Origin of the sequence: Aridibaculum aurantiacum, from assembly GCF_017355875.1 — a bacterium.
GTDB classification, from domain to species: Bacteria; Bacteroidota; Bacteroidia; order Chitinophagales; family Chitinophagaceae; genus Segetibacter; species Segetibacter aurantiacus.
This window is the reverse complement of sequence record NZ_JAFEWC010000003.1, coordinates 639,387-696,456: the sequence shown is the minus strand read 5'-3', so window position 1 is coordinate 696,456 and position 57,070 is coordinate 639,387. Positions and strand designations below refer to the sequence as shown.

At 42.8% G+C, this 57,070-nt stretch carries 60 protein-coding genes (2 of these 60 only partly in view); 36 read left to right on the top strand and 24 right to left on the bottom strand.

Features of this window, described 5'->3' with window-relative positions; all coding sequences use genetic code 11:
- Both treS and J4N22_RS16590 read left to right on the top strand, forming a co-directional pair.
- On the top strand, positions 1-868 hold the end of the coding sequence (gene treS / locus J4N22_RS16595) for a maltose alpha-D-glucosyltransferase (protein ID WP_207496514.1). 2,426 nt of this gene lie to the left of the window's left edge; the window shows 868 of its 3,294 coding nt (coding positions 2,427-3,294); its start codon lies beyond the left edge, outside the window; the stop codon is at positions 866-868.
- A gap of 116 nt (positions 869-984) precedes the next feature.
- Positions 985-1,353 carry an aspartate 1-decarboxylase gene (locus J4N22_RS16590; protein WP_207496504.1) on the top strand — a complete coding sequence of 123 codons (369 nt, stop codon included), beginning with the start codon at positions 985-987 and terminating at the stop codon, positions 1,351-1,353.
- An 86-nt stretch (positions 1,354-1,439) separates the two neighbouring features.
- On the opposite strand, the gene J4N22_RS16585 is transcribed toward J4N22_RS16590, so the two are convergent.
- The gene (locus tag J4N22_RS16585; RefSeq protein WP_207496496.1) at positions 1,440-2,027 is read right to left on the bottom strand and encodes a peptidylprolyl isomerase; all 588 of its coding nucleotides are present in this window, start codon (positions 2,025-2,027) and stop codon (positions 1,440-1,442) included.
- Positions 2,028-2,297: 270 nt separating this feature from the next.
- Here J4N22_RS16585 and J4N22_RS16580 point away from each other — a divergent pair, with 270 nt between their 5' ends.
- Positions 2,298-2,453 carry a hypothetical protein gene (locus tag J4N22_RS16580; RefSeq protein WP_207496494.1) on the top strand — a complete coding sequence of 52 codons (156 nt, stop codon included), beginning with the start codon at positions 2,298-2,300 and terminating at the stop codon, positions 2,451-2,453.
- A gap of 110 nt (positions 2,454-2,563) precedes the next feature.
- Entirely contained in the window at positions 2,564-3,019 is a 456-nt protein-coding gene (locus tag J4N22_RS16575; RefSeq protein WP_207496492.1) for a response regulator, read from the top strand.
- A gap of 440 nt (positions 3,020-3,459) precedes the next feature.
- Here J4N22_RS16575 and J4N22_RS16570 read toward each other — a convergent pair whose 3' ends face one another.
- From J4N22_RS16570 to J4N22_RS16540, 7 genes are all read right to left on the bottom strand, one after another.
- Positions 3,460-3,996, bottom strand: coding sequence for a hypothetical protein (locus J4N22_RS16570; protein ID WP_207496485.1), 537 nt, complete (start codon positions 3,994-3,996; stop codon positions 3,460-3,462).
- A gap of 77 nt (positions 3,997-4,073) precedes the next feature.
- The gene (locus J4N22_RS16565) at positions 4,074-5,123 is read right to left on the bottom strand and encodes a transglutaminase domain-containing protein (protein WP_207496483.1); all 1,050 of its coding nucleotides are present in this window, start codon (positions 5,121-5,123) and stop codon (positions 4,074-4,076) included.
- Positions 5,124-5,260: 137 nt separating this feature from the next.
- Positions 5,261-5,812, bottom strand: coding sequence for a hypothetical protein (locus J4N22_RS16560; protein WP_207496481.1), 552 nt, complete (start codon positions 5,810-5,812; stop codon positions 5,261-5,263).
- Positions 5,813-5,887: 75 nt separating this feature from the next.
- On the bottom strand, positions 5,888-6,862 hold the full coding sequence (locus tag J4N22_RS16555) for an NAD(P)H-quinone oxidoreductase (RefSeq protein WP_207496479.1): 975 nt from the start codon (positions 6,860-6,862) through the stop codon (positions 5,888-5,890).
- A gap of 64 nt (positions 6,863-6,926) precedes the next feature.
- A complete protein-coding gene (locus J4N22_RS16550; RefSeq protein ID WP_207496477.1) occupies positions 6,927-7,559 on the bottom strand; it encodes a response regulator in 633 nt (210 codons plus the stop codon).
- A complete protein-coding gene (locus tag J4N22_RS16545) occupies positions 7,552-9,405 on the bottom strand; it encodes a sensor histidine kinase (protein ID WP_207496475.1) in 1,854 nt (617 codons plus the stop codon). The genes J4N22_RS16550 and J4N22_RS16545 overlap by 8 nt, the downstream gene beginning before the upstream one ends.
- A gap of 42 nt (positions 9,406-9,447) precedes the next feature.
- Positions 9,448-9,921, bottom strand: a complete 474-nt coding sequence (locus J4N22_RS16540; protein WP_207496473.1) for an NUDIX hydrolase — start codon at positions 9,919-9,921, stop codon at positions 9,448-9,450.
- Between the two features lie 93 nt (positions 9,922-10,014).
- On the opposite strand from J4N22_RS16540, the gene J4N22_RS16535 reads away from it, so the two are divergent.
- The 16 genes from J4N22_RS16535 to J4N22_RS16460 all read left to right on the top strand — a co-directional run bounded on the left by J4N22_RS16535 (position 10,015) and on the right by J4N22_RS16460 (position 24,382).
- Positions 10,015-11,307 (top strand): flavin monoamine oxidase family protein, encoded by a 1,293-nt coding sequence (locus tag J4N22_RS16535; RefSeq protein WP_207496471.1) that lies wholly within the window; start codon positions 10,015-10,017, stop codon positions 11,305-11,307.
- Between the two features lie 44 nt (positions 11,308-11,351).
- Positions 11,352-11,936, top strand: a complete 585-nt coding sequence (locus J4N22_RS16530) for a hypothetical protein (protein WP_207496469.1) — start codon at positions 11,352-11,354, stop codon at positions 11,934-11,936.
- A gap of 283 nt (positions 11,937-12,219) precedes the next feature.
- On the top strand, positions 12,220-12,444 hold the full coding sequence (locus tag J4N22_RS16525; protein ID WP_207496467.1) for a hypothetical protein: 225 nt from the start codon (positions 12,220-12,222) through the stop codon (positions 12,442-12,444).
- 74 nt (positions 12,445-12,518) lie between these two features.
- Positions 12,519-12,992, top strand: coding sequence for a GAF domain-containing protein (locus tag J4N22_RS16520; protein WP_207496466.1), 474 nt, complete (start codon positions 12,519-12,521; stop codon positions 12,990-12,992).
- 338 nt (positions 12,993-13,330) lie between these two features.
- Complete coding sequence (locus tag J4N22_RS16515) at positions 13,331-13,954, top strand: (2Fe-2S)-binding protein (RefSeq protein WP_242692266.1); 624 nt, start codon at positions 13,331-13,333, stop codon at positions 13,952-13,954.
- Positions 13,951-14,934 carry an FAD binding domain-containing protein gene (locus J4N22_RS16510; protein WP_207496464.1) on the top strand — a complete coding sequence of 328 codons (984 nt, stop codon included), beginning with the start codon at positions 13,951-13,953 and terminating at the stop codon, positions 14,932-14,934. Before J4N22_RS16515 ends, J4N22_RS16510 begins: the two co-directional genes overlap by 4 nt.
- Positions 14,935-15,010: 76 nt before the next feature.
- A complete protein-coding gene (locus J4N22_RS16505; RefSeq protein WP_207496456.1) occupies positions 15,011-17,236 on the top strand; it encodes a xanthine dehydrogenase family protein molybdopterin-binding subunit in 2,226 nt (741 codons plus the stop codon).
- Positions 17,237-17,539: 303 nt separating this feature from the next.
- The gene (locus J4N22_RS16500) at positions 17,540-18,187 is read left to right on the top strand and encodes a LysE family transporter (RefSeq protein WP_207496454.1); all 648 of its coding nucleotides are present in this window, start codon (positions 17,540-17,542) and stop codon (positions 18,185-18,187) included.
- A 242-nt stretch (positions 18,188-18,429) separates the two neighbouring features.
- Positions 18,430-18,732: an urease subunit gamma gene (ureA, locus tag J4N22_RS16495; RefSeq protein ID WP_207496452.1), complete on the top strand. Its 303-nt coding sequence runs from the start codon at positions 18,430-18,432 to the stop codon at positions 18,730-18,732.
- Between the two features lie 18 nt (positions 18,733-18,750).
- Positions 18,751-19,122: an urease subunit beta gene (gene ureB / locus J4N22_RS16490; RefSeq protein ID WP_207496450.1), complete on the top strand. Its 372-nt coding sequence runs from the start codon at positions 18,751-18,753 to the stop codon at positions 19,120-19,122.
- Entirely contained in the window at positions 19,119-20,840 is a 1,722-nt protein-coding gene (gene ureC / locus J4N22_RS16485) for an urease subunit alpha (RefSeq protein WP_207496449.1), read from the top strand. Before ureB ends, ureC begins: the two co-directional genes overlap by 4 nt.
- 17 nt (positions 20,841-20,857) lie before the next feature.
- Positions 20,858-21,370: an urease accessory protein UreE gene (ureE, locus tag J4N22_RS16480; RefSeq protein ID WP_207496448.1), complete on the top strand. Its 513-nt coding sequence runs from the start codon at positions 20,858-20,860 to the stop codon at positions 21,368-21,370.
- Positions 21,363-22,043 carry an urease accessory protein UreF gene (locus J4N22_RS16475; protein WP_207496447.1) on the top strand — a complete coding sequence of 227 codons (681 nt, stop codon included), beginning with the start codon at positions 21,363-21,365 and terminating at the stop codon, positions 22,041-22,043. Before ureE ends, J4N22_RS16475 begins: the two co-directional genes overlap by 8 nt.
- 194 nt (positions 22,044-22,237) lie before the next feature.
- On the top strand, positions 22,238-22,882 hold the full coding sequence (ureG, locus tag J4N22_RS16470) for an urease accessory protein UreG (protein WP_207496446.1): 645 nt from the start codon (positions 22,238-22,240) through the stop codon (positions 22,880-22,882).
- Positions 22,873-23,691: an urease accessory protein UreD gene (locus tag J4N22_RS16465; RefSeq protein WP_207496445.1), complete on the top strand. Its 819-nt coding sequence runs from the start codon at positions 22,873-22,875 to the stop codon at positions 23,689-23,691. Before ureG ends, J4N22_RS16465 begins: the two co-directional genes overlap by 10 nt.
- Entirely contained in the window at positions 23,681-24,382 is a 702-nt protein-coding gene (locus J4N22_RS16460; protein ID WP_207496444.1) for a hypothetical protein, read from the top strand. Before J4N22_RS16465 ends, J4N22_RS16460 begins: the two co-directional genes overlap by 11 nt.
- Before the next feature lie 63 nt (positions 24,383-24,445).
- Here J4N22_RS16460 and J4N22_RS16455 read toward each other — a convergent pair whose 3' ends face one another.
- Complete coding sequence (locus J4N22_RS16455) at positions 24,446-25,282, bottom strand: oxidoreductase (RefSeq protein WP_207496442.1); 837 nt, start codon at positions 25,280-25,282, stop codon at positions 24,446-24,448.
- 259 nt (positions 25,283-25,541) lie between these two features.
- Here J4N22_RS16455 and J4N22_RS16450 point away from each other — a divergent pair, with 259 nt between their 5' ends.
- Entirely contained in the window at positions 25,542-26,090 is a 549-nt protein-coding gene (locus J4N22_RS16450) for an START domain-containing protein (RefSeq protein WP_207496440.1), read from the top strand.
- A 3-nt stretch (positions 26,091-26,093) separates the two neighbouring features.
- On the opposite strand, the gene proC is transcribed toward J4N22_RS16450, so the two are convergent.
- The 3 genes from proC to purL form a co-directional block, all read right to left on the bottom strand.
- Entirely contained in the window at positions 26,094-26,894 is an 801-nt protein-coding gene (gene proC, locus J4N22_RS16445) for a pyrroline-5-carboxylate reductase (RefSeq protein ID WP_207496438.1), read from the bottom strand.
- Positions 26,895-26,992: 98 nt separating this feature from the next.
- Positions 26,993-28,057 carry an ADP-glyceromanno-heptose 6-epimerase gene (gene rfaD / locus J4N22_RS16440; protein WP_207496436.1) on the bottom strand — a complete coding sequence of 355 codons (1,065 nt, stop codon included), beginning with the start codon at positions 28,055-28,057 and terminating at the stop codon, positions 26,993-26,995.
- Between the two features lie 28 nt (positions 28,058-28,085).
- Positions 28,086-30,380 (bottom strand): phosphoribosylformylglycinamidine synthase subunit PurL, encoded by a 2,295-nt coding sequence (gene purL, locus J4N22_RS16435; RefSeq protein ID WP_207496433.1) that lies wholly within the window; start codon positions 30,378-30,380, stop codon positions 28,086-28,088.
- 78 nt (positions 30,381-30,458) lie between these two features.
- On the opposite strand from purL, the gene J4N22_RS16430 reads away from it, so the two are divergent.
- From J4N22_RS16430 to J4N22_RS16410, 5 genes are all read left to right on the top strand, one after another.
- Positions 30,459-30,638 (top strand): hypothetical protein, encoded by a 180-nt coding sequence (locus J4N22_RS16430; protein WP_207496431.1) that lies wholly within the window; start codon positions 30,459-30,461, stop codon positions 30,636-30,638.
- Between the two features lie 32 nt (positions 30,639-30,670).
- On the top strand, positions 30,671-31,732 hold the full coding sequence (rlmN, locus tag J4N22_RS16425; protein ID WP_207496429.1) for a dual-specificity RNA methyltransferase RlmN: 1,062 nt from the start codon (positions 30,671-30,673) through the stop codon (positions 31,730-31,732).
- Between the two features lie 174 nt (positions 31,733-31,906).
- On the top strand, positions 31,907-32,575 hold the full coding sequence (locus J4N22_RS16420) for a hypothetical protein (RefSeq protein WP_207496427.1): 669 nt from the start codon (positions 31,907-31,909) through the stop codon (positions 32,573-32,575).
- 126 nt (positions 32,576-32,701) lie between these two features.
- Positions 32,702-34,069, top strand: coding sequence for a pseudouridine synthase (locus tag J4N22_RS16415; RefSeq protein WP_242692265.1), 1,368 nt, complete (start codon positions 32,702-32,704; stop codon positions 34,067-34,069).
- 50 nt (positions 34,070-34,119) lie between these two features.
- Positions 34,120-34,833, top strand: coding sequence for an RluA family pseudouridine synthase (locus tag J4N22_RS16410; RefSeq protein WP_207496425.1), 714 nt, complete (start codon positions 34,120-34,122; stop codon positions 34,831-34,833).
- A gap of 197 nt (positions 34,834-35,030) precedes the next feature.
- Here the strand turns inward: J4N22_RS16410 and J4N22_RS16405 are convergent, their stop codons facing one another.
- From J4N22_RS16405 to dinB, 3 genes are all read right to left on the bottom strand, one after another.
- Positions 35,031-35,666: a peroxiredoxin gene (locus tag J4N22_RS16405; protein ID WP_207496423.1), complete on the bottom strand. Its 636-nt coding sequence runs from the start codon at positions 35,664-35,666 to the stop codon at positions 35,031-35,033.
- Between the two features lie 310 nt (positions 35,667-35,976).
- Positions 35,977-37,257 (bottom strand): metal-dependent hydrolase family protein, encoded by a 1,281-nt coding sequence (locus J4N22_RS16400; protein ID WP_207496421.1) that lies wholly within the window; start codon positions 37,255-37,257, stop codon positions 35,977-35,979.
- A 76-nt stretch (positions 37,258-37,333) separates the two neighbouring features.
- Positions 37,334-38,482, bottom strand: coding sequence for a DNA polymerase IV (dinB, locus tag J4N22_RS16395; RefSeq protein WP_207496419.1), 1,149 nt, complete (start codon positions 38,480-38,482; stop codon positions 37,334-37,336).
- A 47-nt stretch (positions 38,483-38,529) separates the two neighbouring features.
- On the opposite strand from dinB, the gene J4N22_RS16390 reads away from it, so the two are divergent.
- The gene (locus J4N22_RS16390; protein WP_342450938.1) at positions 38,530-39,135 is read left to right on the top strand and encodes a Crp/Fnr family transcriptional regulator; all 606 of its coding nucleotides are present in this window, start codon (positions 38,530-38,532) and stop codon (positions 39,133-39,135) included.
- Positions 39,136-39,322: 187 nt separating this feature from the next.
- Complete coding sequence (locus J4N22_RS16385) at positions 39,323-39,922, top strand: DinB family protein (RefSeq protein ID WP_207496411.1); 600 nt, start codon at positions 39,323-39,325, stop codon at positions 39,920-39,922.
- Positions 39,923-40,009: 87 nt separating this feature from the next.
- Here the strand turns inward: J4N22_RS16385 and rimM are convergent, their stop codons facing one another.
- A complete protein-coding gene (gene rimM / locus J4N22_RS16380; protein ID WP_207496410.1) occupies positions 40,010-40,525 on the bottom strand; it encodes a ribosome maturation factor RimM in 516 nt (171 codons plus the stop codon).
- Positions 40,526-40,776: 251 nt separating this feature from the next.
- On the bottom strand, positions 40,777-41,238 hold the full coding sequence (gene rpsP / locus J4N22_RS20165) for a 30S ribosomal protein S16 (RefSeq protein WP_280923995.1): 462 nt from the start codon (positions 41,236-41,238) through the stop codon (positions 40,777-40,779).
- Between the two features lie 269 nt (positions 41,239-41,507).
- Between rpsP and J4N22_RS16370 the strand changes: the two genes are divergently transcribed.
- Entirely contained in the window at positions 41,508-42,425 is a 918-nt protein-coding gene (locus J4N22_RS16370) for a lytic transglycosylase domain-containing protein (protein WP_207496405.1), read from the top strand.
- 125 nt (positions 42,426-42,550) lie between these two features.
- Here J4N22_RS16370 and mobA read toward each other — a convergent pair whose 3' ends face one another.
- The 4 genes from mobA to J4N22_RS16350 form a co-directional block, all read right to left on the bottom strand.
- Complete coding sequence (mobA, locus tag J4N22_RS16365; protein WP_207496404.1) at positions 42,551-43,144, bottom strand: molybdenum cofactor guanylyltransferase; 594 nt, start codon at positions 43,142-43,144, stop codon at positions 42,551-42,553.
- 324 nt (positions 43,145-43,468) lie between these two features.
- Positions 43,469-43,894 (bottom strand): hypothetical protein, encoded by a 426-nt coding sequence (locus J4N22_RS16360; protein ID WP_207496403.1) that lies wholly within the window; start codon positions 43,892-43,894, stop codon positions 43,469-43,471.
- Between the two features lie 62 nt (positions 43,895-43,956).
- Positions 43,957-45,279, bottom strand: a complete 1,323-nt coding sequence (gene ffh / locus J4N22_RS16355; RefSeq protein ID WP_207496402.1) for a signal recognition particle protein — start codon at positions 45,277-45,279, stop codon at positions 43,957-43,959.
- 115 nt (positions 45,280-45,394) lie between these two features.
- Entirely contained in the window at positions 45,395-46,261 is an 867-nt protein-coding gene (locus J4N22_RS16350; protein WP_242692264.1) for a sigma-70 family RNA polymerase sigma factor, read from the bottom strand.
- Between the two features lie 283 nt (positions 46,262-46,544).
- On the opposite strand from J4N22_RS16350, the gene J4N22_RS16345 reads away from it, so the two are divergent.
- Complete coding sequence (locus tag J4N22_RS16345) at positions 46,545-46,928, top strand: START-like domain-containing protein (protein WP_207496398.1); 384 nt, start codon at positions 46,545-46,547, stop codon at positions 46,926-46,928.
- Here J4N22_RS16345 and J4N22_RS16340 read toward each other — a convergent pair.
- Positions 46,910-47,491 carry a hypothetical protein gene (locus J4N22_RS16340; protein WP_207496396.1) on the bottom strand — a complete coding sequence of 194 codons (582 nt, stop codon included), beginning with the start codon at positions 47,489-47,491 and terminating at the stop codon, positions 46,910-46,912. The two genes, J4N22_RS16345 and J4N22_RS16340, sit on opposite strands and share 19 nt — an antisense overlap.
- A gap of 97 nt (positions 47,492-47,588) precedes the next feature.
- Here J4N22_RS16340 and J4N22_RS16335 point away from each other — a divergent pair, with 97 nt between their 5' ends.
- From J4N22_RS16335 to J4N22_RS16325, 3 genes are read left to right on the top strand one after another with little or no spacing between them, the layout of a single operon-like run.
- The gene (locus J4N22_RS16335; RefSeq protein ID WP_207496394.1) at positions 47,589-49,037 is read left to right on the top strand and encodes an LptF/LptG family permease; all 1,449 of its coding nucleotides are present in this window, start codon (positions 47,589-47,591) and stop codon (positions 49,035-49,037) included.
- Positions 49,038-49,086: 49 nt separating this feature from the next.
- Positions 49,087-49,494 (top strand): OsmC family protein, encoded by a 408-nt coding sequence (locus tag J4N22_RS16330; protein ID WP_207496392.1) that lies wholly within the window; start codon positions 49,087-49,089, stop codon positions 49,492-49,494.
- A 5-nt stretch (positions 49,495-49,499) separates the two neighbouring features.
- Entirely contained in the window at positions 49,500-50,483 is a 984-nt protein-coding gene (locus J4N22_RS16325; protein WP_207496390.1) for a cation diffusion facilitator family transporter, read from the top strand.
- 180 nt (positions 50,484-50,663) lie between these two features.
- Here J4N22_RS16325 and J4N22_RS16320 read toward each other — a convergent pair whose 3' ends face one another.
- The gene (locus tag J4N22_RS16320; RefSeq protein WP_207496388.1) at positions 50,664-51,320 is read right to left on the bottom strand and encodes a hypothetical protein; all 657 of its coding nucleotides are present in this window, start codon (positions 51,318-51,320) and stop codon (positions 50,664-50,666) included.
- Between the two features lie 142 nt (positions 51,321-51,462).
- Between J4N22_RS16320 and J4N22_RS16315 the strand changes: the two genes are divergently transcribed.
- The 3 genes from J4N22_RS16315 (at position 51,463) to J4N22_RS16305 (ending at position 55,100) form a co-directional block, all read left to right on the top strand.
- Positions 51,463-52,833, top strand: a complete 1,371-nt coding sequence (locus J4N22_RS16315; RefSeq protein WP_207496386.1) for a dipeptidase — start codon at positions 51,463-51,465, stop codon at positions 52,831-52,833.
- A 418-nt stretch (positions 52,834-53,251) separates the two neighbouring features.
- Positions 53,252-54,010, top strand: coding sequence for an SDR family NAD(P)-dependent oxidoreductase (locus tag J4N22_RS16310; RefSeq protein ID WP_207496384.1), 759 nt, complete (start codon positions 53,252-53,254; stop codon positions 54,008-54,010).
- A gap of 79 nt (positions 54,011-54,089) precedes the next feature.
- Positions 54,090-55,100: an LLM class flavin-dependent oxidoreductase gene (locus J4N22_RS16305; protein ID WP_207496382.1), complete on the top strand. Its 1,011-nt coding sequence runs from the start codon at positions 54,090-54,092 to the stop codon at positions 55,098-55,100.
- Between the two features lie 75 nt (positions 55,101-55,175).
- Here J4N22_RS16305 and J4N22_RS16300 read toward each other — a convergent pair whose 3' ends face one another.
- Positions 55,176-57,070: the 3' portion of a zinc-dependent metalloprotease gene (locus tag J4N22_RS16300; RefSeq protein WP_207496380.1), read on the bottom strand. The gene runs 598 nt beyond the window's last position; the window shows 1,895 of its 2,493 coding nt (coding positions 599-2,493); its start codon lies off the right edge, out of view; its stop codon occupies positions 55,176-55,178.

Below are 57,070 nucleotides of genomic sequence, written 5' to 3'. Positions count from 1 at the left end.
CAACTACACTGAACGCATACTGGCCCGTAACCGCGAGGAGCTGCTCCAGTATCCCAAACTCGGTTCTTTAGCTGAACCAGTATCGTACGAAGAACTGCCTGAAGAGCTGCAGGTGCTTTTAGGAAATACAGGCCCGGTGCAGATACAGCACATAGGTATGCGCACCGCAGAAATGCACAAAGCGCTGGCTCAAGGGCAGCATCTTAAAGAGTTTGCGCCTGAAGAATTCTCGTTGCACTACCAGCGGTCGCTCTTTTCTTCTATGCAGTCGCTGGTAAGGGAAGCCTACCAAACTAAAAGTAAGAACCTGGAGATGCTGCCAAATGCAGTAAAGGATCATGCAAGAAAACTGATTGAAAGAAAAGAGGAAGTGCTGGATAAGCTGAAGCGCATCTACAATAAAAAGCTGGACGTACAGAAGATCCGCATTCATGGAAACTATCACCTTGGGCAGGTATTATTTACCGGTAAAGACATAGCCATCAATGATTTTGGTGGCGATCCTACCCGCAGCTATAGCGAAAGAAGGTTGAAAAGATCCCCCCTGCGCGATGTGGCAATGATGATACGATCGCTCAACTACGTGGCCTACGATGGTTTCTTGCGTACCAACCAGGTACAGCAGGAAGATATTGAAGGCTTACTTCCTTTTGCTGAATTATGGAGCCATTACATGAGTAGCTTCTTCCTGAGAGCGTATATAGACACAGTAGCAGATACTGCTTTTATACCAAAAGATAGAAGTGAATTACAAATGATGCTGGAAACATACCTGTTGGAGAAGGCAATTTTTGATCTGAATGTTGAATTAAATACACGACCAGCATGGGCTATTGTGCCACTGGGAGTTATAGATCGGATTCTGTAGCTTCTTCTTCAGCTTCTGCAGCTGGTACATAATTTGAGTATCAATTAGTACTGCGTAAGTAACTGAAATGCAAATTATTTAGTTCTTGCTGCTATAATACACTCTAAATACACCATATGCTTGTTCAACTACTAAGAACCAAAGTACAACAACTGATAGTATCAGAAAGCTCGGAAGATTATCCAGGAAGTATAGCGCTGCCAGATGACATAATAGAAGCCGCAGGTTTGCGACTTTTTGAGCAGGTACATGTAAACAATCTCACAAACGGAAATCGCATTATCACTTATGTGGTTCGCAGTAAAAGGGAAGGCTTTGTAACCATGAATGGCGCAGCTTCCAAACTATTTAAAAAGGGAGACAAGATCCATGTGTTGGCGTATGCTTATTTCAATGATAAAGACGCTGACGAATTTGAGCCAAAGATCATCTATGCAGATTCTGAGAACAAACTGAAAGAGGCAAAGACATACGTATTCAATTAAAGAACTTTTTGGCCCCGGCCAACAGGGCCTTACTGAAAAGCTTTTACTACGGTAGAGGCTTTTTTAGTACAGCAAAACAGCAAGTATTAACGGGTGATGTTGTAGATAGGAACAGGCGGAAAAAAATACTGATCTTCTTCCGGCTGGCGATAGATCTTACGAAGTACATCCAGTCCTTCTATCACCTTACCAAAAGCAGCGTAACCTTGTCCATCAGGATTGTTCTTGCCGCCAAAGTCCAAACCCGGTTGGTTGCCAATGCAGAGGAAAAATTCAGTACCTGCTGATCCCGGCTCCTGCCGCGCCATAGAGATGACACCATCTGTATGTAAAATGCCGGTTTGCTGCGTAGTCTCATGTGGCACACGCGATAGTGAGTCTGATAGTTTACTGTTGTTTCGCCAAATGCCACCTTGAACAAGGAAAGTTTTTACAGCATCCGAAGCTTGGTTATCCTGGTTTAGCACCCGGTAGAAATAGGAGTTTTTATAAATACCGGCGTCAACATTTTTCAAGAATGCTCCTGCAGTTTGAGGTGCTTTATCAGTATATAATTCTACGGCTATTTCGCCATGTTTGGTCTGTATCAGTACTACCGGGTATTTACTTGCTGGTGTACCACATGCAGAGCAAACGCAGCTAAAAATTATTAAGATGATATAGAAGCGAAACATAAGTGGTGGTTAGTGTGAAGGTTCTTTAAGTGAGCGATCAAAATTGATTGCAAATGAAAGTTTTAGAAAACATTAAAAAATCTGGAATTCATTATGATTACATTCGTTTGGACTACAGTTGTAGCACTTGCATTTCTTTCAATTCTGCAGTTCTACATTCAAATTTAGATTGTACTAGCCATTTCGCCAGGTTCTATCCTGCAGCTGTAGCATATCCTGTTGAACCCCCTTTCTTAAAAATATTATTCAATCATTCTAAAAATTGATCACATGCAATTAAATCAAAATTTACAACAACAGATCACTGAAGAGCAAAATCGCTACCAGGCTTTATTATTAAATGGAAAAGAATTTTCAAGTTTAAAAGCCATCAAGAACAATATTAAAAAGCTTCAGAAAAAATTGTTTGAACTTCAGAAGCAATAAGCTGAATAACAGCTTGTTTGTTTGTATTTGGCACAGATTTGATACTGTAAATAGATGAGAGTTAGAAACCAGTACCTGTGAGAATGAATAAACTATAATAACGATTGACTATGAGCCCTAAAATCTTTTTAGCTGAAGACGACAATGATGATAGTTCCATGTTTGAAGAGGCATTATCTGAGATCTTCCCGTCGTTCCAGATGCACCGTGTGCATGATGGTCTTGAGTGCATTTACGCACTGAAAAATTTCTTGCTGCCTGATTATATTATTCTTGACCTGAATATGCCGTTAAAGAACGGGATTGATTGCCTGAAGGCGATCGCAACCATGCCCGACCTGGCAGAAGTTCCGGTAGTTATTTATTCTACCAATCACCAGATGAAAGATATTGACATGGCTTATAAACTTGGGGCGGCCTATTACCTGGTAAAACCTACGTCGCAGCAAAAGCTGGTAAAGGTGCTGAGGCGCTTGTTCCTATTGCTAAAACAACCAGGCTTTTCACGTGTTTTGAAACATTCTTTTGTGATCCGCGATATACAAAAAGAAACCTCAGATCATTAGAAGTCATTAAGACTTACGAAAAAGGCGAAGCTGGTAGCTTCGCCTTTTGTTTTAGCGTTATTGAAAGATTTTTAATTCAAGTTGTGTTCGAAGCGCATTTCATACCAAACGTCCCAACGTTTGTAGGTTATAAAAAACTTATCGACCATAAAGTACCGGGGCTTAACTTGGCGGCTCCCAGCAAAGTGTTCGGATTGGGTGGTTTTCCAGGATTCCATTAGTTATCGTTTTTAAATGTTATAACACCAATTTAGTGGAATTATTGTATTGAAAACTGATAACATTTCTCCTTTTAATTCACATTTAAGTTGATCGCAACATCAACATTCTTCTTAATATCTATCTGCTTTAGGTAACTACTGAAACACATGAGCAGCAACAGCTATGGACACTTAAGCATCCTTATGCGTCCTTAAATCAGCCATAAATTTTGTCTCTTATTACTTCACATTCAGCGCAATCCGCACCTGAAGTTGCAGTGGCTTCTGGGTAGGTTTCCTGTTTTTCCAGAATAGGTTATAGGACAGGCTACGCCCTTTTAAGTACTGGCTGATCTCCGGGGAGGTTTCTGGTACCACAAACATAGAGTCTGTTGCCTCCGTAGGAAAAGTAAAGTGGGCAATATCAACTTCAGAAGTATCAGAGTAGATGCGTATTCGTGCAGACTCAAAATTGGAGAGATTGGTTTTATCATCTGCATTGGTGGCTTTAAGCACCAGGTGTTTCACCTTAATAGAATGGACAGCATTCGCGCCAAAAGTATTGCCTGTATTAGCTTTTATGGCACTGTCTAAATTGATAGGAGAACGTAAAGCGCCAACAGGAATCTCTTCACCGGCAACTAAAGGAATTGGCGGAACGCGCAGTTTTATAGGCTGTATGTTCACTTCAAAAGAAGGCAACATTTTTTCCGGGATCCCATTACAGCCCGTGCAGATCACGACCAAAAAAGAAAAGTATATCAGCAAGAGTTTCATTCGCTACCATTTGCCTTGGCTGTACAATATGTATACCATGCAGCGAGGGAGATATATAACTGAGGTTGTAAGGCAGGTTACTCCTTCAATAGATTATGCGTTTGACTTTTAGTCGTCTCTTCCTTTTCTACTACTAAACGATAGCGCAGAATAACAGCATCGTTATAAATAAGATGCAGCCACTTTACCGGGTGCTCAGGAACTATATAGTCACACCTGATCTTATTGCCAATGCGTTTCACCTGCTGCTTTGGATGCTCCCACCAGTTTACCTGTGAAAGAATAACCGAATCTAGTTGAAGCACATCAACCACCCGCAGATCATTTGACGGATCTTCCACTTCAATTTCAAAATGAAGCGTATCACCAACAGCTGCATTCAACGAACCCCATGAAGGATAAAATGATTTTACGTGCCGCGTGTAAAGACCAGTAGATTTAAAAGGACTTGCATTATACTCTTTTAAGGTAGGCGGATCTGGCAGTAGTGTCCATTGCAGGTCTTCCGGGTAATGCGTCCTGATGAATTCTTCAGGCTTAGGCAGATAATAATAATCATCGTATTGCCTGATGAACCTATTGCCGCCGAAGGTGACATACCCCGAGGCCCATGTAACATCTAACAAATGCCAGCTACTGTCGATCATTACAGCATTCCACGAATGGTTGGAGCGAAAGTTCTTTGCAGGCCTGTCTATGCCGTTGCGTACATATCCCGTCACCACTTCGCTGCGAATACCAGCATAGCTACAAAGGGTAGAAAATAAACGAGCATAACCTTCGCAAAAAGCTTCTTTGTCCTGCAATACTTTTTCCGATACACGTTCATTTACATTTTTCAAAGCACCTGTATCTGCATCGGATGAATACGCGGCTCTTAATGGCATCCTGCGGCTGATGACTGTCGGCTGTACTTTATAATCTATGTTATCAGTTATCCAACGAAAGATCGCTTCTACTTTTTGTCTATCGGTTTTAGCATGGGCAGTAAGACGGGTAGCGAGTAACACCGGGGATGTTTCTAAAGCAGGCGAATTGTAGTTGACAGCAGGATAAGCATAGTCTTGTGCAGTAACAACTACACCAGTAAAAACCACAAACAATAAAAGTAAAAACCTCTGTAACATCTGCACTGCCTTCTCCTCCTAATTTACTGCACAAATTTGAGTAATACAGGCATAAAAAAAATGTGTTTAACATATTTACACCAGCACTAACTGCTGTAGAATATGTTAAACACATCAAGTATTTGGAAGTACCTCTTTTATTCGATCCTCATGGTGATGTTTACTGCTACGTTCAATGATTTGGTAGTAGGTTTTCTAAGCTTACCATAGACATTGTACGACAATTGGTTTCCATTCAGGTATGCACGCAGATCAGGACTGTTATCAGTGGTTGCTGTTTGAGTAGAACTAGCTACATCAGGAAAATTGATAGTTGCAATATTAGCTTCTGAACTGTTGCTGCTTGAAGAGATCGTTAACCTTGCATATTCAAAGTTTGAAAGATTGTTCAGGTTGTCGCTGTTCTGTACTGCTACTGTTATTGTTTTCACTCTTACAGATGATATATCATTAGCATTAAAAACACCTGCAGTATTTGCACGTACTATACTATCAAGATTAAACGAAGTACTGTAAGTGCCCAGAGAAACTTCATTTGGCGGAACCATGATAAGTGGCGGCACTGTAATAACAACCTGCGGAACCTGTACATCAACACCAGGGAAAACTGCGGTCACTACTTTCTTACACGAGCTCATTAGCGTTACCAACGTAAGTAGCACCGCAAACGGGATGATTAGTTTTTTCATAAGTATAGCATTATTGCCTTCGTTTATTCAACAATAATGCCATGAAGATATTGTCAATGAACTAAGTAGTAATCGTTACGCTTCGTTCACGAGAACGATCTTTCCTATATGCGTGCTACTTTCTAATAGTTGGTGAGCTGCTGCCGCTTCCTTTAGTGGAAAATGCTGGTAGATAACCGGCTTGAAAAGCTTTTGCTCGATGAAGGGCCACACGTTTGCTTTAACAGCTTCAGCGAGTTTAGCTTTGAATGCTATTTCGCGATTGCGTAAGGTGCTGCCGGTGATTGTAAGTCTTCTGCGCATGATGTCAATTATATTCAACGCAGCCTCTGCACCTTTCATGGCGTTTATAAAAACAATACGTCCATCGGTGTTCATTAACTGGAGGTTTTTCTGAAAATAACTTCCTCCTATCATATCCAGCACTACATCCATTCCTACCCCGGCAAGCACTTCTTCGAAATCTTCATTATTATAATTGATACATCTTTCTGCCCCCAGCGCCTCGCAGGCTTCACATTTTTCTGCTGTGCCTGCTGTAGCGAAAATTGTGGCGCCCATAGCCTTTGCTATTTGTATGGCTGTAACGCCTATACCACTGCTTCCCCCGTGAACCAATAGTTTTTCGCCGGGCTTTAGCTGCCCACGTTCTACAACGTTATGCCAAACCGTAAAAACCGTTTCAGGAAATGATGCAGCTTCAGCCATGGTACAACCTGCAGGAACAGGAAGACAAACATCCTGGTGCGCAATGGCATGTGTAGCATAACCGCCTCCAGGCAATAAAGCACATATTTCATCGCCTTCTTTCCACTTGGTAACACCTTTACCGCAAGCAGCCACTACACCTGCTACTTCAAGTCCCGGTATATCGGCAGGTGCACCCGGCGGTGCAGGATAATGACCTTTGCGCTGTGCAATATCGGGGCGGTTCACTCCGGCAGCTTTTACACTTATCAATACTTCTCCTTCACCTGGCTGCGGAGTAGGACGTTCCTGCAATTGCAGTACAGAAGGATCGCCGGGTTGGGTAACTATAATGGCTTGCATATTCTAGATTCATTTTATAAGTACCAGCATCGGGAGCACTAACATTCTTGATTTTTGGCTTTCTCTACACCAGGTCATTTTCTTTGGCAAAATGAATAAGGCCTGCTATACTGCTGATATTGAGCTTACGCATCAGGTTGCGCCTATGCGTTTTTACAGTTAATTCACTTAAAAAAAGTGTCGATGCCATTTCCTTGCTACTCATCCCCTTGCAGATCAATTTTATAATTCCAACTTCTCTTTTGGTAAGGTTATGCTTCTTCAAAAATCCATCAAGAAAAACAGACTCAACAGGCAATTTATCATCAGCATCAGCAAACCATTTATTTCCTTCCAACACTTCTTTCATCACCTCCTTCAGCTCTATAGAAGAAGAGTTCTTTACCAGGTAGCCATCAGCGCCTAACAGCCTTACCTGGTCAATAAGTTCGGCTTGGTTATAATTGGAAAGCACCAATACTTTCACCTTCGGAAACTTATGTTTTAGCCGCTTCAGGCTTTCCAATCCATCCATGCCCGGCATGTTCAGATCGAGTACTACCATGGTTGGAGGCGCTTCTTCTACTTTGGCTAGTAGTTCTATTCCATTGTTCACAGTTGCCAGTACTCTTATTCCAGGTTCATCTTTCAAAACTGATACTATCCCCTCCAGCAATAATTGGTGGTCATCAGCCAGTATTATTGTATGCTCAGTCATTCCTCAATGGTATTTCTATTGTTGTCATCAGGCCCGGGTTGTTATCATCAAAAGCTATCTCACCATTATAGAATTTAACTCTTGAAATTATTCCAGCCATTCCTTGTTTTTGCAATTGCTGCATTTGCTCAGCACTCATCCCTATGCCATCATCTTCGGTGGTTATGGTAAAACCATCTTCATGTTCTATCACCTGTACCAGTGCATTTGCAGCGCGTGAATGTTTTACAATATTATTCAATAGCTCGTACACCATGCTGTATATGCTGGCATAGTAGGTAGATAGAAAGATCGGGTTGTCGAAACCAACAACAACCAGTTCTATAGATATTTTACCTGATGCGTTTACTATACTTATCACCTTTTCCAATGCCGCCTTGAACCCAGCCTTTTGCAGCATGATAGGGCTTAATGCATGGCTAAGGTTTCTTACAGTATCAGATACGATACTTACCGCCTCTTCTGCTTTTAGCAACTTTGTTTTTTCTTCTTCTGACCCTGCATAACCTACTTCGCGCACTGCTGATAAATTCAGTCTTGCCGCGGATAGCAATGAACCCGCAATATCATGCAGTTGATTAGCAATCTGGTCGCGTTCAGCCTCCTGTACTTCAAGTAATATTCTCGTATTTTCCTGTTGCTGTTTATGCATTTGTACCATCAGCCTTTCTTTATCCAGCCTGTAAGTATTGAAACGATACGCCATGCCGGCGGTTATAATAACAATCTCTACCACTATAGCTGTTGTTATACCAAACCTGCTATAAAATGACTGTGTCAGGTTCCAGGTTCCCGTATAGTAAACTAACTGAAACAATACCATCACGATAATTGTTGCCAGCGCCACCAGGTAAAAAATAGCAAGTTTATTACCCCTCAACGATTTTCTTATAAGAAAATAGATAGCAAGGCTGATGTAAAGAATGGTGAAGATGGGACCGCAAAACTGGAAGTACATCCACCAGTCACTTTTATTGCTGGAATAAGGTCCAAGCAAAACAATAAGTGTAATAAGTAATGCAACAACGGTTGAATAGTCTAAAGCTCTTCTTGCGCCTTTGTTGCGTATACCACCAATGAACAATTCCATAAAACGAATAGATAGAACAATGGTAAGCATACTGAAAACAGGCCTTGCCTTGCTGGCAAACCATGGATCGCCCGGCCATAAATATTGAAATCCAAAACCTGTTTGTGCCATAACAAAAAGCCATGCAGAAAAAACGTAGAGCAGGTAATTGAGGTACAACACATCCCAACTTATGATCAGCAGGTATAGACCAAAGATCAACAGTAGCAGTATCATACCACTGCACAATGCCATGAATGCTGTGTCCGTCTTCTCCTGGTCAAGTACGTTTAAAATTGTTTTTACACCAAAGTATAGTTGCAACGATTCATGATGCTTGTCTACACGCACCAGGTAGGTACCACTTCTATTTATAGGAAAATAAAAACCTACTGCTGGCAATGGCCTCTGATCAAAAGGAAAGTAATCACCAGATTGATATTGAAGTTGTGGTTTCTCATTTTGTACCTGGTAAAAATCCAGCTGGTTGATATGCTGATCTCCTACCTGCAATACCAGCGAGTCTTCATTTATAGTCTCGGTAACAGAAAGTATAAGCCAATAAGCTGAACGGGTAAAACCAATATTCATATATTGATTTGTTACAGTTTCTGCATTACCTGATTGGTAGATATTGTAAGCGCTATCCGCTGTCATAGACAGTGTCGCATCTTCAATAATAGAAAAAGAAAAGCTGCTGCTTTCAGCGTTGCGCGTATTGCTACAACTGGCTAATAGAACGAGGATATAAAGAAGCGTAAGAAGCGGAAATCTCATGTATCGAACTAAGGTACTATCAACAGCAGCATCTTACAAAATCTATTGAACTTTTGCACCAAGCTTCTCCTGCAGTTGCTGTACTAGTTGAAATTGTACCGCATTCATTTTTACTGCTGCTTCACTTATGCTGAACCACCCTGCTTTATCTACTTCAGGAAACTGCTGCATCTTTCCTGACCGCGGCGGCCATTCCATCTCAAAAATATTACTGCTAATAAAAGGCTGCTCAATGTTTGCTTCTACTGCCCATGCTTTGATGAGCTTACTACCTTTTTGCTTCACCGCTTCAAGTTCTATGAAGTTGGTCGCTTCAATGTTATTACCTGTCTCTTCTTCAAATTCGCGTAGTGCCACTTGTAATGGATCTTCACTATCTGAATATTCACCTTTAGGAATACTCCATGCGCCTTCATCTTTATTTTTCCAAAATGGGCCGCCGGGATGTACCAGCAGTACTTGCAAATGGTTTTGATGGAACTGGTAAACAAGTAACCCGGCGCTGGTCTTTGGCATAAGAATGTGGTTGTGTAATTTGAAGTTGCTACTTTCCTTCCCGCAACGTTCATACAATTTGAAAGGAACAATTGCAAGTGTAAAAGAAGATACATGAAGATATTGATAATAGGCGCAGGTGCTAGTGGACTTATGGCTGGAAAACATTTAGCCGCTGCAGGATATGAAGTAACCATTTTGGAAGCAAGAGACCGCATTGGCGGAAGAATACACTCCTTCTCCCATAATGATCTGACACTGGAAGGAGGTGCAGAATTTATTCATGGAAATCTTCCCTTAACACTCGATCTGTTGAAAGAGGCTGGCATTGGCTACCATAAAATTGATGGAGCAATGTGGAAAAGCTTAGAAGGGGAATGGGAGAAGTCTTCGGAAGCTTTTGAGAACGAAGAGCTGGTAAAAAGAAAACTTGAAGCACTAACTGAGAATATATCTATTCAAGAATTTTTAGATAAAGAGTTCAGTGAACCTAAGCATGAAGGAATTCGCAATTCAGTTCTTTCGTATATAGAAGGTTATTATGCTGGTGATCCATCCAAAGCAAGTGCGCTAAAGTTTTATAAAGAATGGCAATCGGAAGATGAGGAGAATTACAGGATAGAAGGCGGCTATGGAAAGATCATTGAATTTCTGGCTGATCGAATACTTGAAAAGAACGGCAGGATCATAACAGGTACAATAGTGAAAAAAATACAATGGCAAAAAGATGCAGTTACTGCCATTGACCAGGATGGTAATGAATACGCTGCCGAAAAAGTAATCATCACCATACCCGCAGGTGTATGGCAAAATAATGAAGAAGCTGCAATAGCATTAGAGCCAACCATACCACGAATTCAGCATCAAATGAATAGGTTGGGCTTTGGCAGTGTTATCAAAATCTTGCTTGAATTTGAACATGCTTTCTGGTGCTCGGAACCTATACGAGAAAGAATACAAGCCGACACAACAAAATTGGGCTTCATCTTTTCATCGGAGAATATTCCTACGTTTTGGACACAGTATCCTAAATCATCCACTATACTTACCGGCTGGGTTGCAGGACCCAATGCACTGCATTTTTCTACTAAGCCACCTGAAGTAATAGGAGCCGAAGCCTTACGATCATTAAGCAATATTTTTTCGATTGATGTAGTGATACTTGAACAATGGCTGAAATGGTACCAGGTGTTTGACTGGCCTGCAGACCCGTTTACAAAAGGCGGATACTCCTACTCTATTACCACCACAGAAGAGGCGCAGGCACAATTGCTTCAACCAATAGAGCGGACCATCTACTTAGCTGGCGAGGCATTATACACGGGAACTGAAACGGGTACAGTGGAAGCTGCTTTGACCAGCGGATTATTTACAGCCCAAAAAGTGATGAGTGATAGTCATTCATGATAATTACTGGCATAGTGTTTTTAGCCATTCAGAAAAAAGAACAAATGGCTAACACTGACGATATACGAGAAGATGAAAATCCAGGAGAAGAAAAGCGCGCAAACATATCCCGTACCTCATACCTTCCGGATAGCCCGGAAGACGAGGCTAAAATGCAGCCCGAAGAAGTGATACTGGACCTTCCTGATGTAAAGGATATCCCGGGTCAGGAATTCATTCATCCGCCACATATGGAGTCTTTTGCTGATACCACCATAGCATCTGATGACGAAGAAGGTGTGGGTATTTTTGGTGATGAAGAAGGCGATGATGATTTGGATGTGGACATGAGAGCAGGCACCGAAAGCGATGTGAGCGAAGAAGAAGTTACCATGCTTGAACGTGCTGACTCTGACATGCCTACACAAGATGATATAAACCTGCGCAGGGCTGAACTAGATCAAACCGATGACGAAGGTGAAGAGATAAATGAAGGAAGCCTGGCAACAGATGTTTCAGGATCTGACTTAGACACTACTGTAGTAGATACCGACGATGCTATGGAAAGGATTGGTGAAGAAGACGAAGAAAACAACCACTACAGCCTGGGAAGCGATAGCAATGATAATGTTACAGAAGGAACTCCATAAAGAGCATGGGTAATGATTGATGAGCTGGTTTGATGAGTGACTACATAATTAGTACAACTTACTTTTTACAAACAGGCACATGCTATTTCATTTTCTTGTATAACTACTACATCATCCCATCTTCTACATATAAAGAAGATGGGATGATGAATTACCGCAATTAATTTGCTGAAATGCAACAGCAGCAAAGGTTTCAGTGTCATATAAATAATAGTAGATATTAAACCCGCTAATGATTTGCTTGTCGAACAATTAACAAGTTCGAAAAACTAAAACTATAATCATGGCACCACAAGATTTAAAGCCAGGAACAATTGTAAAAGATAAAGCGGGAAATATAAATTTTGGTCTTCCAGTCCAGGTAATTGCTGAAAGTAATGCAGAACTCATGGTTGCCTATGTAAACCTTGATGGCAACTACCAGGAAAGCTGGTTGATGAAAGATCATGCTTTGCAATTAGAAGTACAGGGAACCAAGCTTCATAACCTCAATCCTGCATTGTTCTAACCATACATTACGATTTCTTTTTGCCAGCTGCATATGCATCTTCTATAACTTTGGCGATCTCAAAAACATCACCAATGGCTGAAGATCTAAGCATACATCAAGGCACTAAAGAAGAGCAATACCAGTTTTTGCTACCACAAATAAAGGGTTTGCTTACAGGCGAAGACGACTTGGTGGCAAACATGGCTAACGTAGCTGCAGCACTAAAAGAGCAGTTCAACTTTTTTTGGGTAGGCTTTTATGTAGTAAAGAATGGCGAATTGGTGCTGGCACCTTTTCAAGGGCCGGTGGCATGTACACGTATAAGAAAGGGCCGTGGTGTTTGTGGTACCAGCTGGGCAGAAAATAAAACACTCATTGTTCCGGATGTAGAAAATTTTCCGGGGCACATAGCCTGCAGTAGTTTATCCAAATCAGAGATTGTTGTTCCGGTTCGTAAAGACGACGAAGTAGTAGGTGTGCTGGATGTTGATAGCAGTGAGTTAGACAGTTTTGATGATACCGACGCAAAATATCTTGAAGAGATCGTAAAGATGATCAACTGGTAGCTAGGCTTCATAATGGGCGTATGGCATAATTATTAAGATATAGATGCTAAACGTACATCATGAATAAATTGCTTCGAGGGTTAATAGCCGGTTATGGCGCAAAAAAATTAGGCGGTGGCTGCTTCAGCACTATCATTATATTCATTCTTATCTTCTGGGCACTAGGTCAGTGTAACTAGTTCTGTTTTCATTTTTATTAAGGCGTTGTTACTACTGATGATTACTACATATCAATAGTATCGTCATGCCTGTTTCATTGATTTTTTCACCATTTGGAAATTTAAGCAGCTACTTTAGAAAAATCAGTTACTTTAAATCTTGTCAATCAAAGTAACTGTATGTGCAATGAAAACGATGGCAAATGCCATAACGAATCAAGAAGAGACTTTCTAAAAGTTTCCGGTATACTTACAGCGCTAGCCATAACACCGGCAAGCGTTGTAAAAGCAGCCGAAGAAAATTGGGATGAAGGCATTGCTTCAGCCATTGAAAAGATGCCCATAAAGCTGGAGGTTAATGGAGTTGTCCATTCACTTTCTGTAGAGCCGCGGGTTACACTACTCGATCTGTTACGCGAACAACTACATCTTACAGGTTCTAAAAAAGGCTGCGACCTTGGCCAGTGCGGCGCCTGTACAGTTCATGTGGATGGCAAACGTATTAACTCCTGTCTTACGCTGGCCGTTATGCAAAACGGCAAAAAAATAACTACCATAGAAGGACTTGCAAAAGGAGATGAATTACATCCTATGCAAGCTGCTTTCATCAAGCACGATGGTTTCCAATGCGGCTACTGTACACCCGGGCAAATAATGAGTGCCGTGGCTTGTATAAAAGAAGGTCATGCAAATACGGAAGCCGAGATACGAGAATACATGAGTGGCAATATCTGCCGCTGTGGTGCTTATTCTAATATTGTTGCAGCCATCAAAGAAGTAAAAGAAGGAGGTAAAAGCATATGATCCAGTTCAGCTATATAAAACCTCTGAGCCAGCGTGCAGCAATAGATGCATTAAGAAAAGATCCAACCGCGCAGTTCATAGCAGGTGGAACCAACCTGGTAGACCTGATGAAACGAGGTGTTTCTGCTCCACAAAAATTGATTGATATAAATGCACTCCCACTAAAGCAAATAGCACAGCAGGAAGGAAAGATAAACATCGGTGCACTTGCTCTTAACGGTGCAGTTTCGGAGCATCCGCTCATTGTTTCTAAACTTCCTTTGCTTTCTCTTGCATTACAAGCCGGCGCCTCTGCACAACTACGTAATATGGCTACCGTAGGTGGCAATATGATGCAGCGCACACGTTGCCCATATTTTTACGAAACCAGTTTGCCCTGCAATAAAAGAGAACCAGGATCAGGCTGTAGTGCATTAGAAGGTTATAACCGCATGCATGCCATCTTCGGTCATAGCAATAGCTGCATAGCTGTTCATCCAAGCGATATGTCTGTAGCCATGGCAGCACTTAATGCTACTGTTTTAGTAGAAGGTCCAAAAGGAAAAAGAGCAATACCATTTACTGATTTTCACAAGCTGCCGGGCGATACTCCTCAAAAAGACAATACACTGCAACCAGGAGAACTGATAGTAGGTGTGAATGTGCCTGAACAACCATTTACTAAACATGTTCATTACCTGAAAATAAGAGATCGCGCCTCGTATGCTTTTGCACTGGTATCTGTTGCCGCTGCATTGCACCTTGATGGAAAAACCATAAAAGATGCAAGACTGGCTATGGGTGGTGTTGCACATAAACCGTGGAGATTGGCAGATGCAGAAAAACATTTAGTAGGTAAACGTGCAACGGAAGAAACTTTCTTGCAAGCTGCGGAGATCGCTATGCAAGGAGCAAAAGCTTTTAAGCATAATGCATTTAAAATACCCATGGGTAAAAATGCTATTGTGGAAGCTTTAAAAACAGCTGCCGCAAAAACCTGATGTTTAAAAGATGTTCCTCGTTACCTGATTTAATTACCTGGTCTTGCAGCTGCTGCAAAACCCTTCCAACTACATTATGAGCAAACATTTATTTTTTGCAGAACCCAACGAAGGACTTGACCGTGTAGATGGTCGTGCTAAAGTAACCGGTGCTGCTAAGTATAGCGCAGAATACGAACTGCCTAAACTGGTTCATGCAGTACTGGTAGAAAGTAAAATAGCCAAAGGCACTATTGCTTCTATTGAATATAAAAAAGCTGAAAAAGCACCCGGTGTCATAGCTGTTCTTTCGCATGTAAATGCACCAAAAGTTCCGGGCTACGATACAGGTGATAATCCTGCGAAACCACCTACACTTGGACAGCCGCTGCGGGTGTTCTACGACAACAAGATCTACTTTAGCGGACAACCTATAGCTATAGTAGTTGCTGATACTTTTGAGCGCGCACTACATGCCGCCACTTTAGTAAATGTGCAATACAATAAAGAAGCACATGAAACTGACCTGTACGAAAACATCAGCAAAGGAGTTACACCACGTAACCAACGCGGAGCTGATTACAAACGAGGTGAAGCAAATGCATACAAAAATGCACCGGTACAAATAGAGGCTGAATACATCATGCCAATAGAAGTTCACAATCCAATGGAGCTTCATTCCACCATAGCAGTTTGGAACGCCAACAAGTTGATGGTGTACGACAAAACGCAAGGTGTAAAGGCTACTCAGAGAAGTTTGATGGATGCCTTCAAACTAAAGGAAGAAGACGTGCAGGTGAATGCAGATTTTGTAGGCGGAGGATTTGGTTCTGCATTGCGCACATGGCCTCATGTAATAGCGACTGTGCTTGCAGCCAAACATGTGGACAGACCGGTAAAGCTTATGCTTACAAGGCCGCAAATGTTTACCATGGTAGGCTACCGCCCTTACGCTATACAGAAGATAGGATTAGGCGCTACTAAAGATGGCAAGCTTACCGGCATCACACATGAAGCTATTGGCAACACTTCCACCTATGAAGAATTCACGGAAGGCGTAGTGAACATGTCGCGGTTTATGTACGACTGCCCAAATGTAAATACAGTGTACAAGATCGTTCCTTTAGATCTTAGCACACCTACATGGAAGCGTGGACCTGGCGAAGCTACAGGAGCTTTTGCTTTGGAGTCTGCCATTGATGAAATGGCTTATGCTGTGAACATGGACCCGGTAGAGTTCAGGTTGAAAAATTATGCTGAAACAGATCCGCAGCGCAACCTGCCTTTCTCCAGCAAGTTTTTAAAACAGGCGTACCAGATGGGTGCAGATGCCATTGGTTGGAACAAGCGCAACCCAAAGCCTCGCAGCATTAAAGAGGGAGAATGGCTGGTTGGCTACGGTATGGGATCTGGTGTATTCAATGCCGGAAGAGGAAGAGCAACGGTAAGAGCTGTATTATTAGCCGACGGTTCATTGGTGATACAAAGTGCGGTGAGCGATAGCGGGCCAGGCACTGCAACCGCCATGACAGGCATAGCTGCTGAAACCATGGGTATGTCGCCTGCTCGCATTACTTTCGAAATGGGTGACTCTTCTCTCCCACCAGGACCTACACAAGGTGGCTCTACTACTGTATCCACGCTTGGCTCGGCAGTATATGATGTATGTGTTGCACTGCAACAAAAACTGCTGGATATGGCTGTAGCAAAACATACTGCTTTTGCCAACCTGCAGTTGAAAGATGTAACCTTCAATGATGGTACTATTGCTCCTGCTAACAATGCAGCAGCAAGTGTGTCGCTCACTTCGTTACTACAACAGCACAACCTGCCGGAAGTAGAGATAACAATAGAATCGCAAGGTGGCGACGAGCGGCAGAAGTATTCTATTTATTCTTTCTCTGTTCATTTTACTCAAGTACATGTACACCCTACTACAGGTGTGGTGCGGGTAAAACGAGCCATCACAGTAGCCGATGCCGGAAAGATCGTGAACAAGAAAACAGCAGGCAACCAGATGATTGGTGGTGTGGTAGGTGGTATAGGAATGGCCCTTATGGAAGAGGCTGTTGTTGATCATCGTTTTGGACGGATAGTGAACAACAACTTTGCAGATTATCATGTGCCTGTACATGCAGATGTACCACATGTAGAAGTTTTATTTGTAGATAAAAAAGACCCGATCATCAATCCTATCGGATCAAAAGGTTTGGGTGAAATAGCAATCATAGGATATGCTGCAGCTGTTGCCAATGCTATCTATCATGCTACGGGTAAACGTATTCGTGAATTACCTATCACGCCAGATAAGTTGATAATGTAACGTTTTAGTCAATAAGTATAATACCTCAGGAGCTGCCAAAAGCAGCTCCTTTTCTTTTATATAGCTGTTGATTTGTCTTTACAATTTGATAATGAAAAACAAGCTATTTCGGCACAACGACTAACCCTAGATAACACTCCTTCAGGAAGGGAGATATCTCCACAGCAACAAGGGCTTGCGCAGCATTAAGAAGGGTTTTTTATGGTCTTCTTCAACAAACTCATCAGGCATAAATATTTCTCTAATTAAGGAACGAAGCACGACCAACATCTTGGAAACTGAAGAGCATAAAAATGAAAAACCATGCAACAGATAAAGATCTTCTGGTGGGGCTTGATGATTAGTTTTCTAGGCACTTTACCATTAGGAACATTGAATGTTTCTATCACCAATGTATCGGTACAAGATGGAATAATGGCAGCCTGGTGGTTTGCACTGGGAGCAACAATAGTAGAAGTGGTCTATGTGCGCCTGGCTCTGGTAGCTATGGATAAAGTGATGAAGCGGCAAAAGGTTTTTAAAGCTTTTGAATGGCTGACCGTCTTGCTGTTGTTTGCATTATCAATATTTAGCTTAATTGCTGCTGTTCAGATGAAAGGTTTAGGTGCTGCTGTTCCTTCATATGCTATGTCACCTTTTGCGCTGGGCGCTTTTCTCAGTCTTATCCATCCACTGCATATTCCCTTTTGGTTTGGCTGGAGCACCATTCTCATCAACAGGAAAATACTAATCCCATCCTGCAATAACTACCACGCATATGTTGGCGGCATGGCCATAGGTTCAATGATCGGTTTGGGCCTTTTCATCTATGGAAGCCAGATTGCCATCTCGCAGATAAAGACCAACCAACATGTCATCAATTACATCATTGGTTTTATCCTATTACTCACCGCGCTCATCCAAACATACAGGCTGCTACCGCAAAGAGTGATGACGAGGATCAAGGCTTAGGCTGGATGCTTCGCTTGATGTTGGAGGTTGGAAGTTGGAGGTTGGAGGTGGATGCTGGATGTTGGATGTTGGATGCTAGATGTCGGATGTCTGATGTCTGATGTTGTGGTCAGGTGATGTTTTGAATTTTGACTTTTGACTTTTGACTTAAATTTTGCATTCTCCCACTGCTAGCGAAATAATCCTTATTTTCATTGCACTGCTTGCTATACGTGTATCCATAAACGTAAATAGTCAAGCACATGCATCTTACACCCCGGGAGTCGGAAAAACTACTGCTGTTTCTAGCAGGAGAACTTGCACAAAAAAGAAAGGATCGCGGACTTAAGTTAAATTACCCCGAAGCCATAGCACTCATCAGCAGCCACCTGCAGGAAGCAGCACGCGATGGTAAATCTGTAGCCGAACTGATGAGCTATGGCGCCACCATCCTCAGCCGCGAAGATGTGATGGAAGGCATTCCTGAAATGATCGACGAGATACAGATCGAAGCCACTTTCCCCGATGGCACCAAGCTAGTTACGGTCCACCACCCCATTCGCTAACCGCATCAATCCACTAACATGATACCCGGAGAATACATTTTAGCCAAAGGAGATATATTATGCAATGCAGGCAGGGAAACCACCCAATTAATCGTGGTGAACAAGGGCGACAGGCCCGTACAGGTAGGTTCTCATTTCCATTTTTTTGAAGTAAACAAGATAATGGACTTTGACCGGGAAAAAGCTTTTGGCATGCGGCTCAACATAGCTGCTGGCACTGCTGTCCGCTTCGAGCCCGGTGAACAAAAAGAGGTAGAGCTGGTAAGCTTTGGTGGCAACAAAAAGCTCTTTGGTTTTAGCAACCTTACTGATGGAGATACTTCAGGCGCAAGCAAACAAGCAGCACTTGAAAAAGCTGCAGCCCTACACTTCAAAAACAACCCGCAATGAGTTTGTACATCAACCGCACAAGGTATGCCAATATGTATGGCCCCACCACCGGCGATAAAGTAAGACTAGGCGACACTGAACTATTGATAGAAATAGAAAGGGATTATACCGTATATGGCGACGAAGCCAAGTTTGGAGGCGGCAAAACCATCCGTGATGGTATGGCACAGTCAGCAACTGCACTCCGCTCAGAAGATGTGCTGGATTTTGTTATCACCAGTGTGATCATCATCGATCATTGGGGCATAGTGAAGGCTGATATAGGTATAAAGGATGGCAAGGTGGTAGGTGTTGGCAAAGCAGGCAATCCCGATACAATGGATGGAATAACACCTGGCTTGGTTATCGGCGCATCTACTGAGGTACATGGTGGCGCAGGACTTATTGCCACTGCAGGAGGCATCGACACGCATATACATTTCATCTGTCCGCAGCAGGTGGATCATGCACTCTTCAGTGGTATCACTACCATGCTGGGTGGCGGTACGGGACCTGCCGATGGCACTAGTGCCACAACGGTTACTCCCGGTGCATGGAACATCCGCAAGATGCTGGAAGCCGCCGATGCGTTCCCGATGAACCTAGGCTTTTTCGGCAAAGGCAACTGTGCGACCACGGCCCCTATTGCTGAGCAGGTAGAAGCAGGTGCATGCGGTTTGAAGATCCATGAAGACTGGGGATCTACACCCGCTGTAATTGATGCATGTTTAACTGTAGCCGACGAGTATGATGTGCAGGTGGCTATTCATACAGATACGCTCAATGAAGGCGGCTTTTTGGAGGACACCATGAACGCCATCAATGGCCGAGTGATCCATACCTTTCATACCGAGGGAGCTGGTGGTGGTCATGCACCGGATATTATCAAGGCTTCCATGTATCCCAATGTACTTCCTTCATCTACCAATCCTACGCGGCCTTTCACTGTTAATACTATCGACGAGCACCTGGACATGTTGATGGTCTGTCACCATCTTGACAAGTCGGTACCTGAAGATGTGGCATTTGCCGATTCGCGTATACGACCAGAGACCATTGCTGCGGAAGATATACTGCACGACATGGGAGTATTTAGCATGATGAGTTCCGACTCGCAAGCAATGGGACGTGTGGCAGAAGTAATAACACGCACCTGGCAAACCGCAGATAAAATGAAGAAACAACGTGGTGCACTACCAGAAGATGCTGCCAACAACAACGACAACTTCAGGGTAAAAAGATATGTTGCTAAATACACCATCAATCCTGCTATCAGTCATGGCATATCAAGCATTGTAGGATCCATTGAACCAGGTAAACTGGCTGATATTGTACTATGGAAGCCGATGATGTTTGGCGCCAAGCCGGAGATGAGCATCAAAGGTGGAATGATCATCGCCAGCCGAATGGGCGACCCGAATGCTTCTATTCCTACACCCCAACCTGTTATATACCGCCACATGTTTGGTGCTTTTGGTAAAGCTCTTCATGAGACCTGTATCACATTTGTTTCGCAGGCTTCTATTGATAACGGCACCATTGAAAAATATGGACTGCAAAAGATTGTAGTGCCGGTAAAGAACTGCAGGAATATTTCAAAAAAAGATCTTGTACACAACGATGCTACGCCACAAATTGATGTAAACCCGGAGAATTACGAAGTGAAGGTAGATGGTGAACTCATCACCTGCGAGCCTGTGAAAGAAGTGCCACTGGCACAGCGGTATTTTCTATTTTAAACACCTAAGGCGTAGCTATGATGATACAACAAAAGTTAGGAAACCTTGCATCGTTTGCTGATGAAGGAAGAGCAATTGACAGGCTGTCGATAGAATGGTACGAGAGCAGTAAAAGAATACTGAATAAGAAGACACAATCGGGTAAAGAGGTGGTGCTTAAATTTTTAAATGAACCTCCGCAACTGCAGCAGGATGATGTATTGCATGCAGATGAAACCACTTTGATAGTAGTGGACATAATAGCATGCGAAGCAATGACTTTTAAACCGTCTACCATGTATGAAATGGCATATGTATGCTACGAGATCGGCAACAAACACCTGCCACTTTACTACCAGGATGATACTATACTCATTCCGTACGACGCTCCTACTTTCAAGATGCTGCAGGCTGCAGGTTTTGATCCGCAGGTAGAACAACGAAAACTACAGAACCAGGTAAAAACATCCGTTGCACCACATGCGCACAAAGGCAGCAGCGAAAGCTTGTTCTCCCGTATATTAAAACTGACCACACCTACCAATGACTAACCAGTTGCTTGCGCTTTTACAGCTTACAGATCCTACTTTACCCATAGGTGGCTTTTCACATTCAGCAGGGTTAGAAACCTATGTACAACAGGAAATAGTAAATGATAAAACATCAGCGAAAGAATTTATTGAAAAACAGCTATCGCAGAACTTACTGCATACAGACGCAGCCATTGCCTCACTGGCTTTTGATGCTGCAAAGAACAATGATGTGCAGGCGTTGCATGAATTGGATGAGTTATGTAATGCAGTGAAGCTGGCTAGTGAAATGCGGCTCGCCAGCCACAAACTTGGAACACGTTTATTAAAAATTTATACACCCTTATGCCATGGCGAAACAATTGAAATATATGCTAGCACTAAACAGAAAAATGCATCGCACTACTGCACCGTATTCGGCTTATTAGCAGCAACCCTTGGCATCAACAAACAAGCTGCCTTGTATGGCTTTTTGTATAACGCCGCAGTAGGTATGGTAACCAATAGCGTAAAGCTGGTACCACTCGGGCAGCAGGACGGGCAGGAAATCCTTTTCAGCTTGCACACACTAATAGCCGATGTAGCTACACAGGCCATGACACCAGATAAAGAAATGATCGGCTTATGCTGCACCGGCTTTGATGTACGTTGTATGCAACATGAGCAGTTGTATTCGAGGTTGTATATGTCGTAAGGCAGTTTAGAGTTTCTGGTTTATTGTTCCTGGTGGGGTTCGTGATGGATAAAGAGTGGCTGATTTTTTAAGAATTTCCACCTGACTACACCTCTAAAATTTTATGGTTAAACAACAACGAGCCTCAAATAAACAAGAACCAGGAACAAGGAACTAGAAACAAAAACAAAAAATCAGAAACTTCAAATTCTACAATGACCCAAAGAACATACGTTAAGATTGGAATAGCAGGCCCTGTAGGCTCGGGCAAAACAGCACTGATAGAAAGGCTTAGCAGGGCAATGAGCAATGAATATTCAATAGCAGTTATCACCAATGACATTTATACAAAAGAAGATGCCGAGTTTCTTACTAAGAATAGCCTCTTGCCTGCTGAACGCATCATTGGTGTAGAAACAGGTGGCTGTCCGCATACAGCCATCCGCGAAGATGCCAGCATGAACCTGGAAGCGGTGGAGGAAATGGCTGCACGCTTCCCTGATGTTCAGATCATCTTCATTGAAAGTGGAGGTGATAATCTTTCGGCTACATTCAGCCCCGACCTTGCCGACCTCACCATATTTGTGATAGACGTAGCTGAAGGTGATAAAATACCGCGCAAAGGCGGCCCCGGCATTACACGATCTGACCTGCTTGTTATAAACAAGATAGACCTTGCGCCTTATGTAAATGCAAGCCTTGAAGTGATGGAACACGATGCCAAGAAGATGCGAAAGGGCGCTCCTTTTGTTTTTACCAATCTTATGAGCCTGCACGGGTTAGATACGGTTATTGGCTGGATAAAGAAGTATGCATTAACCGAGGATATAGAAGTAGAAGCACTTGCATTATGCCGTTGATAGCCAAAGTACATATAGCTACCAGGTTTCGCAATGGTAAAACAATACTGCAGTCATCGTTTTGCAACCAACCGTACAAACTGGCTGATATCACTGAAGATAGAAAGGAGCAGCGCCTGAGACTAATGATGATGTGTTCATCACCCGGGATACTGGATGGCGATGACTATGATATTGTAATTGATGTAAACGAACAATGTGAGCTAGAGCTGCAAACGCAGTCCTTCCAGCGTTTGTTTACCATGAAGAAGGGTGCCAAGCAAAAGATGCAGGTGAACATTGCAGCCGGCGGATCTTTGAAGTTCCTGCCTCACCCGGTAGTACCGCATGAAGGTGCCATCTATGCTTCTTCATATAGTATTTACTTACACGCCAACAGCAGCTTGTTATGGGGAGAAGTGATCAGTTGTGGCAGAAAATTGAATGGCGAAGTTTTCCGGTTTACCTCCTACCAGAATACAACTTCTGTATACATGGCAGGTAAACTTGTTATAAAAGAGAATATTCTGCTGCAACCTGCAAAGATGGACCTACAAGCTATTGGTCAGTTGGAAGGCTATACACACCAGGCGACGCTACTCTACATCAACGATGCGGTTGATATTTTTTCTATTATGGAAGCTTTACATTCCTACCTGCTGCCACAGCAAGATGTAGCATTTGGTGTAAGCCAGCTACCGGTGAAAGGAATCATCATCAGGCTTATGGGATATAAAGCAGGGCAACTGCATGAGATACTGTTACAGGCTGCTACAACCATAGAAAATCATAATCAACAAACGCTAAAACCGGAGGAATATGTCGCCTGAGTTGCAACTACTACTTACCACCTCCATTGGGATCGCTTTCCTGCATACACTGTCGGGCCCGGATCATTACCTGCCGTTCATTGCTTTATCACGATCACGTGGATGGTCCGTCGGCCGCACCATCTCGTGGACCATATTGTGTGGTTGCGGTCATGTTTGGAGTTCTGTATTACTTGGTCTTGGTGGCGCCGCCATTGGTTGGTCGCTGGCTAAAATTGACTGGCTGGAAGGCATGCGTGGTGGACTGGCAGCATGGAGCTTGTTCGTGTTTGGATTGATTTATTTAGTGTGGGGCTTGTGGCGCGCCAACAGCAACAAGCGGCACAAGCACTTTGATGTAAACAACGACGGCAGCGTCTATGTATACGAGCACAAGCAAGGTGAGGTGGTGGCGCCCAAAGACAGGCACGCAGTAACACCATGGGTAATGTTCCTCATCTTCCTGCTGGGTCCATGCGAGCCGATGATACCACTGCTATACTTTCCTGCTGCCAAACATTCGTGGAAAGCAATGCTGCTTATGATAGGCGTGTACACCTTGTTTACACTTGTTACCATGATCGGGATGGTACTGCTGGGCTACTATGGCATCTCGTTCTTCAACACCAGTAAGATGGAGCGGTATATGCACGCATTAGGCGGAGCCACCATCACCATCTGTGGTGCGGGTATGCTGTGGTGGGAATGGTAAAGACGTGTACAAAACAAAGAAGCCGCTCTTTTGAAGCGGCTCCTATATTCGATTGAAGAGTAGTTATTGTTTAGGCGAATCAGCACCTACGGTCACTTCTTCCCATGCATCAATATCGCGTTGTAGTTCCATTATTTTGTTACGAGCACCACGCAAAGCACCTGCGCCTAATAGTAAGCGCAACGGCGGGTTTTCAGATTCAACAGCCTTTATGATAGCCTCTGCAGCCTTTACCGGGTCACCGGGCTGATTGCCGCTATAACCACGAATGCTGTTCTTGTTTTTACCTGCGGTCTCAGCATAATCTTCAATCTCTATTTTACTATTGTTGGCTGAGCGTCCGGCCCAATCGGTACGGAAACCACTCGGTGCTACAATGGTTACTTTTATTCCAAGATGAGCCGTTTCTTTTGCCAGCGATTCCGACAAACCATCCACTGCATACTTGGTAGCGTTATAAAAACCAACCGCAGGAAAAGAAACAAGTCCTCCAATAGAAGAGACATTTACCACATGACCACTGCGTTGTTTCCGCATGATAGGCAAGACTTCTTTGGTCATATTTGCAAGGCCAAAAAAATTGATCTCGAACATGCGGCGAACTTCCTCATCTTCGCTTTCTTCTATTGCACCAAAATAGCCAATACCAGCATTATTCACCAGTACATCAATGCGGCCAAACTTTTCCACCGCCTGTTGAACAGAAGAAGTGATATCTGCTGGCTGCGTTACATCCAGCTTTACTGCAATAGCCGTGTCTGGATAGCCATCTACAATATCTTGTATATCTGCCGGCTTACGTGCCGTTACAACCACCTTATCTCCTTTTTGTAATGCAGCCTGGGCCAGGTAGCGGCCAAAGCCAGTAGAACAACCAGTGATGAACCAAACTTTAATCATTTTATAGAATTGTTTTATTAATAGAGAGATGAATGAAGCAGTAAAAATTGTTCCGCTTTGGCGCCTGCTGCTGACCCCGCCAATTAAGCAGCATTAAGCCTGATTAAAACGGAAATAAAACATGTTTATGTGATAGTTTGGCAGCAGCAGTTCGTATAATTTTACTTTCTTATTTAATATGAATTTCATGCTGCGTATTATCATAATCGCGTTCTTGATGGCTTTTAGTTTGAGCACTAGTGCCCAAACATAGTGGGAGTTGTGCAAAGATAAAAACGGGATAAAAATTTACAGTGCTAAAGAAGGCACGGCCAAGTATAAGTCGATAAAAGTAGAAGCAATCATTCCCGGTAACCTGGAGCGGCTCTTAAAGATCATGATGGATCCTAACAGTAACAAAGACTGGATTTATCGTACCCACCAGTCGTATCTATTGCAGCGCTATAGCAACAACGAGGTTCTTTCTTATACTGAGACTTCACTTCCGTGGCCGGCGAGTAACCGCGATGTCCCGCTTCGCGTAAAGATGTCGATGGATGAAAAGAATGGCTCGCTGAAGATATATTCAACCGGGGTTCCCAATGCCATTCCTGAAAAAGCAGGGATTGTACGCATTCCCTACTTCAATAGCGTGTGGGACATACGTTACAAGGACGCAAACACGCTTTACATTATCTACAATCTGCAAATGGATCCTGGAGGAAATATTCCAGCTTGGGTGACGAATATGTTTGTAGCTAAAGGACCATATGAAACTTTTGTAAAGCTGTCTGAGCTGATGAAGCAGCCAGTGCTTACTGCAAAATAGTTACTACATATCCGTCTTTATCTTCTTAAAACTTGCAGTCAATCCTTTAATCAGCGATGAACTAAAACCCTGGTGTTCCATTTCGTTTAAGCCAGCTATGGTACAACCTTTTGGCGTGGTCACTTTGTCTATCTCCTGCTCAGGGTGCGTCTTCAGCCGCAATAGCAGGTCTGCTGCACCTTTTACCGTTTGCGCAGCTATCAATGTAGCCGTGGCAGCACTAAAACCTATCTCTATTCCTCCCTGTATATTGGCCCTGATGTAGCGCATGGCATAAGCAGTACCACATGCTCCCAGTACTGTTGCTGCATCCATCAGTTGCTCGTCTATTTCCACCGTTTTACCTAGTTGATCAAACAGGTCGTGAACATAACCCACCTGCTCCAGCTTTGCAAATTGGCTGCAGATACAGGTCATGCTTTCCTGTATAGCAATTGCAGTATTTGGCATAGCCCTAAACAAAGGCAATTGTTTTCCAATGATATTGTGCAGGTCTTTTATATAAACACCCGTAACAACAGAGATCAGCAGGTGTCTGCTCTCGTCTAGTTTATCTTTTATCTCATCCAACACCTGCTGCACCTGGAAAGGCTTTACAGCAAGAATTATAACATCAGCAAAACGAACAGCTTCTTTATTATCGTTGCTCACCAGCACGCCTTTCTCTTCCAGCGCTTCCAGTGTAGCGATGTTTCGTTTGGTAATGATGATGTGCTCGCTACGCTGAAAACCGCTGCTGATAAGACCTTCAGCTATCGCTGTTCCGAGGTTGCCGCCGCCAATGATGGCTATTTTATTGTTCATGATGATGTTGGTTGGTGTAGAAGCTACCAAATTTAAATGCAATAGGTTTAAATAAGAAGAGCTGCTTTTGTAGCAGCTCTTAAATCATTTTGCGAAGCTTAAAGCTTCACCAGGTAATTGCGTACATAATCTATCACGCCTTCTTCTAAAGAATAAAATTCGTCTGTATAACCTGCATCTCGAAGCTTTTTCATATTAGCTTCTGTGAAATATTGATACTTATCCCTGATGTCTTCAGGCATGTCAATAAACTGGATGTTTGGCTCTTTATCAAGTCCTGCAAAAGTGGCTTTTACCAGGTCTGCAAAGGCTCTTGCTTTTCCTGTTCCAAGGTTATATAATCCAGGTTCGAGGTTGGAAGTTGTAGGTTGAGAGTTGGAAGACGCTGTATCATTTATTTTTTTCATCATCCAGCCAATCACCTTCACCACATCCTTTACATATACAAAATCGCGTAGTTGCTCGCCATCCTTAAAATCAGGGCGGTGGCTACGGAACAGTTTTACTACGCCATCTTTCTTTACCTGGTTGAATGAATGCCAGATCACGCTGGCCATTCTTCCCTTATGGTATTCATTCGGGCCATATACATTGAAGAATTTTAGGCCTGCCCAGAAAGGCGGCGTTGCACCTTGTTGTATCGCCCATTTATCAAATTCATTTTTACTAACACCATACGGGTTCAGCGGCTTCAGTTGGAAGATAACTTCATGATCATCATTGTAGCCCAATTCACCTGCACCATATGTAGCTGCTGACGATGCATAAATAAGCGGCACGTTGTGCTGTACGCAGTAGTTCCATACATTCTGCGAATACTCCACATTCAGCTCCTGGTGAATAGAATAATCGAATTCTGTTGTATCAGTACGTGCACCCAGGTGAATGATAAAATCGATCTTTGGTTCATGCTGCTGTAGCCATGCAAATAAGTTGTAGCGTTCAACTATCTCCAGGTACTCCTTCCCCTCCCAGTTGCTACGCTTTGCTTCTACTCCAAAATCATCTACAAGGATAAGATTGTGATAGCCCCGACCGTTGAGGTACTCTACCATTTGGCTACCAATAAAACCTGCAGCACCAGTAACTATTATTGCACCTTGCTTTTTTGCTGGAGTTTCATTCTCCTCTTCTTGTAGCAGCGAATTAAAATCGATGTTCATGTAGTTGTAGAATATGCGATGTATGGGTTTAAAAACCTTTTACTTCTCCTTTGCCTTTTATGCCTTCCTTCTGCATTACCTGCGCTTTCTCATCATCTATTGAAACAACTTGCGAAGGCGCTACTGTACGGGCAATGGCATTCTCATACAAGTCTTTCCACTCGTTGATGTGGCCCCACGATACACCTTCCATGTCTATGTCACCTTCAGTTACTACGCCCAAATATTCATGCGGAATATTCCATGCTTTCAGAAACTCAATCACAGCTTCAGCATTTTTTATAGTACAGGATATTACTGCGCGGCTTTGCGCTTCGCCAAACCAGAAGCCATCAGGCCTGATGTTGTTTTGCGTCTGCTGTACATCGAAGCCAAGACTACGGTTGAAACCACTTTCCATCAGGGTTGTTATCAGGCCACCTTCGCTGATGTCGTGGCAGCTTTGCAGCAGTCCCTGTTGTATCAGTTGTTTGATCGCTTGTTGCAGTAAAAATTCTGCATCAACATCAAATTCCGGTGCAGGTGAGTATTCTACACCAACTATTTTATGCAGGTATTCCGAGCTGTTGATATCAGCCGTTCCTGTACCCAACATGTATATCACATCGGTGGCTTGTTTGAAATCAAGCGTCATCCTTTTTTCTACATCATCCAGTACGCCTACCATACCTATTGTAGGTGTAGGATAAACAGCACCATCCGGGTTTTGATTGTAGAAGCTTACGTTACCACCTGTTACAGGCGTATCAAATTTGCGGCATGCATCACCCATACCTTTTACCGCATATACAAACTGGTAATACACTTCAGGATCGAAAGGATTACCAAAGTTGAGACAGTTGGTTACACCCAAAGGCTCACCACCGCTACAAACAATATTTCTTGCAGCTTCAGCCACTGCTATCATTCCTCCTTTGTAAGGATCAGCAAATACATAGCGGCTGTTACAATCTACGGTTACAGCCAGCGCTTTGCCTGTTCCTTTTGCAAGTACAATGGCGGCATCACTTGGTGCATTGGTGCTCATATTGGCAGCACCCACCATGCTATCGTATTGGTTAAAGATGTAGCGCTTGCTGGCGATGTTAGGCAACTGCAACAGTTGCTTCGCTACTTCTTTCAGATCTTCAGGCACAGGCACTGTAGCCGGATCAAAAGCTTTTATTTTTTCAAAATAAGCAGGCTCACGATACTCACGATCGTTTTGTGGAGCACCACCACCCAGCACTAAACTTTCAGCATTTAATACTGCTTCCAGTTCTCCATTCATATAAAACTGCAGCAAGCCGGTATTGGTTACCACGCCTATCTCGCTACATGGCATATCCCATTTATCAAAAACAGCCAGCACTTCCGCTTCTTTTCCTTTCTCCACCACTATCAGCATACGCTCCTGGCTTTCGCTCAGCAACAGCTCCCATGCCTTCATATTTTGCTGGCGTGTAGGCACCTTCTCCAGGTGAATTACCATTCCTACTTCACCCTTTGCACTCATTTCGCTGGTACTACAGATAATGCCTGCTGCACCCATATCCTGCATACCTACTACCGCTCCTGTTTGTATCACTTCCAGGCAAGCTTCCAGCAGTTTCTTCTCCTGGAAAGGATCGCCTACCTGTACCGCCGGCAGTTCTTCTACGCTATCTTCAGTAATATCGGCACTAGCAAAGCTTGCACCGCCCATACCGTCTTTACCGGTAGCACTTCCAACTATAAAAACAGGATTACCTTCTCCTTTTGCAGTAGCACTAATGGTTTCACCATTACGCACTATGCCCACGCTCATTGCGTTCACCAAAGGATTGGTATGATAACGTTCTTCAAAATAAACTTCGCCACCTACAGTAGGCACACCAAAGCAGTTGCCGTAGTGACCAATTCCATGCACCACACCATTGAGCAGGTGCTGCGTTTTTGGCTCTTCTATTTTACCAAAACGTAAACTATTAAGCGCTGCTATAGGACGAGCGCCCATAGTAAATATATCGCGGTGAATACCACCTACACCCGTAGCCGCTCCCTGGAAGGGTTCAATAGCACTTGGGTGATTATGACTTTCTATTTTGAACACTACGCCCCAGCCATCGCCAATATCCATCAAACCTGCGTTCTCCTCACCTGCTGCTACCAGCATCTTCTCACTGTCGCGTGGCAAAGTCTTCAGCCATTTTATCGAGTTCTTGTAACTGCAGTGTTCACTCCACATTACACTGTACGCACACAACTCGGTAAAGTTGGGCGTGCGTCCCATGATCTCTTTTATTTTTTCGAATTCTCCTTCGGTAAGTCGAAGCTGTTGGGCGGTTTGTACGTTCACTTCCATAAGGCTGCGAAGGTAAGAAAGTGAAATAAGTAGGCAAGTTGAAGTTTCTGTTTCTGCCAGATGATAAAAAAGAGAATTATGGAGCAAGCAATTGTACTACTGTCAGCCCCGGTTGCGTCGCACACTTCAGCTGTAGCGATCGCTTCAGCCATAAGCTCAGCCACCGAATTCTCACTTATCAACTTCTCAACCTATCAACCAATCAACCAACACCCCACATTAGCATATAATTACATATCGCAGCTCATCCTTCATTAGCCGCTACCACTCTATATAATTACCTTTGCGTAATGAAATCGACGACCCCAAATATTCGCCATTTAAGTTTAGAGGAGCTAACCAACTATTTTGAGCAGTTAGGCGAAAAGAAATTCAGGGCAAAACAGGTATACGAGTGGGTTTGGAGCAAACAAGCACACTCTTTTGAAGCTATGACCAATCTTAGCAAAGAGCTCAGGTCAAAACTGGCTGAGCACTTTGTACTTCCTGCGCTAAATGTAGAAACTACCCAATACAGCGCCGACGGCACCATCAAGAGCCGCTTCAAGACGGTTGACAATCATATGGTAGAAGGTGTGCTTATTCCTACCGAAAGCCGCTACACAGCTTGTGTATCATCACAGATTGGCTGTAGCCTTAGCTGTAAGTTTTGCGCTACCGGCTACATGGACCGCAAACGTAACCTTGACTACGATGAGATCTACGACGAGGTAGTACTAATAAACCAGCAGACAGAACGTGTTTATAATAAGAAGCTGAGCAATATTGTTTTTATGGGTATGGGAGAACCATTACTAAACTATAAGAACGTATTGAAAGCCATAGAACGCATCACCGCTCCTGATGGATTAGGCATGAGCCCAAGAAGAATAACAGTTTCCACTGCAGGTGTAGCAAAAATGATCAAGCAATTGGGCGATGATAAAGTGCGCTTCAACCTGGCACTGAGCCTGCATGCTGCCAACGATGTAAAGCGCAACGAGATCATGCCAATCAACGAAAGCAACAATATCAAAGCACTCATTGAAGCACTGAATTATTTCTACAAAGAGACCGGCAACGAGATCACGTTTGAATACATCCTGTTCCAGAACTTCAACGACACCTTGCAAGATGCTGATGAACTAATAAAGATCTTTAGACAAGTACCGGCAGACCTGGTGAACATTATAGAATACAATCCTATTGATGCAGCCAAATTCCTGAAGCCTGATGAAGACACTGTGGAGAAGTTTATGAACCACCTTGCCAAACATAGAGTGAACGCCCGGTTGAGAAGAAGCCGCGGAAAGGATATAGATGCAGCCTGTGGTCAACTTGCTAATAAAGATACCATAGGTGCAGAAGCTTAGTACCTGAGAACTTAATTAAATAAACCGCCTTTTACAGGCGGTTTTTTTATGCCTTGCCACCACCAGCGCCAAGTCATTTTATATTTTTTAACAGCCTAATTAGCCTGTTCTTTAAACTAACTACAATGGCTATGGTCTATCTACCACTAACACGAAAAAACAAAAACACATTATATGAAAAACGTTACTCTTTCACTACTCGCATTAGCCATCACATTTGCTTCATTTGCACAACGCGCAGAAGGCAGGGCAAAAAAAGAAAAAGCAGGTATAGAACAACGCCATCACAAAGGCGACCACAAAGCTGGTAAAAGAGGCGGCGACAGGCTTTCTGAACTAAATCTTACAGATGCACAGAAGTCGCAGCTAAAAGCACAGAATGAAACCTTCCGCAAGCAAATGGAAGAATTGAAAAACAGCAACCTTTCTGATGACCAAAAGAAAGAGCGTCGCCAGGAGATTATCAAGCAGCGCCGCGAACAATTGCAATCCATTCTTACACCTGAGCAAAAGCAAAAAGCACAGGAGCTAAAAAAAGATTTTGGTGCTAAGCGTGGCGCAAGAGCTGGTGAAGGAAGAGGAAAAGAATTTGAAAAAATGCAGGAAGAACTAGGACTTACTGCAGATCAATCAAGCAAGTTGAAAGCAGTAAACGAAAGCTTCAGAACAAACATTAAAAACATCCATAGCAATGCTGATCTTTCTAAAGAACAGAAGAAAGAACAAATGAAGTTGTTGCAGCAAAAACATAGAGAAGAGATCCGGTCGTTGCTAACCACTGATCAGCAAGAAAAGCTGAAAGACCGTATGAAAAACCGCCCCAATCGCAGCGCTGTAAAGTAATTTATTTACACAATGCACATCAACCCTCCTGAAGGCAGACCCTAAAGTCTGCCTTTTTACGTATACCTTTGGCGGCGCTGGAATCATATTTACTGTTGCAACAACAGCAATCCAAAAACATACAAAATGCGGAAACGTACAGATAACTTCGACAAGTTTGTAAAGAAACCTAAGGGAAGTGCTATAAAAGAAAAGATCAAACAAGAGAAGAAGAAAGAGAAGAAAGAAAGAGCTGCTGCCATAGAAGCACATTATGCCCGCAAGCGCGAAGAGAAACTAAGGATGCGCGGAATAGATCCTGACACTATTCAACCTAAAGGCAAACCAGGAAAACCTTCTACCGCTAATAAATACAAGCCAGCTCCTGCAGGTTCTAATTCTGCAGCTCCTACAGCTAAGCCTGCTTTTAATAAAGCCACACCGGGTGATGCACGTGAAGGAAAAGATTTTGGAAAGGAGAAAAAGCTGAAACCAAAATATGTTCCCGGGAGTAAGAAAGAAAGAACAACTCCTATAGAACCACGCATTACCACTACACGTCCTGACCAAGCACCCAAGCCTCAACAAGAACGTAAGCCACAGGCAAAGATTGCAGCACCTAAAAAAGAGGAAAGATCTTCGTCTGCAGGAGAACGTAGCCGCCCGGCAAAACCTTCTCAACCGCAAAGACCACAACAGGAAAGACCTGCACCGCATACTGCAAAACAAGCCACACCTGCTACAGATAAATTTTCAAAAAAGGAAACCAGGCAGCCTGCTGAGCAAATGCCATTGAACAAGTACATTGCTCATAGTGGTGTTTGTGCACGGCGTGATGCAGCCATTTTGGTAAAAGATGGAAAAGTGACTGTAAATGGTGAAGTAGTAACTGACCCGGGAACCAAAGTAACAGAATACGACGAAGTAACAGTTTCCGGTAAAAAACTTACCATCAGCAAGAATTTTGTTTACATACTGCTGAATAAGCCCAAAGATTATATTACTACATCTGAAGATCCGCAGGGACGTAAGACAGTGCTGGACCTTGTACGCACTGCTACGAGCGAACGTGTGTATCCTGTAGGACGTCTTGATAGGAATACATCAGGCGTGCTGCTGCTTACCAATGATGGTGATCTTGCCCAGAAGCTATCTCACCCAAAGCACGAGATAAAGAAAGTGTACGAGGTAAGGCTCGACAGGCCGCTTACAAAAGCAGACATGGAGAAGATAGCATCCGGTATCACTTTAGAAGATGGCTTCATTGCTCCGGATGTGATAGCGTATGCAGACTCTAAAGACAAAAGCATCATTGGCGTGGAGATACACAGTGGCCGCAACCGTATCGTCCGCCGCATATTCGAGCACTTGAAATACGACGTAAAAGCACTTGACCGGGTGATGTTTGCCGGGCTTACCAAGAAAGATGTTCTCCGTGGCAACTGGCGTTTTTTGAAAGAAAAAGAAGTGCGCTTACTGAAGTACATGAACCAGTCTTTCGCAAAGAAGAAGTAACCTTCTTTTTTCCATCTGTCACCACTTAAAAAGTTAGCGACCTTCTATATATGAAGCTTGAAATTGTATTTGAGAACGATCATTTTGTTGCCATGAATAAACCGTCAGGACTGTTATCCATTCCTGACAGGATGGGTAAAGATCCTTCGCTAAAGAGATACCTGCAGGACCGGTACGAAAACATTTTCACGGTTCACCGTTTGGATAAAGATACCAGCGGCCTGATCGTTTTTGCTAAAGATGAAGCTACCCACAAGTTCCTTTCACAAGCCTTTGAAGGCAGAGATGTAGAGAAGTACTATCTCGGCCTGGTAAATGGTACGCTAATGAACAACAAAGGCAGCATAGATGCAGCCATCATGGAACACCCGGGAAAGACTACCCTGATGATGACGAATAAAAAAGGCAAACCTTCTCTTACTGACTATGAAGTATTGGAAGAGTTCGGGCAGTATTCATTCGTACAGTTCCAGATACATACGGGGCGCACTCACCAGATACGTGTACACATGAAGCATGTAGGCAATCCTATTGTTTGCGATGAACTGTATGGCAATGGAGAACCTATACTATTGTCTGGCATAAAGCGCAAGTTCAAACTGAGCAAATCTGCAGATGAAGAAAGGCCTATATTAAACAGGCTGGCGCTTCACTCCCACCGGCTGGTGTTCATAGATGCGCAAGGCAATAAACATGAGCTGGAAGCACCACTGCAAAAAGATTTGAAAGCTACCTTGCAACAGCTAAGAAAAGCGAAAGATTAGAACCTGGATATATAGGAAAAGAAAAAGGATTAAGAGGAGACAAAGAACCACGATCGACTGGATGCAAAAACGATTACGAGGAAAAACAAAATGAGATGCCTAACAGCATCTCATTTTATTTTAGAAAGTCAACCAACTAAAGTGTGTAGCTTCCGTTCTCCTCATAATCCATTCTAATCATATGGATCGTGGTTCTATCACTTATTCGGTTGCGGCGTGTAGCGTAAGTATGGCTTCACAATGTTCAGGCCTTTAGGAAATTTGGCAATAGCATCTTCTGTACTAACAGCAGGCACCACTATTACATCTTCACCATCGTTCCAGTTTGCCGGTGTGGCTACGCTGTAGTTGGCAGTTAACTGTAGACTGTCTATCACACGCAATACCTCGTAAAAATTCCTTCCTGTACTTGCTGGGTAGGTGATCATCAGCTTCACTTTCTTATCGGGACCAATGATGAACAAAGAACGAACCGTAGCAGTAGCCGATGCATTCGGATGTATCATATCATACAAACCCGCTACTGTCCTATCCTCGTCTGCAATAATGGGGAAATCAACTTCGCACTGCTGTGTTTCGTTGATGTCGTTGATCCAGCCGTGGTGCTTATCTACAGGGTCAACACTTAGCGCCAGCACTTTTACACCACGCTTCGCAAATTCTTCTTTTAATAAAGCGGTTCTGCCTAGCTCAGTGGTACATACAGGTGTATAGTCTGCAGGATGACTGAACAACACACCCCAGCTATCGCCCAGGTATTCGTAAAAATTGATCTCACCGATGCTTGTCTTTGCTGTAAAATTCGGAGCGTCGTCTCCTAATCGTAAACTCATGTTTGACTTTTTTAAAAATAAAAAAATGATCAGGCAGGCAGCAATCGTTGAAGGGAAACAAATATACCAATTTGGTAGACTAATACCCTGCCAAAATACAGGATGGCTCACAACCAGCTAAAATTTATGCCTGGTGAATTAGTTAAAAAACTAAGGACTTTAGTTTGCAATCAACCCTATTTCTATCAATTGAGCTTGTCATGCCGCGGGACGATGCATCCCATAAAGTATAGAGGTTGTAGCAAAATATAATGGTGGCAGATCCCTCCTTCGTAGGGACGACATTCTAACATAATGCGCATCAAATGCATTAGTTCTGCCTGAAGACCCTGCCGTCTTTCATAACAAACCTTACATTTTCCATGGCATTGATGTTGGTTATTGGATCGCCCTCTACAGCAATGATGTCTGCAAATTTTCCCTTTTCAATAGAGCCTAGTGTAGCCGTAGTCCCTAGGAGATCAGCTGCATGAACAGTAGCACAACGAATGGCTTCCATGGCAGGCATTCCGCCCTCTACCATGTAAGCAAATTCTCTCCAGTTTTTGCCATGCATAAACACACCGGCATCTGTACCGAAAGCTATCTTCACGCCGGCTTTATAGGCTCTTGTAAATGTGTTCTGGATCTTTGGACCAACCTCCAGTGCTTTGGGAGTAACTATTTCCGAATAGTACCCGGGTATCTTAGCAGAGTCAGCTGTAGAGCGACCTGCAATGATGGTAGGCACGTAATACGTACCATGCTTTTTCATTAGTGCTATAGCCTCGTCATCCATGAAAGTTCCATGTTCAATAGAAGAAACACCGGCACGAACAGCGCGTTTTAATCCTTCTGCACCATGTGCATGCGCCGCCACTTTATATCCATAATCTTTTGCCGTTTCAATGATCGCTTTTAATTCTTCATCAGTGAACTGCGCACCCGATGCATCTTTAGCCTGGCTAAGCACACCTGCAGTCGCTGTGATTTTTATCAGGTCAGATCCGTCTTTATAACGTTGGCGAATAGCCTGTCGGGCTTCGTCTGGACCATTGATCACTCCTTCCGCAGGACCAGGATTTCCCATCAGGTCTTTGCGGTAGCCATTTGTAGGATCGGCATGTCCGCCGGTAGTAGCTATAGATTTCCCTGCAGTAAAAATTCTCGGACCCGCTACCGTGCCTTTAGCGACTGCATTACGAAGCGCAACATTTACACCGCTACCGCCCAGGTCACGAACAGTTGTAAAACCTGCCAGCAATGTGGTCTGTGCATATTGTGCCGCGTCGAAAGCTACGTCAGCAGGGTTTTTAGTAAAACGGTCAGCAGTGGCGCCACGCCTTGTTTCACTTTCCATGTGCACATGCATATCCATTAGTCCAGGCATCACCGTTCTATTCTTCAGGTCTATGATCCTGCCACCAGCAGCGGGTTGTACAAATCCTTCGCGCACATCAACTATTTTTTTTCCTTCTACAATTACTGACATATTGCTAAGGACGCGGCTATTGTTTACATCAATCAACTTACCGCAGTGCAGTATGGTTTGCTGAGCAACAGAAATGAGTGTAGAAGCTACAAGCAACACCAGCAGAATAACACGTTTCATAAAGAGGAGATAATTAGGTGTACAAGCTAATACAAATTAGGATTAGAAGAGCGGGTAAAATAGCAGGTCAGGATGTTTATGCAGTTCTTCCTTTCTTCAAGGCGCCTTTGCCAAACTTATTCTTTACTTCATCAATTGCTTTATACAACTCGTTCTTCTTTTCGCCATCATCAAAAAGATTAGCCTGCACTGCATGATTGGTAAGATCGGACAAACGTACACCCAGTAAGCGCACCGGTGTACCGGCCTTATACAGCTTAAAGAAAAGATCCTTTGCAAAAGCAATCAACTCATCATCGCGCAGCGTATAATCTATGGTGGCTTGCTTAGACACAGTGGTAAAATCAGGATACCTGATCTTTACAGCAATGCACCCGGTTAGCTTTTGTTCCTGACGTAATTCATAAGCAACCTTCTCTGTCATCCGAACCAGTTCTGCCAGAAGAAATGAATTGTCTGCAGTGTTCGTTTCAAAAGTATTTTCTGTAGAAATAGATTTTGGCTCATGATACGGCACTACTTCGCCGTGATGTATACCCAGCGATTTATCCCACAATTCAGCTCCGTATTTACCTAAAGCATTTTCTAAAACTTTCTTTGAGTACTTGCGGATGTCACCAATGGTGTAGATCTCCATTCGCTTAAGAACCTGGTAAGTTTGCTCACCCACACCTGGTATTTTATTCACTTTTAGCGGTGCAAGAAAGTCGGCTTCCATGCCATGAAGGATATGTATATAACCATTAGGTTTTGCTTCATCGGTAGCAATTTTAGCTACCATTTTATTCGGCGCTAATGCAAAAGAAATTGGGAGTTGAGTCTTATCAATTATCTCCTGGCGCAGGTCTATTGTCCATTGATAAGGATCAAAATACTTATCCATGCCAGTAAGGTCAAGGTAGAATTCATCGATGGAGGCTTTTTCAAACAACGGTGCTTTGGCAGCGATGATGTCGGTCACAATTCGGGAATACTTGCTGTAGTCGCCGCGGCTTACATTGGTGATAATGGCATGCGGGCATAGTTGCATCGCCTTCTTCATAGGCATAGCGCTGTGTATACCAAACTTACGCGCCTCGTAACTACAGGCTGCAACTACTCCCCTCTCGCTATGACCCCCTACCAATACCGGTTTACCCTTAAGTGAAGGATTATTCAGCACCTCTACAGACACAAAAAAGCTGTCGAGATCGAAGTGGGCGATATAGCGTTGAGGGGAAGTCAAAAGAAAAGATGAAAATCAAAAGTATAAATAGAAAGCGGTAAGCTATTGTGAATTTATATTTTTACCTGATGCAGGAAATACTACTGAAACTACAAGCTGTTGTTAACGCAGTTCATCCACTGGATGTGGAAGAGTGGAATGACTTCATTGCTATCTGGCAACCATTTTCAGCAAAAAGAAAAACCATACTTACGGCAACTGGTGATACGGAGAAGTACCTATACTTTGTAGCAGAGGGTGTACAACGTGCTTACTATGTAAAAGAGGACGATAAAGAAGCTACATTGGTATTTACTTATGCAGGTTCTTTTAGTGGTGTGGCTGATAGTTTCCTGTTGCAACAGCCATCGCGTTACTACCTGGAAACACTTACACAAAGTGAGTTTATACGCACCAGCTATATACAGGTAAATGAACTTTTGAAGAAGTACCACAACTTTGAAACTTTCATTAGAAAGTCGGTAGCTATTACGCTGGCAGGTACCCTACAGCGACAGATAGAACTGCAGTGTTTTTCTGCTGAAGAAAAATTCCGCATCCTACTGAAGCGGAGTCCGCATGTACTTCAAATGATACCGCACAAATATTTGGCATCCTACCTTGGCTTAGACGCTACTACTTTTAGTAAGCTGTTGGGGAGTGTGAGGATATAATTCAAAAGTAAAAAGTCAAAAATCAAAAAGCTGGCCTTGTTATAACATTTCACTTTCCATGTAACAAGCTACACTTATTTATGATTTTGACTTTCGATTTTGACTTCCTCTGACTTCACAAAAATCTTGTTCTACACCAACATTTTCTACTTCTAACTTTTCCAGCTTTGCTGTAAATAATTACACAATGCCAACGTACAAAACTAATGAGCTGATAGAGCAGCTACAACAACAGACAGAAAACTTTTTACAGGAAGCTATAAGCGAATGGCAACTGATGCCGGCCGCTGTATTGCTTCAACAACCTGCAGCGGGCAAATGGAGTGCAGCACAATGCCTGGAGCACCTGAACAGCTATGGCCGCTACTATCTTCCGGCTATAGAAAAAGCCATTGAAGCTTCTAAAGCAAAAGGACAGAATGGAACGAAAAGCTTTAGCAGTGGCTGGCTTGGCAACTACTTTACCAACATGATGAAGCCTACCCACAAAATGAAGAAAATGGCTTCGCCAAAAGATCATGCGCCTAAAGCTGACCTGGACGCAGCGAAAGTGGTTGGAGATTTTATAGACCAGCAGGAAAGGCTATTGCTATTGCTGGAAGAAGCGCAGCATATTGATATGAATAAAGCCACTGTGGCAATTTCTATAGCGAAGTTTATTAAGCTGAAACTAGGTGATGTTTTCATGTTCCTGGTTGCACACAACGAGCGCCATATTGTGCAGGCAGAGAAAGCGCTGAATTCAAAAGTCAAAAATCAAAAAGCAAAAGATGCCAGGGTGGCCTGATATAGTTATTCAAAGAATTAAAACTGTTCAGAAGTAGAACAAGGAGAATAAATTCAGTTCTCCTTGTTTTGACTTTTGACTTTTGACTTACATATAAAGCTCCAACAAACCCTCCGGCAGCGACACATGCACTTCCTTTTTCTTTTGGTCTATTTTCCGCAGTGTGTCCTGGTGTATGGGAATAAGTGCTTCATTGCCTTTGTAGATGATCTTGCAGAGCACCTGCATGGGTTGTTCTATCACTTCAGTTACATCTCCAATGTGTTCACCATCATTGATCATTTTGTAACCAAGCATGGATATAGCTGAAGCCTTACCAACTACTTTATCAAAATCTGCTTTTAGCAACCATACATTGCGCTGGTTGATGCGGCGTGCGGATTCTTTGGTATTGATACCTTCCAATTTCAGGTAGGTTTCAGTCTCATTCTTCACCTTACCTGTTTCTATAAAATAAGGAATGAAGCTATCTTTTCGCTCTTCAATGAAAATAGTCTGCAGTCCTTTTAGATCGCTACGTTTACCTAATGCATGCTCCAGCACTACTTCGCCTGTTAGTCCGTGCGAGCCTGCAATTTTACCTATGTTGAAGTAATCGTTCATGGAGAAGGTTTTTAGTTCCTGGTTTCTTGTTCCTGGTTTATGATTTGGACTTACTTGCTTATGTTTCGCATTGCTGATTTTGCTGCCAGCTCATGCTGATAGCTGACAGTTGAGGGCTCATGCCTCATAACCAACAAAAGCACAAGTGTGCGACGCAACGAAGTTGATTAAAGATCAAATGCTGGTCACAAAAAAATCCCCAACACAAGTGTCGGGGATCAACAGTTTTATTCATCCACTGGAAAAATAAATTAAGCTTCTGTAGTGCCTTCAGCAGCAGGGCTTTCAGCAGCAGGAGCTTCACTTCTGGTTTCCACGCGTCTTACAACCGGCGGATTTCTTCTTGCTCTCTGGGCTTTACGATTGTCGTCGCTGCGCTTTCTTACCTGTGCTTCGTGTTCTTCATGCCACACCTGGAATTTCTCCATGGCGGTAGCTTGGTCAAACAATCCTAGGCTAACACCACGTAATAGGTGTTTCAGGTATAGCACTCCCTTGAAAGAGAGAATTCTGCGAACTGTATCAGTAGGCTGGGCTCCTTTATGTAGCCACTCTAATGCTTTCTGACGATCCAGCTGAATAGTAGCTGGTACAGTTAATGGGTTGTAAGTTCCGACCTTTTGGATGAACTTACCATCTCTTGGTGCACGGGCGTCAGCAACTACTATAAAGTAGAAAGGACGCTTTTTGCTTCCGTGTCTTTGCAGTCTCATTTTAACTGGCATCTTAAATAGAAATTTAAATGCGGTGAAATAATTGGTTTTCTACGGACGGCAAATGTAGCAGGAAAAGGTACACGAAACAACACGAGTTGTTAGCAATCCGTGAATTTTAAGGTGTGTGGAGCGGCACGTAGAATAATTACTACACCCAGTCTTAATGTGATTGTTCATTAGCTATTGTAAGACCTAAATAACCACTATACTTGGGGGCATTGTTTTTGTGCACCTGCGAATTATTTCCCAAACTAAATATTGGATCTATGACTTCAAGCACCAGGCAGGTGATCATTTTTGTATTAGGCATGATCGCCGGAATTTTCCTTATTTCCCAGTTAGCATTCCGTGAAGACAAAAGAAAACCCGAGGATGAAAAAACAGAGGCAGCTGCTGCAAAGGCTATAACGCCCCCAAAAGTGCCTAAACAAATGACGCTGTTTGGCGAAAAAGTACCACTGGAAAGACAAGAGATACGTGAGGCTTTTGATCGTGAACTGATCTACAACTACTACAACGAAGGGCATATACTGTATATACTGAAACTGGCAGATCGCTATTTTCCACAGATAGAAGCAACACTGAAAGCACACGGAGTTCCGGATGATTTTAAATATTTATGTGTGGCAGAAAGTAACCTGCAGAACCTGGTATCACGTGTAGGCGCCAGTGGTTTTTGGCAGTTCATGAAAGAAACGGCTCCGGGTTACAACCTGGAAGTGAATGAGAATACTGATGAAAGATACCATGTTGAAAAAAGTACAGAAGCAGCATGCAAATATTTAAAAGCTGCTTACGCCAAGTTTGGTAACTGGACTGCAGCTGCAGCATCGTATAACTGTGGAATGGGTGGCTACAATGGCGCAGCTACTTTTCAGCGCACTATGAACTACTACGACCTGCTGTTGCCTGAAGAAACCAATAAATACATTTTCAGGATACTTGCTTTCAAGCAGATATTAGGTAATGCGAATTCTTTAGGTTTCCAACTTTCAAAGGATGATCTGTACGGGCAGTTTCCAACAAAGACAGTAACTGTGAATGGATCTATCTCTAACCTGGTACAATGGGCTGCAGACAGGGGAACAAACTACAAAATGGTGAAGAAACTAAACCCTTGGATAAGAGGCAGAACATTGGTAGCCAAGCCAGGGAAGACTTATGAAATAAAGCTTCCAGGATAGATTTTTTAACCTGGTTCTGCTACTTCAATGGCAGGATCATGATTATAGATAACAATGCCTCTTCTCATTCTTTTTCAGAATTAGAAGAGGCATTTTCTTTTTCAAGTAAAAGCCACTAGTTACGCCTAACGCGCATATACTTGCACATTACTTAAGGTATTATAGTTCCTGAAGTAATCCTTCCATTCTACAGGCACATCAATAGAAAGCACATCCAGCTTTTCCAATAGGTAATTCATGCTAAATTTCTCCAGCTGTCCCTTGCGGTGCCACTGCCTGATCTTCTTCAGGTCTTTGGTGGTATAAATGGCACAAAGAGGTTCAGCAGCTGTATCTTTTTTGAAGACACAGGTCATTTTACCCTTGTTATGCAGGTACAGGTTATACAGGTTCTGAAGCACCACTGGATTCATTTCCACCATATCACAGGCTAAAACAAAAACATCTTCAGTCGGATACTTCTGGTGTACACTCAATAATCCCAATAATGGTCCATGGATGTTCAGTTCCTGGTCATCCATTACAAGGTCGTGGAAAGGGAAAATCCGTTTATACTGGGTACGCTGTGCAGGATTTACAGAAATCACAACAGGTATTTCAAGTTTGGCCAGCACAGAGAAACATTGTTGCGCCCACGTAACTTTCTTACTGGTGGTCAAAAGACCTTTATCTCTTCCCATGCGTTTACTCTGTCCGCCACACAATACAAGCCCGATCATAGAAGTAACTTTTAGTTGTACAAGAGAATGCTTTCTTCTGGTATCAAGGCTATTGGACAGTGCTGCTACATGCGTAACGGGCACAGCTTAGGAAGGCGTCAAAAAAGATACCAAGTATAAGAAGTGGAAGTTCAACAAAAGCTGTTTTTCCTTTTCCAAAAACACAGCTTTGGAAATAACTACAGCAAATCAGCAGCACCACCTACCATTAAACACAAGAACCGCATTTTAAATCTTGTGTGTGTATTAGCCTTAAACCGATAACATATGTGCAAACAAAAAGGGAAGCAACTGCTCCCCTCTTTGAAAACAATCAAGAAATTTTTATTGCTTGTAAGGAGCAACAATGGCTTCTTCTGCAGGCTTTTGCTCTTTGCGTATCCTGTTATACTCTTTGTAACGAGCTTCTCCAATGATCTCTTTTAGCTTTGCATTTTTTGCATCTGCATTTGCTTTCAATTGAGATTCTTTTTCTTCTTCAGATAGTGCTTCGTTCTTCTTTATTTCAGTTCCCTTAGCAGATGCATCTTGCAAAGCTTCCTGGAAAGCAGCGATCTCTTTATCAGTAGCACCGATTTGCTTTAGTGTCTTTACAATGTTCTCTGTTTGCAACGCCTTGTACTTTGCTTTTGCTTCCTTTTCAGCGGCTTTGGCAGCTTTAGCGGCATCTTTACTTACATCTGCAGTTTGAGCACTGGCAGCAATGGCTATCATGCAGATGCTCAAAAGGGTAAAAACTATTTTTTTCATTTGTCTTTTTTGTGCCCTGAAATTAAAGTATCAAATGAGTTAGATGTATTAAATCCTTTTAATTAACGTTTCATCCCGGGCATTTTGCCAAAGCCCATAGGCATTTTGTTCATCATCTTCATCATTTCCCTCATCTGCTCAAACTGCTTCATAAAGGCATTTACTTCTGCTATATCCTTCCCCGAACCTTTTGCTATACGTTGCTTGCGGCTCTGGTCTATCTCATCCGGGTTGCTTCTTTCAAAAGGTGTCATGCTCTTGATTATAGCTTCAATTCCTTTAAAAGCATCATCGCTAATATCAACATCTTTAATAGCTTTTCCTACTCCAGGGATCATTGCCATCAGGTCTTTCAGGTTACCCATCTTCTTTATCTGCTGCAGCTGGTCAAGGAAATCCTGGAAGTCAAACTGGTTTTTGCGGATCTTCTTTTCCAGCTTTTTTGCCTGCTCTTCATCGTATTGGGCCTGGGCTTTTTCAACAAGCGTGGTGATATCACCCATTCCTAAAATACGCTGCGCCATACGCTCAGGATAGAACACATCCAGCGTATCCATTTTTTCGCCACTGCTTACAAACTTGATAGGCTTCTCAACCGTGTATTTGATAGATAAAGCAGCACCTCCACGGGTGTCACCATCCAGTTTGGTAAGTACAACACCGCTAAAGTCAAGACGATCGTTGAAGGCTTTTGCTGTATTCACTGCATCTTGTCCTGTCATACTATCCACCACAAAAAGTATCTCGTTTGGATTTACAGCAGACTTGATGTTAGCAACCTCAGTCATCATCACTTCATCAATTGCCAAACGACCAGCGGTATCAATAATTACTACATTTTTACCCTTTGACTTAGCTTCTTTGATGGCATTCTGCGCTATTTCAACAGCATTTTTATTCTCTCGCTCACTATATACCTCCACACCTATCTGGCCACCTAAAACCATCAATTGGTCGATGGCCGCTGGGCGATAGATATCACCAGCTACCAACAGCGGGTGTTTACCTTTTGATTTAAGATAATTAGCAAGCTTTCCGCTAAAAGTAGTTTTACCACTACCTTGTAATCCAGCAATAAGTACTATGGCAGGATTTCCATTAGCGTTAAAAGGAGTTTCAGTTCCACCCATCAGTTCAGCCAGGTGATCTTTTACGATCTTGGTCATAAGCTGTCCCGGGCTTACCGCATTAATAACCTTGGCTCCAAGTGCTTCATCCTTTACCTTATCGGTAAATTCTTTAGCTATTTTGTAATTCACATCGGCGTCTACCAATGCCCTGCGTATTTCTTTGATAGTAGAGGCAACATTCAACTCTGTAACTTTTGCTTCTCCCTTCAGGTTCTTAAAGGCACTTTCCAACCGCTCACTCAGTGATTCAAACATGGGTATATAAATTTTATCAGCTTGCGAAAATCAAAAAAAATAGTGAATACAACAATTGTCATATTCACTACTAAAACCGCAAATATACTGGCATTGCGGTAAAAACAGTAACAAGTTATCCGAGGTAAACCCGCAACTGCTTACACCTTGATGTAGTGCGCAGTTTATTGATGGCTTTATCCTTTATCTGGCGAACTCTTTCGCGGGTAAGATGGTAGCGTTCGCCTATATCTTCCAGGCTCAATGGATGATCAACGCCTATTCCATAGAAAAAGCAGATAACATCCTTTTGTCGTTCTGTAAGTGTTTGAAGCGAACGGTCTATCTCCAACTTGAGCGATTCATGGTGAACCAGGTTTTCGTCGCTTAGTGTAGCATTGGGATTGGTAAGAATGTCCATCAAAGTGTTTTCTTCGCCATCCACTACCGGGCTGTCGACACTGATATGCCTGTTAGACATATTAAGTGTTGCCGCAACTTCTTCTGTTCGTATATCCAACAGGTCAGCTAATTCTTCAGCTGTTGGCTCACGTTCGAATTCCTGCTCCAGTAATTGGAATGCTTTACTAATACGGTTGGTAAGACCAACTTTGTTGAGTGGCAACCTGACGATGCGGCTTTGTTCGGCAAGTGCCTGGAGGATCGTTTGCCTGATCCACCAAACGGCATAGGAAATAAATTTAAATCCCTTTGTTTCATCAAAACGCTGGGCGGCTTTGATAAGGCCAAGGTTACCTTCATTAATAAGGTCAGGTAATGTGAGCCCCTGGTTTTGATACTGCTTGGCTACTGATACTACAAACCTGAGGTTTGCTTTCGTTAGCCTGTGCAGTGCTACCTGGTCTCCGAGCTTTATTTTCTTTGCTAATTCTACTTCTTCTTCCGCGCTAATAAGGTCTACTTTTCCAATCTCCTGAAGGTATTTCTCAAGGCTTTGTGATTCACGATTGGTAATTGATTTCGTGATCTTGAGTTGTCTCATACTCATAGGGTCGGTGTTTAAGGGTGATGCAATTAGTTAATGATATGTTTGGTGTGAAAGAACTTTTTTGAATTCCGGGGGAAGAATTATTAGCAATATAAGTTATATATAGAACACAATCCAAAAATTTTTAATAGGATAATTGAAGGAAGAAAATGACAATAATTCTGCAGGATTTACCTTGAGAAAAGGGATGGAAATCTGGAAGTAAAAAAAATATTTTGGCTCTATCAGGAATTTAATATTATTGCACACTTCGTTTTTGAAGGACAAAAGGATTTATATGAGCAAAAAGCAATTGTTTACATTAGAATATCCGGTGAGGAGCTCTCCCAGTATCTTATTTGAATTTTTAAGTACCCCTGCCGGCCTTGGCGAATGGTTTGCTGATAAAGTAGACGAGAATAAAGAACATATTTTCAGTTTTACATGGAATGACTCTACCGAGAAAGCTGAACTGGTAGAAATGCAGGAAAACAAGTATGTAAGGTTTCATTGGCTTCATGCTCCCAAAGAAGAATATTTCGAGTTCCAGATAGAAAAATCCGAAGTAACCAACCAAACAATTTTAGTTATCAAAGATTTTGCTGAAAAGAAAGATATAGCTGACCAAAGCAGGGTTTGGGAATACCAGATAAAAGACCTGTTTCATCGCATTGGTGCATAAAGCACTTCTACGAGTTTTGTAAACTCCGGCATTAGTAATGCCTCGATATTATCCCACTCTTGCAGTGGGATTTTTTTTGCCAGCTTTATAAAGTCCATTTGCTTTAACTGCTCTACCTGCTGTTGTGCTACAGGAATATAATTTTCATTAACGGCATGCTGCCACATATCGCCACCCACCTGTATTTGCCAGTTATCAAACTTGTTCTGCTTCCAAGCATATTCTACATTAGGTAAATATTGCTGTTGAAACTTTCCCTGCAGGTGTAGCGTAATGCTGAAGTAATTGCCCCACCAAAACAAGGTTCGTATGGCCTGTATTCCTTCTTGTTTGAAAAGCCTTGGATAATCCAAAACCAGGTATGGTAAACCTTCATACTTCTCTCCTTTCGAGATCTTCGGAGGGATGGTACTTGGTTGGTCATTTACCGACACCAATACCTGCTGGTATCTTTCACTCAGTGCTGCAAACTTGGATGCTACTTTATCTATAACATCATTTTTAGCCCTAATAATAGCGGCATCAGTGACCAGGCTAAACTCGTATGGTGTAAGTGACGACATGAAACGATTGTTAAAAACATCAGGCCTTTAGCCTATTTACCTATGGCAGAATGTAATCCTTTACATTTGTTGCCGCAGCTCAGAAAAAATAAACAAGGTGATCAAAAAATTAGATGCATTAATTATCAAGGCTTTTGTAGGTCCTTTTTTTGCCACTTTCTTCATCTCCTTGTTTGTATTAGTGCTGCAGTTCTTTTGGCTTTACATTGATGACCTTGTCGGCAAAGGACTTGACATCATTACATTGGCCAAACTTACTGGTTATGTAGCTGCTTTCAATGTACCCCTTGCATTACCACTGGCACTGCTACTCTCTTCCATCATGACCTTTGGTAACCTGGGCGAGACGTACGAACTGGTGGCTATAAAATCGGCAGGTATTCCCCTGCTGCGCTTTATGCAGCCTCTTTTCATCACTACCATTTTTATTGCCGGTATTGCTTTTCTTTTTGCCAATAATATCATCCCTGTTGTAAACCTAAAGCTGAATACGCTTAAGTACGACATCATTGTTTCCAAACCTGCATTCGACATAAAAGAAGGCATCTTTTACGATAAGATAGATGGCTATGTAATTAAGATAGGCAGCAAGTCCAAGGATGGAAGCGGTATTAAAAATGTGGTGATTTACGAGAAAAGTTTTGGCTTGCAGGACCACAGCATTGTGGCGGAAAGTGGTATCATGAGAGTTTCCAATGACAAGCGTTTCCTGGAATTTGACCTGAAGAATGGCTGGCGCTACCAGGAAAAAGGAAACCGTCTTACTACCAATACTGAGTTCATTCGCCTTGGATTTAAAGAATACAGGAAAGTGCTTGACCTGAGCGGATTTAAAATGAACAAAACGTCGGACAGCGCTTTCAAAGACAATTTTAAAATGCTAAGCATCCGGCAGCTGAATACCGTGATCGACTCGTTAGCCAGGTTTAAAAATCATTTTGCCATCAGAGGTCAATCACAATTAAGCGGCTATCTCACATTTCCTCAATACAAAGATTCAGGTCTTGTAAAAGTTGATAAGAAAGCTATTGGTAAAGTAACTTCTATCCGCGACATCATTCCAGACTCCGCATACAATCTTGTAACTGATAGAGCTGTACAACAGGTTAATGGTGCCATTTCTGCCGTTGATATGCTGTCAGGAGAATACCAGGGAAAACGGCAGGATTACCGATTTCACCTGATTGAATGGCATCGCAAACTAACCTTGTCTGTAGCCTGTATTGTACTTTTTCTTATAGGCGCTCCGCTTGGATCTATCATTCGCAAAGGTGGGCTTGGATTACCGCTTGTGTTTGCCGTTATCTTCTTTGTCATCTTTCACCTGTTCAATACGTTTGGCGAAAAGTTTGTAAAAGAAGGTGTGATGACCCCTTTTGGAGGCATGTGGCTTTCCACTGCAGTACTTATTCCTTTTGGTATTTTTCTTACCTATAAAGCCATGCGCGACTCTACTCTTTTTAATAAAGAATCTTACTACCGCAACTTCAAAAAGATCAGGCAGCTGGTGTTAAACATCCGCAAGAAGAAACCGCAGCACGCTTAATACCTTTTGTTTCGCCAGCCGGTTTTACCTTGCATCCAAATTTTAAAGCATGCAAATAAAAACGCGCTGGATCAAAGACCTTTCTTTTGAAGGCATATCAGATGAACATCATGTGGCTATAGATACAACCGTAGCTGGTGGCGGACACAATACTGGCATGAGCCCAAAACGCCTTTTGCTTTGCAGCCTTTGCGCCTGCAGTGGAATAGATATTGTGATGATCCTGAAAAAAATGAAGGTTGAATATTCATTGCTGGAAATAGTAGCTGAAGCAGAACAAACGACAGAAGATCCGAAAGTCTTCACTCAAATAAATGTTACTTACATAACAGATGCATCTGCTGAAGATGAAGCAAAATTTAAAAGAGCTGTGGAGCTTTCGCAGGAAAAATATTGTGGCATATCAATTATGCTAAAGAAACATTGTCCTATCAATTATACAATCGTTCATAAGTAGCAGCATTGCAAACGGCACAGTACAACCTCAAAGTTCAAAAGTGGATCACGGCGTTATCCATTGTGCTTTTTCTTGCAAAGATCATTGCCTACTACCTCACCAATTCTGTAGCTATACTTTCTGATGCATTGGAAAGTATGGTGAATGTGGTAGCTGGTGGTATAGGCTTGTACAGCCTGTACATCGCCGCCAAACCCATTGATGCCGACCATCCATACGGTCATGGAAAAGCTGAGTTCATATCTGCAGCGGTAGAAGGTACTCTTATCATTGCGGCAGGAGTGCTGATACTGTACGAGACTATCCGCACCATTATAGAACCTACCAGGATCTTTCAATTGAATACAGGAATGATACTGGTAGCTTCTACTGCTGTATTTAATTATATAGCAGGCAGGATCTGCATTAGCATTGGAAAGAAAAACAGCAGCCTTGCACTTGTAGCGAGTGGCCGACACCTGGTAGTCGATACCTATAGCACCATTGCAGTAACCGTAGGTTTGGTAGTAATGACCTTAACAGGTTTTGTATGGCTTGATAAATTAATAGCCGGTGCCATGGGTAGCTTTATCATCTACACCGGCTACAGGATCGTTCGTTTATCTATGGCAGGCATCATGGATGAAAGAGACATCATCCTGCTGCAAAGGATGGTAGATACACTGAACAAAAACAGGCGTGTTAACTGGATAGACCTTCACAACCTGCGCATCATAAAATATGGTAGCCGGCTGCACATCGATTGTCATCTTACAGTGCCCTGGTACCTCAATGTGCACGAAGCGCATGAAGAGATAGATGCTTTAGTAAATTTTGCTTCCTCGGAATTTGGCGATGCAATAGAATTTTTTGTTCATACAGATGGCTGCCTTCCTTTTAGCTGCCGCTTGTGCAATAAGTTTGAATGTACCGTACGCCAACATGAATTTGAAACAAAAGTGGAATGGAACCTGGACAACCTGCTGCGTAATAAGAAGCATCACTTATAGTTTCTCAAGTTCATAAAAAAACAGTACTCCCTATAATTGGCTCAGCCTCTGTAGTAACTTCTCAAATTAGTTTTTCAAGCTGAGAAGAAACGACAAAGGCTGATAGATGGCTGTGCAATCTTGACAGCGAAATTAAGTGCTAAAGTGTAACGTCAAAACGTTTTACCAGAAATTTTTGATTTACTTAATCGTATAGGATGTAAGTACTTCAGTGGTAGTAGATCCACTTATTCCTGCTAATGGTATAGACTGAACAACATAGCGGCTTTCTATTAGTCCTACACCGGCTGCGTAATACATATCCGCATCCACTATCTTTCCTATAGATGGCTCTACAGATACATCTAATCCTACCCTGATCACATTACTAAAGTTTACACCATTAACAGTACGGGATATACCTTTCTCTTTAATGGTATAAAGCATAGTAGCCGTAAAGGTTACAGGAAACTGCGGTACTGTAAAAGGTACTGTAGATTTCCATGTTGCATTGACAGCCGCGTTATCCTTCAGGTAAAGTTGCTCAAGCTGAACATTAAGGTCGGTGATAGTACCAAAGTCATAATACTCATTGCCGCTTTTGTTGCGATATTGATTTTCGCCGGTACTGGTGGTAAGCACCCTGTATGTTCTGTTGTTTACTTGTGTATCCCTATTGGTAGCAGTAATAGTATAATTGGATGGCGGGCCACCATCAGTGGTAGAGCGGTAAGTCCAGGAGCTACCTGCAGTAAGCGGACCAAAATTAGCAGAAGCAGTTGCATCGGTATTTTTTTTACAACTACCAGCCATGGATGTTATTGCAACCAAAATGACCGCATAAAAATAGATCTTCATATGTATAGGTTTAAACAGATAGATTAAAGATAGATTATTCTGCTATAGGTGGTGGATGAGCTACTAGCTTTTTTCACTCGTGCTATACTCAGTATATTCGCAGCCATTGTATTTTTTTATTCATCGCTAAAAAAACATAACCATGCAGGCATGGAAAGATTACCAGGACCAACACAAGGATAAATTCTTAAACGAGTTATTGGAACTGCTGCGCATTCCAAGTATAAGCGCACGAAGCGAACACAAAGATGATATGGCTAAATGTGCCGAAGCAGTAAAAGAAAAATTACTGGAAGCTGGCGCAGATAAAGTAGAAATATTTCCAACCGCAGGTCACCCTGTAGTTTACGGAGAAAAGATTATAGACCCATCCAAACCTACCGTGCTTGTATACGGACACTACGATGTACAGCCTGCTGATCCTCTTAACCTGTGGCACAGCGGACCTTTTGAACCAGTGATTAAAGATGGTAAGATCTATGCACGTGGCGCATGCGACGATAAAGGCCAGTTCTACATGCACATCAAAGCACTGGAAACAATGGTGCAGACCAATTCTCTTCCTACCAATGTTAAGTTCATTATAGAAGGTGAAGAAGAGGTAGGAAGTCCAAACCTGGCAACCTTTATCCAGGAGAAGAAAGAGATGCTGCAGGCAGATGTGATACTGATAAGCGACACAGCAATGATCAGCTTGGAAAACCCAAGCCTTGATGTTGGTGTACGCGGACTTACTTACATAGAAGTAGAAGTAACAGGCCCTAATCGTGACTTGCATAGCGGCGTATATGGTGGTGCAGTAGCCAACCCTATTACTATTTTGGCTAAGATGATAGCAAGCATGCACGACGAAAACAACCACATTACCATTCCTGGTTTTTATGATGATGTGCTGGAGTCTTCCGATGCAGAAAGAGCAGAGATGGCCAAGGCTCCTTATGATGAAGAAGAATACAAAACAGATCTTGGTGTGCAGGAACTGTGGGGAGAAAAAGGTTATTCTACCAATGAGCGCACAGGCATTCGTCCTACGCTTGAAGTAAATGGTATTTGGGGTGGATACACAGGAGAAGGTGCCAAGACAGTTCTTCCTTCTAAAGCATTTGCTAAGATCAGCTGCCGTCTTGTTCCAAATCAAACGAGCAAAAAGATCACCGAGCTTGTCATCAATCACCTTCAATCAATCGCGCCGCCATACATCACGGTTAAGGCCGAAGAACATCATGGTGGCGATCCTTACCTGACACCTGTTGACAGTATAGAATACCAGGCAGCTGCTAAGGCAATTGAAGCAACTTTTAATAAGCAACCTGTTCCTGTTCGTGGTGGTGGAAGTATTCCTATTACCTCGTTGTTCGAAAGTGTTCTTGGTCTTAAAACCATCTTCCTTGGCTTTGGTCTTGACAGCGACAACCTGCACAGCCCGAACGAGAAATTCGACATTGCAAACTTTTACAAAGGCATCGAAACTATTCCTTACTTCCACCAGTTCTACGCTGATTTGAAGAAGTAGTTCCGTACATAAATTTTAGATAATCCCACAGCGTATGTTGTGGGATTTTTTGTTTTAACCAACAGCAGGACCAATAGCAGCAGTTGTTGCGACGCTCCGTTCAACAGTAGGATCAATAGTAGCGAAGTGTTTTAGGATTGGGCTACGCCCAATTTGCTAATGCCATAGAAATATTTTGCTACAAACAGGTTTGGGCTACGCCCAATGCTTTTCACGATTTCATAAAGCTGCATGGATGCAAGTAGCTCCTGCAGACAGAAACTTATTAACCAAAATCATAAATCCGCAACTACAAGTCCGAAATCATAAGTCCGCAATCTTCAATTTTAAATCCGCAATCATCAATCTAAAATCAAAAATCAACTTCAATCTTCAATCTAAAATCTAAAATTCTCCATCCCAACCTACCTTCGCAGTCATGGAAAAGATCGTACTTATAACCGGCGCCACATCGGGTTTTGGTAAAGCCATAGTAGAGAAATTCGCTGCAGGAAAATGGAACTGTATCATTACCGGCCGTCGTGCCGACAGGCTTCATGCCATAGCTGATGAAATTCGTGAAAAACACCAGGTAAGGGTGCTAAGCCTTGTTTTTGATGTACAGAAAAAAGATGAGGTTTTTCAAAATCTTACCAACCTTCCTGAAGAGTGGAAAGATATAGATGTACTGGTAAACAATGCTGGTCTTGCTCTTGGCCGCGATCCTTTTGATGAAGGCAATTTAGGAGATTGGGAAACCATGATAGACACCAATGTAAAAGGTTTGATCTATGTAACAAAAGCAGTTGTAGGAAACATGGTGAAACGCCAGCATGGTCACATCATCAATATAGGTTCTATAGCTGGTAAAGAAGTATATGAAAAAGGCAATGTGTACTGCGCTTCTAAATTTGCTGTAGATGCTTTGAATAAATCTTTACGGATAGACCTTCTTCCACATAAAATAAAAGTAACCGCACTTCATCCCGGCGCTGCAGATACCGAATTTTCATTGGTTCGTTTCAAAGGCGATGAAGACAAGGCTCGTTCAATATATAATGGTTATACGCCACTCTTTGCTGAGGACGTTGCCGATATTGCCTGGTATTGCGCTACGCTTCCACCGCATGTATGCATCAACGATATGGTGATCACCTGCACTGCACAAGCCAATTCTGTACATCTTCACAAAGAATAATCGCATTGCTTGCCATTCTTTTACATCGTGCTGTTGTTCTACTGGAACGATATTAGCAGCATCTCATCCTTTTTAAGTAATGGCAAAAAAACTTTCAGACATACCTGTTTCTGTATTAGACCTGGCAACCATAGTTGAAGGAGATACAGCATCAGACGCCTTCAGGAAAAGCCTGGAATCGGCACAGCATGCAGAGCGACTTGGCTTTACCCGCTATTGGTTTGCAGAACACCATAACATGGAAAGCGTGGCTAGTGCAGCTACTGCTGTTTTAATAGGTTATATAGCCGGCGGCACTTCTACCATTCGGGTAGGTTCAGGTGGCATTATGTTACCCAATCATGCTCCACTTATTATAGCCGAACAATTTGGAACACTAGCCTCATTATATCCCGGCAGAATAGACCTTGGTGTAGGTCGTGCACCGGGTACCGATCCGCTTACATCGTGGGCACTACGAAGAGAGCGCAAAGGCGATGTAGATGAATTTCCCAACGATGTGGTAGAGCTGATGAACTACCTGGGGCCAAAGCAACCGGAAGCTAAAGTGCATGCTGTACCAGGACAGAATACCAACGTACCAGTGTGGATACTTGGCTCCAGTACTTATGGTGCACAACTGGCTGCCATGCTTGGTCTTCCCTATGCATTTGCCTCTCACTTTGCTCCTACTTACTTAATGGATGCACTGCAGGTTTACCGCGACAGGTTCAAGCCATCGCAGCATTTGCAGCAGCCATACAGCATGGCATGTGTAAATGTTATAGCTGCCGATACAGACGAAGAAGCACAACGACTGGCTACTTCTCTTTATATGCTTGCGTTAGGTTTGATAAAAGATAAACGCAGACCGCTTCAACCACCTGTTGCTTCTATGGAAGATCTATGGTCGACACAAGAGCAGGCAGCGGTAGAGCATATGATGCACTATCGTTTTGTAGGAAGCCGTGCAACTGTAAAAGAAGAATTAGAAAAATTTGTAGCCGCTACCGGTGTTGATGAACTGATGATTGCAGCTCATATTTACGACCAGGCAGCAAGAATAAAAAGCATGGAAATAGTTGCAGACATTTTCAAGAATCAAGGCTAAACCTCTTTTCAATTTACACAAATAAAAAAGCAGCTGTTGCATCATGCACAGCTGCTTTTCCTTTACATCCTTGGTTTATTTATTTGGATTAAGTATCCTGTCTATCCGCGCAATAGAGTCATCAATATGAAAACGTGTAAGATCATTCTGATGCTTTCCACTAGCAGCTTTTAGCTGTTGAGATAGTCTTACCAGCTGCGCCCTCACTATTGAAAGTATATCACTCTGGCTAACATTTACAGGTGTTGCACTTGCTCTTGTTGCAGTGGCAGTAGCGGGTTGTTCTGCAAGTAAAAATGCCATACGTTCTATATAAGCCTTCTGCAGGTTCCTCCTGTAGATGTCGATCTTGCTGCCGCTTGCCAACTCTTTCCAGATACCGCTTTGCAGCTGGGTGATCATCGTATTGGCATTGTAGTTCACGTTGTGAATATCATTCTCTGTAAGGCGTGTTAGCCTTTCAGCAGATAATAGTGAATTTAGATGCCTCACCTGCAGGCTGCGGATATTATCTACATGATTAGCATGATGGATATTGCGGACGATCTTTGCCTGGTGCAACCAATCAGGCGATGCAAAGGCATTAGCAAGCAGCCAATTCATAGAAGCAGCTTGTTCGCTTGCTGGTACAGGTGTATAAATATTTCCCTTCTGGTTTGGCTTCAGTCGCTCATTCTTTACACCTCCAATATTGGTAACCACATGACCTATGTACCTGCTCAATGTAGATGTAAGTTCACCATACAATTCAGAAAGATCTTCGTAATCGTTGGTTTCTGCAGCAGTCCAATCATATAATTTACCAGCAACAACTTTCAAGTTTTTTATAGCATACGTACTTGCCTTAATTGGATCGTCGCCTATGTTTTCCGTCTGGCTTTCAGGGTCAAAACTTTCTCCACTGCCAAAGCGGTAAATCGGATCGCCACTTTTTTCTTCTATCCATTTGCTAAGTGTAGGAATCTCTTCTTGTGCAGAGCGTGCATCAGGTAGATAACGGTAACCCCAGTTAATAACATAATGATCGTAAGGTCCAAGTTGTCTTACAAACCGAACACCTTTATCACCTGGTTGCGCTACATAATTAAAACGTGCATAATCCATGATAGTAGCAGCTATGCCAAACTTGTTTGTAAAGCTGGCGCTCCGCAATGAATCCGTAGGATAAGCCGCACTGGCCTTCATGTTATGAGGCAAACCAAGAGCGTGACCAATTTCATGGGTGATCACATACTTCATCATTTCACCCAGGTCTTCTATGGGCGTGTTAAGTGTACGAGCACTTGGATTAGCTGCACCCGTTTCAAGGAGGTACCTGTTTCTATAAGAGCGAAGGTGATTGTGATACCAGATAATATCACTTTCTATTATCTCGCCGCTGCGCGGATCCGATACACTTGGACCAACAGCATTGCGTGTTGTACTGGCAACATATCTTATCACTGAATAACGAACATCTTCAGGATTGAAATCAGGATCTTCCTGTGGTGTAGGAGGATCTTTGGCAAGAATAGCATTTTTGAAACCTGCTGTTTCAAATACCTTTTGCCATGCTTCTACTCCAGCTTTGATATACGGACGCAACTTAGCAGGCGTAGCAGGATCAAGATAATAAACGATAGGTTTTACAGGCTCCACCAGTTCACCTCTGCGGTATGCAGCCACATCTTTGGGTTCTAAACGCCACCTGCGTATGTACGATACATTATCTGCTTTATAAGCTTCACTGCCGTAGTCTATCCTGTTCACATTGAAGTAGCCTACCCTGTAGTCGTTGATGCGGGGCTGCATAGGAACACGCGGCAGCAAAACCATCGATTGGTTCATTAACACACTGATGGTGCCAGCCGCAGCATTGGTAGGCGGCTCAGCGGCATCATAACTCAGGTCTTGCCTTATTTCCACGTTCATCGGAAAGCTCTTCATGCTACTGATGAAACTGCGTGTTTCATCCAGCCTGGTTACTTTGT

What these genes read in the sequence shown, in the direction of transcription:
- J4N22_RS16555 (WP_207496479.1), bottom strand. Translation starts at nt 6,862, where the DNA reads ATGCAAGCCATTATAGTTACCCAACCCGGCGATCCTTCTGTACTGCAA.
- J4N22_RS16550 (WP_207496477.1), bottom strand. Translation starts at nt 7,559, where the DNA reads ATGACTGAGCATACAATAATACTGGCTGATGACCACCAATTATTGCTG.
- proC (WP_207496438.1), bottom strand. Translation starts at nt 26,894, where the DNA reads ATGAACAATAAAATAGCCATCATTGGCGGCGGCAACCTCGGAACAGCG.
- J4N22_RS16560 (WP_207496481.1), bottom strand. Translation starts at nt 5,812, where the DNA reads ATGAAAAAACTAATCATCCCGTTTGCGGTGCTACTTACGTTGGTAACG.
- J4N22_RS16320 (WP_207496388.1), bottom strand. Translation starts at nt 51,320, where the DNA reads ATGAAGATCTATTTTTATGCGGTCATTTTGGTTGCAATAACATCCATG.
- J4N22_RS16565 (WP_207496483.1), bottom strand. Translation starts at nt 5,123, where the DNA reads ATGTTACAGAGGTTTTTACTTTTATTGTTTGTGGTTTTTACTGGTGTA.
- J4N22_RS16385 (WP_207496411.1), top strand. Translation starts at nt 39,323, where the DNA reads ATGCCAACGTACAAAACTAATGAGCTGATAGAGCAGCTACAACAACAG.
- J4N22_RS16310 (WP_207496384.1), top strand. Translation starts at nt 53,252, where the DNA reads ATGGAAAAGATCGTACTTATAACCGGCGCCACATCGGGTTTTGGTAAA.
- J4N22_RS16570 (WP_207496485.1), bottom strand. Translation starts at nt 3,996, where the DNA reads ATGAAACTCTTGCTGATATACTTTTCTTTTTTGGTCGTGATCTGCACG.
- J4N22_RS16350 (WP_242692264.1), bottom strand. Translation starts at nt 46,261, where the DNA reads ATGAGACAACTCAAGATCACGAAATCAATTACCAATCGTGAATCACAA.
- J4N22_RS16455 (WP_207496442.1), bottom strand. Translation starts at nt 25,282, where the DNA reads ATGATTAAAGTTTGGTTCATCACTGGTTGTTCTACTGGCTTTGGCCGC.
- J4N22_RS16370 (WP_207496405.1), top strand. Translation starts at nt 41,508, where the DNA reads ATGACTTCAAGCACCAGGCAGGTGATCATTTTTGTATTAGGCATGATC.
- J4N22_RS16525 (WP_207496467.1), top strand. Translation starts at nt 12,220, where the DNA reads ATGGCACCACAAGATTTAAAGCCAGGAACAATTGTAAAAGATAAAGCG.
- J4N22_RS16330 (WP_207496392.1), top strand. Translation starts at nt 49,087, where the DNA reads ATGCAAATAAAAACGCGCTGGATCAAAGACCTTTCTTTTGAAGGCATA.
- ureA (WP_207496452.1), top strand. Translation starts at nt 18,430, where the DNA reads ATGCATCTTACACCCCGGGAGTCGGAAAAACTACTGCTGTTTCTAGCA.
- J4N22_RS16340 (WP_207496396.1), bottom strand. Translation starts at nt 47,491, where the DNA reads ATGTCGTCACTTACACCATACGAGTTTAGCCTGGTCACTGATGCCGCT.
- ureC (WP_207496449.1), top strand. Translation starts at nt 19,119, where the DNA reads ATGAGTTTGTACATCAACCGCACAAGGTATGCCAATATGTATGGCCCC.
- J4N22_RS16305 (WP_207496382.1), top strand. Translation starts at nt 54,090, where the DNA reads ATGGCAAAAAAACTTTCAGACATACCTGTTTCTGTATTAGACCTGGCA.
- rimM (WP_207496410.1), bottom strand. Translation starts at nt 40,525, where the DNA reads ATGAACGATTACTTCAACATAGGTAAAATTGCAGGCTCGCACGGACTA.
- J4N22_RS16535 (WP_207496471.1), top strand. Translation starts at nt 10,015, where the DNA reads ATGAAGATATTGATAATAGGCGCAGGTGCTAGTGGACTTATGGCTGGA.
- purL (WP_207496433.1), bottom strand. Translation starts at nt 30,380, where the DNA reads ATGGAAGTGAACGTACAAACCGCCCAACAGCTTCGACTTACCGAAGGA.
- J4N22_RS16575 (WP_207496492.1), top strand. Translation starts at nt 2,564, where the DNA reads ATGAGCCCTAAAATCTTTTTAGCTGAAGACGACAATGATGATAGTTCC.
- ureE (WP_207496448.1), top strand. Translation starts at nt 20,858, where the DNA reads ATGATGATACAACAAAAGTTAGGAAACCTTGCATCGTTTGCTGATGAA.
- J4N22_RS16405 (WP_207496423.1), bottom strand. Translation starts at nt 35,666, where the DNA reads ATGAGTTTACGATTAGGAGACGACGCTCCGAATTTTACAGCAAAGACA.
- J4N22_RS16500 (WP_207496454.1), top strand. Translation starts at nt 17,540, where the DNA reads ATGCAACAGATAAAGATCTTCTGGTGGGGCTTGATGATTAGTTTTCTA.
- J4N22_RS16465 (WP_207496445.1), top strand. Translation starts at nt 22,873, where the DNA reads ATGCCGTTGATAGCCAAAGTACATATAGCTACCAGGTTTCGCAATGGT.
- mobA (WP_207496404.1), bottom strand. Translation starts at nt 43,144, where the DNA reads ATGATCGGGCTTGTATTGTGTGGCGGACAGAGTAAACGCATGGGAAGA.
- J4N22_RS16415 (WP_242692265.1), top strand. Translation starts at nt 32,702, where the DNA reads ATGCGGAAACGTACAGATAACTTCGACAAGTTTGTAAAGAAACCTAAG.
- J4N22_RS16505 (WP_207496456.1), top strand. Translation starts at nt 15,011, where the DNA reads ATGAGCAAACATTTATTTTTTGCAGAACCCAACGAAGGACTTGACCGT.
- J4N22_RS16580 (WP_207496494.1), top strand. Translation starts at nt 2,298, where the DNA reads ATGCAATTAAATCAAAATTTACAACAACAGATCACTGAAGAGCAAAAT.
- ureB (WP_207496450.1), top strand. Translation starts at nt 18,751, where the DNA reads ATGATACCCGGAGAATACATTTTAGCCAAAGGAGATATATTATGCAAT.
- J4N22_RS16585 (WP_207496496.1), bottom strand. Translation starts at nt 2,027, where the DNA reads ATGTTTCGCTTCTATATCATCTTAATAATTTTTAGCTGCGTTTGCTCT.
- J4N22_RS16345 (WP_207496398.1), top strand. Translation starts at nt 46,545, where the DNA reads ATGAGCAAAAAGCAATTGTTTACATTAGAATATCCGGTGAGGAGCTCT.
- ffh (WP_207496402.1), bottom strand. Translation starts at nt 45,279, where the DNA reads ATGTTTGAATCACTGAGTGAGCGGTTGGAAAGTGCCTTTAAGAACCTG.
- J4N22_RS16410 (WP_207496425.1), top strand. Translation starts at nt 34,120, where the DNA reads ATGAAGCTTGAAATTGTATTTGAGAACGATCATTTTGTTGCCATGAAT.
- J4N22_RS16545 (WP_207496475.1), bottom strand. Translation starts at nt 9,405, where the DNA reads ATGAGATTTCCGCTTCTTACGCTTCTTTATATCCTCGTTCTATTAGCC.
- J4N22_RS16430 (WP_207496431.1), top strand. Translation starts at nt 30,459, where the DNA reads ATGGAGCAAGCAATTGTACTACTGTCAGCCCCGGTTGCGTCGCACACT.
- J4N22_RS16460 (WP_207496444.1), top strand. Translation starts at nt 23,681, where the DNA reads ATGTCGCCTGAGTTGCAACTACTACTTACCACCTCCATTGGGATCGCT.
- J4N22_RS16315 (WP_207496386.1), top strand. Translation starts at nt 51,463, where the DNA reads ATGCAGGCATGGAAAGATTACCAGGACCAACACAAGGATAAATTCTTA.
- J4N22_RS16515 (WP_242692266.1), top strand. Translation starts at nt 13,331, where the DNA reads ATGTGCAATGAAAACGATGGCAAATGCCATAACGAATCAAGAAGAGAC.
- J4N22_RS16520 (WP_207496466.1), top strand. Translation starts at nt 12,519, where the DNA reads ATGGCTGAAGATCTAAGCATACATCAAGGCACTAAAGAAGAGCAATAC.
- rlmN (WP_207496429.1), top strand. Translation starts at nt 30,671, where the DNA reads ATGAAATCGACGACCCCAAATATTCGCCATTTAAGTTTAGAGGAGCTA.
- J4N22_RS16590 (WP_207496504.1), top strand. Translation starts at nt 985, where the DNA reads ATGCTTGTTCAACTACTAAGAACCAAAGTACAACAACTGATAGTATCA.
- J4N22_RS16420 (WP_207496427.1), top strand. Translation starts at nt 31,907, where the DNA reads ATGAAAAACGTTACTCTTTCACTACTCGCATTAGCCATCACATTTGCT.
- J4N22_RS16540 (WP_207496473.1), bottom strand. Translation starts at nt 9,921, where the DNA reads ATGCCAAAGACCAGCGCCGGGTTACTTGTTTACCAGTTCCATCAAAAC.
- J4N22_RS16360 (WP_207496403.1), bottom strand. Translation starts at nt 43,894, where the DNA reads ATGAAAAAAATAGTTTTTACCCTTTTGAGCATCTGCATGATAGCCATT.
- rpsP (WP_280923995.1), bottom strand. Translation starts at nt 41,238, where the DNA reads ATGAGACTGCAAAGACACGGAAGCAAAAAGCGTCCTTTCTACTTTATA.
- ureG (WP_207496446.1), top strand. Translation starts at nt 22,238, where the DNA reads ATGACCCAAAGAACATACGTTAAGATTGGAATAGCAGGCCCTGTAGGC.
- J4N22_RS16400 (WP_207496421.1), bottom strand. Translation starts at nt 37,257, where the DNA reads ATGAAACGTGTTATTCTGCTGGTGTTGCTTGTAGCTTCTACACTCATT.
- J4N22_RS16530 (WP_207496469.1), top strand. Translation starts at nt 11,352, where the DNA reads ATGGCTAACACTGACGATATACGAGAAGATGAAAATCCAGGAGAAGAA.
- J4N22_RS16475 (WP_207496447.1), top strand. Translation starts at nt 21,363, where the DNA reads ATGACTAACCAGTTGCTTGCGCTTTTACAGCTTACAGATCCTACTTTA.
- rfaD (WP_207496436.1), bottom strand. Translation starts at nt 28,057, where the DNA reads ATGAACATCGATTTTAATTCGCTGCTACAAGAAGAGGAGAATGAAACT.
- J4N22_RS16510 (WP_207496464.1), top strand. Translation starts at nt 13,951, where the DNA reads ATGATCCAGTTCAGCTATATAAAACCTCTGAGCCAGCGTGCAGCAATA.